Annotated in this window: 54 protein-coding genes and 3 pseudogenes (1 of these 57 running past the window's edge); 28 read left to right on the top strand and 29 right to left on the bottom strand. The window is 60.1% G+C overall.

The genetic code is table 11. The features are described 5' to 3' along the window. Positions 1-890, bottom strand: the 5' portion of a protein-coding gene (locus GZH91_RS14405; RefSeq protein ID WP_147070236.1) for an AI-2E family transporter. It extends 130 nt beyond the left edge of the window; only the first 890 of its 1,020 coding nucleotides appear in the window; it begins with the start codon at positions 888-890; its stop codon lies beyond the left edge, outside the window. 149 nt (positions 891-1,039) lie between these two features. Here GZH91_RS14405 and GZH91_RS14400 point away from each other — a divergent pair, with 149 nt between their 5' ends. Together GZH91_RS14400 and GZH91_RS18300 are read left to right on the top strand one after the other, a co-directional pair. Further along, entirely contained in the window at positions 1,040-1,639 is a 600-nt protein-coding gene (locus GZH91_RS14400) for a peroxiredoxin (protein ID WP_147070238.1), read from the top strand. Positions 1,640-1,781: 142 nt separating this feature from the next. Beyond that, positions 1,782-1,907 (top strand): hypothetical protein, encoded by a 126-nt coding sequence (locus GZH91_RS18300; protein ID WP_262982450.1) that lies wholly within the window; start codon positions 1,782-1,784, stop codon positions 1,905-1,907. A 24-nt stretch (positions 1,908-1,931) separates the two neighbouring features. Here the strand turns inward: GZH91_RS18300 and GZH91_RS14395 are convergent, their stop codons facing one another. Beyond that, the gene (locus GZH91_RS14395; protein ID WP_147070240.1) at positions 1,932-3,617 is read right to left on the bottom strand and encodes a glutamine--tRNA ligase/YqeY domain fusion protein; all 1,686 of its coding nucleotides are present in this window, start codon (positions 3,615-3,617) and stop codon (positions 1,932-1,934) included. A gap of 549 nt (positions 3,618-4,166) precedes the next feature. Next, positions 4,167-5,537: an oxygen-independent coproporphyrinogen III oxidase gene (gene hemN, locus GZH91_RS14390; protein WP_147070242.1), complete on the bottom strand. Its 1,371-nt coding sequence runs from the start codon at positions 5,535-5,537 to the stop codon at positions 4,167-4,169. A gap of 209 nt (positions 5,538-5,746) precedes the next feature. On the opposite strand from hemN, the gene GZH91_RS14385 reads away from it, so the two are divergent. From GZH91_RS14385 to GZH91_RS14365, 5 genes are all read left to right on the top strand, one after another. Continuing rightward, positions 5,747-6,061 carry a hypothetical protein gene (locus GZH91_RS14385; RefSeq protein ID WP_147070244.1) on the top strand — a complete coding sequence of 105 codons (315 nt, stop codon included), beginning with the start codon at positions 5,747-5,749 and terminating at the stop codon, positions 6,059-6,061. A 77-nt stretch (positions 6,062-6,138) separates the two neighbouring features. Then, the gene (locus GZH91_RS14380) at positions 6,139-8,490 is read left to right on the top strand and encodes a TonB-dependent receptor (protein ID WP_147070246.1); all 2,352 of its coding nucleotides are present in this window, start codon (positions 6,139-6,141) and stop codon (positions 8,488-8,490) included. Positions 8,491-8,532: 42 nt separating this feature from the next. After that, the gene (locus GZH91_RS14375) at positions 8,533-9,186 is read left to right on the top strand and encodes a MotA/TolQ/ExbB proton channel family protein (RefSeq protein WP_147070248.1); all 654 of its coding nucleotides are present in this window, start codon (positions 8,533-8,535) and stop codon (positions 9,184-9,186) included. Further along, positions 9,183-9,584 carry an ExbD/TolR family protein gene (locus GZH91_RS14370; RefSeq protein WP_147070250.1) on the top strand — a complete coding sequence of 134 codons (402 nt, stop codon included), beginning with the start codon at positions 9,183-9,185 and terminating at the stop codon, positions 9,582-9,584. The genes GZH91_RS14375 and GZH91_RS14370 overlap by 4 nt, the downstream gene beginning before the upstream one ends. After that, entirely contained in the window at positions 9,577-10,257 is a 681-nt protein-coding gene (locus tag GZH91_RS14365; RefSeq protein ID WP_147070252.1) for an energy transducer TonB, read from the top strand. Before GZH91_RS14370 ends, GZH91_RS14365 begins: the two co-directional genes overlap by 8 nt. A 17-nt stretch (positions 10,258-10,274) precedes the next feature. Here GZH91_RS14365 and vapC read toward each other — a convergent pair whose 3' ends face one another. The 8 genes from vapC to GZH91_RS14325 all read right to left on the bottom strand — a co-directional run bounded on the left by vapC (position 10,275) and on the right by GZH91_RS14325 (position 19,465). Beyond that, positions 10,275-10,676, bottom strand: coding sequence for a type II toxin-antitoxin system tRNA(fMet)-specific endonuclease VapC (gene vapC, locus GZH91_RS14360; protein ID WP_147070254.1), 402 nt, complete (start codon positions 10,674-10,676; stop codon positions 10,275-10,277). 5 nt (positions 10,677-10,681) lie between these two features. Further along, positions 10,682-10,912 carry an antitoxin gene (locus GZH91_RS14355; RefSeq protein WP_147070255.1) on the bottom strand — a complete coding sequence of 77 codons (231 nt, stop codon included), beginning with the start codon at positions 10,910-10,912 and terminating at the stop codon, positions 10,682-10,684. 151 nt (positions 10,913-11,063) lie between these two features. Continuing rightward, complete coding sequence (locus GZH91_RS14350) at positions 11,064-13,031, bottom strand: O-antigen ligase family protein (protein WP_161984289.1); 1,968 nt, start codon at positions 13,029-13,031, stop codon at positions 11,064-11,066. A gap of 93 nt (positions 13,032-13,124) precedes the next feature. Then, positions 13,125-13,598: a pilin gene (locus GZH91_RS14345; RefSeq protein WP_174861813.1), complete on the bottom strand. Its 474-nt coding sequence runs from the start codon at positions 13,596-13,598 to the stop codon at positions 13,125-13,127. Positions 13,599-14,170: 572 nt separating this feature from the next. Continuing rightward, a complete protein-coding gene (locus GZH91_RS14340; protein WP_161984288.1) occupies positions 14,171-16,813 on the bottom strand; it encodes an EAL domain-containing protein in 2,643 nt (880 codons plus the stop codon). 198 nt (positions 16,814-17,011) lie between these two features. Beyond that, the gene (locus tag GZH91_RS14335) at positions 17,012-18,250 is read right to left on the bottom strand and encodes an RNA polymerase factor sigma-54 (RefSeq protein WP_147074920.1); all 1,239 of its coding nucleotides are present in this window, start codon (positions 18,248-18,250) and stop codon (positions 17,012-17,014) included. Continuing rightward, positions 18,163-18,603: a nucleotidyl transferase AbiEii/AbiGii toxin family protein gene (locus GZH91_RS18515; protein WP_443098207.1), complete on the bottom strand. Its 441-nt coding sequence runs from the start codon at positions 18,601-18,603 to the stop codon at positions 18,163-18,165. Before GZH91_RS18515 ends, GZH91_RS14335 begins: the two co-directional genes overlap by 88 nt. Positions 18,604-18,892: 289 nt before the next feature. Further along, positions 18,893-19,465 carry a thioredoxin fold domain-containing protein gene (locus GZH91_RS14325; RefSeq protein WP_147074921.1) on the bottom strand — a complete coding sequence of 191 codons (573 nt, stop codon included), beginning with the start codon at positions 19,463-19,465 and terminating at the stop codon, positions 18,893-18,895. Positions 19,466-20,407: 942 nt separating this feature from the next. On the opposite strand from GZH91_RS14325, the gene GZH91_RS14320 reads away from it, so the two are divergent. The 4 genes from GZH91_RS14320 to GZH91_RS14305 are packed head-to-tail and all read left to right on the top strand — an operon-like array spanning position 20,408 to position 22,801. Further along, on the top strand, positions 20,408-20,776 hold the full coding sequence (locus GZH91_RS14320; protein ID WP_147074922.1) for an NAD(P)/FAD-dependent oxidoreductase: 369 nt from the start codon (positions 20,408-20,410) through the stop codon (positions 20,774-20,776). Positions 20,777-20,802: 26 nt separating this feature from the next. Then, complete coding sequence (locus tag GZH91_RS14315) at positions 20,803-21,771, top strand: HD-GYP domain-containing protein (RefSeq protein WP_147074923.1); 969 nt, start codon at positions 20,803-20,805, stop codon at positions 21,769-21,771. Further along, the gene (locus tag GZH91_RS14310; protein ID WP_179959072.1) at positions 21,768-22,613 is read left to right on the top strand and encodes an RNA polymerase factor sigma-70; all 846 of its coding nucleotides are present in this window, start codon (positions 21,768-21,770) and stop codon (positions 22,611-22,613) included. The genes GZH91_RS14315 and GZH91_RS14310 overlap by 4 nt, the downstream gene beginning before the upstream one ends. Further along, complete coding sequence (locus GZH91_RS14305; RefSeq protein ID WP_147074924.1) at positions 22,607-22,801, top strand: zf-HC2 domain-containing protein; 195 nt, start codon at positions 22,607-22,609, stop codon at positions 22,799-22,801. The genes GZH91_RS14310 and GZH91_RS14305 overlap by 7 nt, the downstream gene beginning before the upstream one ends. Positions 22,802-23,191: 390 nt before the next feature. On the opposite strand, the gene GZH91_RS18440 is transcribed toward GZH91_RS14305, so the two are convergent. Continuing rightward, positions 23,192-23,392: a glutaredoxin domain-containing protein gene (locus GZH91_RS18440; protein ID WP_223264640.1), complete on the bottom strand. Its 201-nt coding sequence runs from the start codon at positions 23,390-23,392 to the stop codon at positions 23,192-23,194. Between GZH91_RS18440 and GZH91_RS14295 the strand changes: the two genes are divergently transcribed. From GZH91_RS14295 to GZH91_RS14270, 6 genes are all read left to right on the top strand, one after another. Then, positions 23,392-23,736: a hypothetical protein gene (locus tag GZH91_RS14295; RefSeq protein WP_147074925.1), complete on the top strand. Its 345-nt coding sequence runs from the start codon at positions 23,392-23,394 to the stop codon at positions 23,734-23,736. The two genes, GZH91_RS18440 and GZH91_RS14295, sit on opposite strands and share 1 nt — an antisense overlap. Continuing rightward, positions 23,736-24,095 carry an inorganic phosphate transporter gene (locus GZH91_RS14290; RefSeq protein ID WP_147074926.1) on the top strand — a complete coding sequence of 120 codons (360 nt, stop codon included), beginning with the start codon at positions 23,736-23,738 and terminating at the stop codon, positions 24,093-24,095. Before GZH91_RS14295 ends, GZH91_RS14290 begins: the two co-directional genes overlap by 1 nt. A gap of 227 nt (positions 24,096-24,322) precedes the next feature. Further along, positions 24,323-25,825, top strand: a complete 1,503-nt coding sequence (gene zwf / locus GZH91_RS14285; protein ID WP_147074927.1) for a glucose-6-phosphate dehydrogenase — start codon at positions 24,323-24,325, stop codon at positions 25,823-25,825. 1 nt (position 25,826) lies between these two features. Further along, positions 25,827-26,963 (top strand): glucokinase, encoded by a 1,137-nt coding sequence (locus tag GZH91_RS18150; protein WP_161984287.1) that lies wholly within the window; start codon positions 25,827-25,829, stop codon positions 26,961-26,963. 90 nt (positions 26,964-27,053) lie between these two features. Next, a complete protein-coding gene (locus GZH91_RS14275; RefSeq protein WP_147074928.1) occupies positions 27,054-29,702 on the top strand; it encodes an MGH1-like glycoside hydrolase domain-containing protein in 2,649 nt (882 codons plus the stop codon). After that, entirely contained in the window at positions 29,699-31,744 is a 2,046-nt protein-coding gene (locus tag GZH91_RS14270) for an amylo-alpha-1,6-glucosidase (RefSeq protein ID WP_147074929.1), read from the top strand. The genes GZH91_RS14275 and GZH91_RS14270 overlap by 4 nt, the downstream gene beginning before the upstream one ends. A 79-nt stretch (positions 31,745-31,823) precedes the next feature. Here the strand turns inward: GZH91_RS14270 and tnpC are convergent. From tnpC to GZH91_RS14220, 10 genes and pseudogenes are all read right to left on the bottom strand, one after another. Next, positions 31,824-32,384 (bottom strand): annotated as a pseudogene (gene tnpC / locus GZH91_RS14265) (IS66 family transposase); the annotation flags it as partial. A gap of 615 nt (positions 32,385-32,999) precedes the next feature. After that, positions 33,000-36,128: an efflux RND transporter permease subunit gene (locus GZH91_RS14260; protein WP_147074930.1), complete on the bottom strand. Its 3,129-nt coding sequence runs from the start codon at positions 36,126-36,128 to the stop codon at positions 33,000-33,002. A 3-nt stretch (positions 36,129-36,131) separates the two neighbouring features. Continuing rightward, positions 36,132-37,283, bottom strand: coding sequence for an efflux RND transporter periplasmic adaptor subunit (locus tag GZH91_RS14255; protein WP_147074931.1), 1,152 nt, complete (start codon positions 37,281-37,283; stop codon positions 36,132-36,134). After that, the gene (locus tag GZH91_RS14250) at positions 37,280-38,584 is read right to left on the bottom strand and encodes a TolC family protein (protein ID WP_147074932.1); all 1,305 of its coding nucleotides are present in this window, start codon (positions 38,582-38,584) and stop codon (positions 37,280-37,282) included. The genes GZH91_RS14255 and GZH91_RS14250 overlap by 4 nt, the downstream gene beginning before the upstream one ends. Beyond that, positions 38,581-38,718 (bottom strand): hypothetical protein, encoded by a 138-nt coding sequence (locus GZH91_RS14245; protein WP_161984286.1) that lies wholly within the window; start codon positions 38,716-38,718, stop codon positions 38,581-38,583. Before GZH91_RS14245 ends, GZH91_RS14250 begins: the two co-directional genes overlap by 4 nt. Further along, complete coding sequence (locus GZH91_RS14240) at positions 38,708-39,292, bottom strand: thioredoxin fold domain-containing protein (RefSeq protein ID WP_147074933.1); 585 nt, start codon at positions 39,290-39,292, stop codon at positions 38,708-38,710. Before GZH91_RS14240 ends, GZH91_RS14245 begins: the two co-directional genes overlap by 11 nt. 172 nt (positions 39,293-39,464) lie before the next feature. Further along, positions 39,465-40,160 (bottom strand): cytochrome c biogenesis CcdA family protein, encoded by a 696-nt coding sequence (locus GZH91_RS14235; RefSeq protein WP_147074934.1) that lies wholly within the window; start codon positions 40,158-40,160, stop codon positions 39,465-39,467. A gap of 1 nt (position 40,161) precedes the next feature. Continuing rightward, positions 40,162-40,776: a hypothetical protein gene (locus GZH91_RS14230; protein ID WP_147074935.1), complete on the bottom strand. Its 615-nt coding sequence runs from the start codon at positions 40,774-40,776 to the stop codon at positions 40,162-40,164. 56 nt (positions 40,777-40,832) lie between these two features. After that, positions 40,833-41,090: a glutaredoxin family protein gene (locus GZH91_RS14225; RefSeq protein ID WP_147074936.1), complete on the bottom strand. Its 258-nt coding sequence runs from the start codon at positions 41,088-41,090 to the stop codon at positions 40,833-40,835. Beyond that, positions 41,083-41,514: a heavy metal-responsive transcriptional regulator gene (locus GZH91_RS14220; RefSeq protein ID WP_147074937.1), complete on the bottom strand. Its 432-nt coding sequence runs from the start codon at positions 41,512-41,514 to the stop codon at positions 41,083-41,085. The genes GZH91_RS14225 and GZH91_RS14220 overlap by 8 nt, the downstream gene beginning before the upstream one ends. Positions 41,515-41,676: 162 nt before the next feature. Between GZH91_RS14220 and GZH91_RS14215 the strand changes: the two genes are divergently transcribed. Then, positions 41,677-41,889: a hypothetical protein gene (locus tag GZH91_RS14215; RefSeq protein ID WP_147074938.1), complete on the top strand. Its 213-nt coding sequence runs from the start codon at positions 41,677-41,679 to the stop codon at positions 41,887-41,889. Between the two features lie 173 nt (positions 41,890-42,062). Next, positions 42,063-42,229 (top strand): annotated as a pseudogene (locus GZH91_RS14210) (IS3 family transposase); the annotation flags it as partial. Between the two features lie 143 nt (positions 42,230-42,372). Here GZH91_RS14210 and bufA1 read toward each other — a convergent pair. The 6 genes and pseudogenes from bufA1 to GZH91_RS14175 all read right to left on the bottom strand — a co-directional run bounded on the left by bufA1 (position 42,373) and on the right by GZH91_RS14175 (position 46,765). Continuing rightward, entirely contained in the window at positions 42,373-43,077 is a 705-nt protein-coding gene (gene bufA1 / locus GZH91_RS17855) for a BufA1 family periplasmic bufferin-type metallophore (protein WP_198415320.1), read from the bottom strand. 46 nt (positions 43,078-43,123) lie between these two features. Further along, positions 43,124-44,752: a mercury(II) reductase gene (gene merA / locus GZH91_RS14195; RefSeq protein ID WP_161984285.1), complete on the bottom strand. Its 1,629-nt coding sequence runs from the start codon at positions 44,750-44,752 to the stop codon at positions 43,124-43,126. Between the two features lie 168 nt (positions 44,753-44,920). Continuing rightward, the gene (locus GZH91_RS18435; protein ID WP_371860401.1) at positions 44,921-45,247 is read right to left on the bottom strand and encodes a sigma-70 family RNA polymerase sigma factor; all 327 of its coding nucleotides are present in this window, start codon (positions 45,245-45,247) and stop codon (positions 44,921-44,923) included. Between the two features lie 40 nt (positions 45,248-45,287). Next, a pseudogene (locus tag GZH91_RS14185) lies at positions 45,288-45,523 on the bottom strand (sulfurtransferase TusA family protein). A gap of 75 nt (positions 45,524-45,598) precedes the next feature. Further along, on the bottom strand, positions 45,599-46,168 hold the full coding sequence (locus GZH91_RS14180) for a carboxymuconolactone decarboxylase family protein (protein WP_147075166.1): 570 nt from the start codon (positions 46,166-46,168) through the stop codon (positions 45,599-45,601). A gap of 63 nt (positions 46,169-46,231) precedes the next feature. Continuing rightward, entirely contained in the window at positions 46,232-46,765 is a 534-nt protein-coding gene (locus tag GZH91_RS14175) for a TetR/AcrR family transcriptional regulator (RefSeq protein ID WP_161984334.1), read from the bottom strand. 622 nt (positions 46,766-47,387) lie between these two features. On the opposite strand from GZH91_RS14175, the gene GZH91_RS14170 reads away from it, so the two are divergent. The 8 genes from GZH91_RS14170 (at position 47,388) to GZH91_RS14135 (ending at position 54,753) form a co-directional block, all read left to right on the top strand. Next, a complete protein-coding gene (locus GZH91_RS14170; protein WP_147075173.1) occupies positions 47,388-48,749 on the top strand; it encodes a TolC family protein in 1,362 nt (453 codons plus the stop codon). A gap of 45 nt (positions 48,750-48,794) precedes the next feature. Beyond that, positions 48,795-49,493 carry an MlaC/ttg2D family ABC transporter substrate-binding protein gene (locus GZH91_RS14165; protein WP_408646863.1) on the top strand — a complete coding sequence of 233 codons (699 nt, stop codon included), beginning with the start codon at positions 48,795-48,797 and terminating at the stop codon, positions 49,491-49,493. Positions 49,494-49,872: 379 nt separating this feature from the next. Then, positions 49,873-50,145, top strand: a complete 273-nt coding sequence (locus GZH91_RS14160) for a BufA1 family periplasmic bufferin-type metallophore (RefSeq protein ID WP_147075159.1) — start codon at positions 49,873-49,875, stop codon at positions 50,143-50,145. A gap of 6 nt (positions 50,146-50,151) precedes the next feature. After that, on the top strand, positions 50,152-51,015 hold the full coding sequence (bufB, locus tag GZH91_RS14155) for an MNIO family bufferin maturase (protein ID WP_147075158.1): 864 nt from the start codon (positions 50,152-50,154) through the stop codon (positions 51,013-51,015). Continuing rightward, complete coding sequence (locus GZH91_RS14150) at positions 50,999-51,775, top strand: HvfC/BufC N-terminal domain-containing protein (RefSeq protein WP_147075157.1); 777 nt, start codon at positions 50,999-51,001, stop codon at positions 51,773-51,775. The genes bufB and GZH91_RS14150 overlap by 17 nt, the downstream gene beginning before the upstream one ends. 25 nt (positions 51,776-51,800) lie before the next feature. Then, a complete protein-coding gene (locus tag GZH91_RS14145; RefSeq protein ID WP_147075156.1) occupies positions 51,801-52,250 on the top strand; it encodes a DoxX family protein in 450 nt (149 codons plus the stop codon). 930 nt (positions 52,251-53,180) lie between these two features. Beyond that, positions 53,181-53,663, top strand: coding sequence for a hypothetical protein (locus GZH91_RS14140; protein WP_147075154.1), 483 nt, complete (start codon positions 53,181-53,183; stop codon positions 53,661-53,663). Between the two features lie 226 nt (positions 53,664-53,889). Beyond that, the gene (locus GZH91_RS14135) at positions 53,890-54,753 is read left to right on the top strand and encodes a GGDEF domain-containing protein (protein WP_161984283.1); all 864 of its coding nucleotides are present in this window, start codon (positions 53,890-53,892) and stop codon (positions 54,751-54,753) included. A 145-nt stretch (positions 54,754-54,898) separates the two neighbouring features. Here the strand turns inward: GZH91_RS14135 and GZH91_RS14130 are convergent, their stop codons facing one another. Continuing rightward, positions 54,899-55,858: an IS5 family transposase gene (locus GZH91_RS14130; protein WP_161984131.1), complete on the bottom strand. Its 960-nt coding sequence runs from the start codon at positions 55,856-55,858 to the stop codon at positions 54,899-54,901. A gap of 24 nt (positions 55,859-55,882) precedes the next feature. Between GZH91_RS14130 and GZH91_RS14125 the strand changes: the two genes are divergently transcribed. After that, complete coding sequence (locus tag GZH91_RS14125; protein ID WP_161984282.1) at positions 55,883-56,878, top strand: GGDEF domain-containing phosphodiesterase; 996 nt, start codon at positions 55,883-55,885, stop codon at positions 56,876-56,878. Positions 56,879-56,930: the final 52 nt, after the last annotated feature.

Genomic DNA, 56,930 nt, shown 5'->3' with positions numbered 1-56,930 from the left:
CGGATCTGGCTGCCGACAATGCGCGCGTTGAGAAAATATTCCAGCTTGTGGATGAAAATCAGGAAGGTCAGAGAGCCAATTGCCACTGCCAGCGACTGACTCAGGCTCACCACGACGATGATGGTATTGGAAATCAGATTGCCGATTACCGGCAGCAGTCCGGCGATGAAGGTGACTGCAATCATGGTTTTGGTCAGCGGCAGGTGGATGCCTGCCAATGGCAAAATCAACACCAGATAAATCGCCGTAAACGTTGCGTTAATCGCGGCAATGCGCACCTGGGCGAACACGATGCGGCGGAACGCCAACCCGAGCCGGCTGATACGCTCTGACAGCGCACGCGCAAACGGTTTGTAATCCTCTATCGCGACCACTTCGCGCAGCGCCACCAGGCCGCCTATAATCATCCCCACCAGGATATGCGCGGTCAGCCGCCCGGCCTCTTTCCCCGCTAGCTGCAATGCGGCGGCATGAGTACGCAGCCACTCTGCGGCTGTTTGCTTGAATGCTTCGGCATCCGCTGGCAACCGTTCAATCACCCAGCCGGGCAGGAGCTTGCGCGAATCCTCAATGATCTGCGCCATTTTGGCAAACAGCATGGGCAGGCTGCCGGAGTCGGAACGGAAAAAGGCGATGAGTCCCACGCATGCCAGAATCAACAGGCTCACCACGGTAAAGGACAGCAACGCCACCGCAATCACCTTGGCACGCTGGCCCGGCAAGTGGCGTGCAATCCATGGCGAGATCAGGTGCACCAACTCGAATACCAGCAGCCCGGCGAGCAGCGCAGGCAGCAAGTGGAACACCAATACAAACAGCAGCGCAGCCGCCGTCGCCAGCCAGGCGGCTATTTCACAGGCAGAGGGACGTGAGGTCAGGGCATCATCCATGGCAAGCCGGTGTGTATGGTTATCATGCCTACAGTTTACCCGGTTTGCCTGGGTTAAATCTTAAGGAAAATTGACAGGCGTCCCGACGCTGGCTAGATTGAAACGGCCTCATTGCAAGGCACCATTTTTTATCACAACAGGAGTTTTTCATGGCAGTTCTCGTCGGCAAAGCCGCACCCGATTTCACCGCAACCGCCGTATTCGGCGACAACGAAATCAAGGACATCACCTTTTCCGAATTCACCAAGGGAAAATATGTCGTGCTGTTTTTCTACCCGCTCGACTTCACCTTCGTGTGCCCGTCCGAACTGATCGCCTTCGATAACCGCCTGGAAGAATTCAACCAGCGCGGCGTGCAAGTCATCGGCGCGTCGATTGATTCCGAATACACCCACCTGGCGTGGAAAAACACCCCGGTCAATAAAGGCGGCATCGGCCAGGTGAAATATCCGCTGCTGGCCGACATCAAACACGAGATTTGCCGCGCTTACGATGTGGAGCTGAACGGCGGTGTGGCGCTGCGCGGGTCGTTTCTGATCGACCGCGCCGGCATCGTGCGTCACCAGGTGGTGAACGACCTGCCGCTGGGGCGCGACGTGGACGAAATGCTGCGCATGATCGACGCGCTGCAATTCACCGAAGAGCACGGCGAAGTGTGCCCGGCAGGCTGGCAAAAGGGCAAGGCCGGCATGGGCGCCTCGCCGGAAGGGGTGGCCAGGTATCTGGCTGAACATGGCGAAAAACTGTAATTCCGGCACGGTGGTCAGACCTTGCACGCTTTTGACCTGCTCGCCCGGAATCCCGCCCGTATGCAGGTTTTCGGTCTGCATCCAGTGCCGCATCCGCTCGGGATTGCCACCGGCCAGCACGTGAAGCGCGCGGTAACAGCGGATGAACAGCAGCACCAGTTCACCCGCCTTGCTGGTCGATGCCGCCCCGGCTGATGGCGGTGCGGTTCTTGCCAGTGACCTCGCCCAGGTCAGCCTGGCTCATCCCCAAGCGCTTGCAGGCAATTGATACCTTATCAATGCGCGCCAAAAGTTACCCTTGCTTCCCCCACGAATCCTTCAGCGTCACCGTGCGGTTGAACACCGGCTTGCCCGGCTGGCTGTCCACCCGGTCTGCGACGAAATAACCGTGGCGCTCGAACTGGAAGCTGTCCTCGGCTAACGCATCCCGGAGCGCCGGTTCCAGACAGGCGCTAATCACTGTTTTGGAATCCGGGTTGAGATCGAGCCTGTAATCCCTGTCCCCCGCGCCGGGGTGGGCGACGGCGAACAGACGGTCATACAGGCGTACTTCGGCCTGATAGGCGTGGGCGGCGGATACCCAGTGAATATTGCCCTTGACCTTGACGCTGTCCGAACCCGGCGTGCCGGATTTGGTATCCGGCAGATAGGTGCAGTGCACTGCAGTGATGTTGCCGTCGGTGTCCTTGTCGCAACCGCTGCATTCCACCACATAGCCGTAGCGCAGCCGCACCCGGTTGCCGGGGAACAGGCGGAAATAGCCCCTGGACGGCGTTTCCATGAAATCCTCGCGCTCGATCCACAATTCGCGCGACAACGGCACGGCGCGCTTGCCGAGTTCCGGTTGCAGCGGGTGGTTGGGGGCGAAGCAGTCTTCTGTCTGCCCTGCCGGGTAGTTATCGATCACCAGCCTGAGCGGATTGAGCACCGCGATGCGGCGTTGCGCGCGCAGATTCAAGTCTTCGCGCATGCAGTCTTCCAGCACGCTCATGTCGATCCACGAATCCGCCTTGGACACGCCGATGCGGTCGGTGAACAGGCGGAAACCCGCTGCGGTGAAGCCGCGCCGGCGCGCGCCCACCAGGGTCGGCATGCGCGGGTCATCCCAGCCATCGACATGAGCACCCTCCACCAGATCGATCAGCTTGCGCTTGGACAGCACCACATAGCTGAGGTTGAGGCGCGAGAACTCGATCTGCTGCGGATGCCAGCCGATCAGCGGTTGCAGCTGATCGAGCACCCAGTCGTAGAGCGGGCGGTGATCCTCGAATTCCAGCGTGCAGATGGAGTGGGTGATATGCTCGAGTGCGTCGGACACGCAGTGGGTGTAGTCGTACAGCGGGTAGATGCACCATTCGTTGCCGGTACGGTGATGTTCGGCGTGGCGGATGCGGTAGAGCACCGGGTCGCGCAGGTTGAAATTGGGCGAGGCCATGTCGATTTTGGCGCGCAGCACATGCGCGCCGTCGGCGAATTCGCCTGCTTTCATGCGCCGGAACAGGTCGAGATTTTCCGCCACGCCACGTTCGCGGTAGGGGCTGTTCTCGCCCGGCTCGATGTGGCTGCCGCGCAGGGCGCGCATTTCCTCCGCGCTCAGGCTGTCCACATAGGCGCGGCCCTGCTCGATCAGATATTCGGCAAAGGTATACAGCCTGGCGAAATAATCCGAGGCGAAATATTGATGCTCGCCCCAGTCGAAACCCAGCCAGCGCACCGCATCGAGGATGGCGTCCACATACTCCTGCTCCTCTTTTTCCGGGTTGGTGTCGTCGAAGCGCAGGTGGCACACCCCGCCGTAATCCCGCGCCAGACCGAAATTCAGGCAGATGGATTTGGCGTGGCCGTAGTGCAGATAGCCGTTCGGCTCGGGCGGAAAACGCGTGGCGACGCGGCCGCCCCATTTGTTGCTGGCGATGTCGTCGGCAATAATGTTGCGGATGAAATTGGACGCGGGAATTTTTTCGGCAGGTTCGGACATGTTCGAAGAGTCAGGGCTTTAATTATTTATAATTTTACCCGCTAATCCCGGTGGATTAACAATGCAACGACGCGATTTTCTGAACGGTGCAGGTGGGATTGGTTTGGCAGGCGGCGCCGCACTCGCCCCCGCAACTGGCGCAAGCGGCGGATTCGCCCGTAATTAAATGGCGTCAAGCTGCACGCCTTCCGCAAGGATGCCATGCGCGCCGCGCCGCATTTGCAGTCTACGACGAGGAATCCGCCAGAAATCCGGCATTCAGGGAAATCCATACTGAGTGGAAGCGATTGCGGGACAGCGAAATCCAGTGGTTCAAAGTCGCAGAAGCACCGTATCGGAATTCTCTCCACTATGTGAAGTAGTCAAGCGAGGAGACGATCCTGGGCAAATTTGCAATCGTTCTGTACGCCGCATTGCTGCACAGGGGCATGGATTTGAACCCGCCGACATCCACGGTTTCGCCACCCTGGTACCGATGGCGGATGCACGAAATCGTGCGCCTGCAACAGGCCGGCCATGCTTACCTGCGTTGATACGCCAGGTTGGCGCCTACACGGTACGTGAATAGCGCGGTGCGGCGCCCTGCGTCTGTTGCAGATAAGCGTCGAACGCCATGGCGATATTGCGCAGAAAAATCCGCCCGGTTTCGGTAACGCGCACCCTATCCGGGGTGATCTCCACCAGCCCGTCGGCGCACAGCGTCTGCAGTTCTGTCAGACTCTGCGCAAAGTAGGTGTCGAAATCCAGCCCCCATGCGTGTGCGAACGCAGCCTTGTCCAGTTCCAGGTCGCACATGATGCGGGTGATGGCATCGCGGCGAATCTTGTCGTCGTGGCTGATGCGCAGTCCGCGCTCGATGGGTAGCCCGCCTTGCGCCATGCTGGCGTGATAGTCCGCCAGGCGCTTGAAATTCTGCGCGTAAACCGCGTCGGTCTGGCTGATGGCCGAGGCGCCGAATGCCAGGATGTCGCAGTCGCGGTGGGTGGTGTAGCCCTGAAAGTTACGCCACAGCGTTTTCTGCTGCTGGGCGCGCACCAGTTCATCGTCGTGCCTGGCAAAATGGTCCATGCCGATATACACATAACCCGCTTCGGACAGACGGCGCTGGATCAGCTCCTGCAGACTGAGACGGGTGGCGAAATCAGGCAGGTCCGGCTCCTGAATGAGCTTCTGGTGTTTTTTGAGCCAGGGCACATGCGCATAGCCAAATACCGCCAGCCGGTCGGGAGACATGGCGAGGATTTCATCCAGCGTGGCGTTGAAGCCGGCCACGGTCTGGTGCGGCAATCCCACCATCAAATCCATGTTGATGCTGTTAAACCCCGCGCTGCGCATCCAGCCATACACCTGCCGGATCAGCGCCAGCGGTTGCAGCCGGTTCACCGCGCGCTGCACGCGCTCGTCGAGGTCTTGCACCCCCAGGCTGATGCGATTGAAGCCCGCCTGTTTGAGGGCCCCTACGTGCCCGCGGGAGAGCTCGCGCGGGTCAACTTCACAGCCGACCTCTGCGCCATCATCCACCCGGAAATGGCTGCGCAGATGGTGTGCCAGACGCAGGATATCGGCGGGCTTGAGGTAGGTGGGCGTGCCGCCCCCCCAGTGGATCTGGCGTACCACGCGTCCGCCACCGGCTACCTGGGCGCTGCGTTCGATTTCGTCGAACAACACCTCAAGATAGGCCGTCGCCTTGGTGTAATCCTGTGTCGCCACCATGTTGCAGCCGCAGTAGTAGCACAGGCTGTCGCAGAACGGGATATGCACATACAGCGAGAGATCGCGTCCGCTGGCCTGGGAGCGCACCAATTCAGCGCGCCAGCCGGTTTCGCTGAAGGCCGCGCTGAAGTAGGGCGCGGTAGGATAGGACGTATAGCGCGGGCCGGGCTTGCTGTATTTTTCCAGAAGTGCAAAGGATGCCTGCATGGTCAACTCCGATATCCGCTGAAAGATTCAATTTCCGGACGCTGTTTCTGACATTGTTGTAGCCGTTTATCCATGCTCATCTGTTTTATGCAACGCTGAAATTTTTGGCGAATGCTGAACTTGTCGAAACGCGCCCGGTCTGTTTGAGTGCAATTCCCTTCAATAAAATTGCATTTGATCCGAACCCGGCACACCTTTATAGTTAGCCCATGCAACTCAATTGCAAGCTAAAACCCACCAAGTTACGCCTGCGCAGCCTGCTGAATTTTTTCCTGGCCGTGTTGCTCTGCCTGCAGCTAGTGGCGCTTACCCAGCATCATCATGACCTGAGTTCCCGGCAGGATAACTGCCCTGCATGTAATCTTGCCAGCCATTTCTCGGGCGGCACGCCCACTATTGTGGCCACGCTGCCGATGGCAGCGCTCATCCTTGCTTACTGGATTGCGGCACATCCGGTTCGTGTCGTTTATCCTGTCCTGCGCCGTCATGTCCGGCCGCCTTCTCAAGCCCCTCCGTTAGCCTGAATCCACTGCTTTTTTCTGTGTAAGGCGCGCGCCTGGCAGCGTGCGCGTGTGGCATTTTGCTTACTGGAGTTTGGCTCATGAATCTTCGTTTATCCCGTATGGGCGCGGCGTTCGCCCTCGCATTTGCGGTCGCCGCACCGGCGCGCGCGGCTGCCATTCTACCCGGACAGATTGAAGGCCGGGTCAACGACACGCTGGGGCACGCCGTCGCCGCGGCCTCGGTCAGGCTGCAATCGCCCGATGGCAAAACCCTGGGCGTCACGCACAGCGATGCGCAAGGCCATTTCAGTTTCACCCGGCTGGCGCCAGGCATTTATGCGGTGGTGGTGGACAAGGCCGATTTTCAGACCGGCACCGACATCGTCACGTTGACCGCCGATGCGGGTAAAGCCAGCACCATTACCCTGGCCAGCACGCAGGCGCTGGAAGTAAGGGTGACGGCACGCAAACTGGATCGCGCGCGCAACGGTATCGCGGTGGATACCGGCAGCAGTAATTACCGCATCAGCGCCAGCGACGTGGCCGCGCTGCCGCAAGGCGCCGGCACGCCGCTCAACCAGGTGCTGTTGCAGGCGCCCGGCGTGGCGCAGGATTCCTACGGCCAGCTGCATATCCGCGGCGACCACGGCAATGTGCAGTACCGCATCAACGACATTATCGTGCCGGAGGCCATCACCGGCTTTGGCCAGTCGCTGGATACGCGCTTTGCCGAGAGCATCAATCTGCTCACCGGCGCGCTGCCGGCACAATATGGCTACCGCACTGCGGGCGTAGTGGATATCCACACCAAAAGCGGCGCGTTCGATAACGGCGGACGCATCGGCGTGACCGTAGGCAGCCGCAACACGCGCGAGCTGTCGGGCGAGGTGAGTGGGCATAATGGCAATCTGAATTACTACCTCAATGCCTCCACCCTCAAGAACGATCTCGGCATTGAAAGTCCCACCGCCGCGCGTAACGCCATCCACGACACCACGCACCAGAACAAGGGCTTTGGCTACTTCTCCTACCTGCTCAGCGACAGCGCACGGTTGAGCCTGATTCTGGGCAGTTCGGACAACAGGTTCCAGATTCCCAGCGTGCCCAACCAGACGCCGAATTACACGCTCAGCGGAGCCGCCAGCTACCCCTCGCAAAACCTGGACGAGCGCCAGCGCGAAACCACGCGCTACGGCATTCTTGCATTGCAAGGCACGCTGGGTGATAAATTCGATTACCAGATCGCGGCGTTCAGCCGTTATTCAAAGGTATTGTTCGAGCCGGATACCACGGGCGATCTCCTCTACACCGGGGTTGCCTCGCGCGTGCTGCGCACCAGCCAGGCCAATGGTCTGCAAGCCGATGGCAGCTATCATCTGAACTCCAGACATACTCTGCGCAGCGGTGTGTTCTTCAGCCAGGAGCACCTCAATAACAACAATGACGTGCTCACCTTCCCGGCCGACAGCGCCGGCAACCAGACCAGCAGCACGCCCTCCGGTTTTACCGACAACAACAGCAAAACCGCCAATCTGTACGGCGTCTACGCGCAGGACGAATGGAAAGCCAGCGCCAAGCTCACCATCAATTACGGCGCGCGCTTTGACCAGGTGAACGCCTACGTCACCGGTCACCAGTTGAGTCCGCGCCTGGGAGCGGTGTATCAGATCGACCCGCAGACCACCTTGCACGCAGGCTATGCGCGCTACTTCACGCCACCGCCCAACGAGCTGATCAGCGGCCAGACCGTGTCAAGTTTCCAGGGCACCACCAATGCGCCGCCGGGCACGCAGAATGATCCGGTCAAATCCGAATCTGCCGACTACTTCGACATCGGCATCAGTCACCAGCTCACGCCGCACCTCACCCTGGGACTGGACAGCTATTACAAAACGGTGAAAAACATGCTGGACGAAGGCCAGTTCGGCTCGGCCCTGCTGTATACGCCGTTCAATTACCGCCAGGGCAGGATTTACGGTGCCGAGCTGACCGCCAATTACCGCAGGGATAATTTCTCGGCGTATCTCAATCTTGCGCACTCCACCGCACTGGGCCGCGACATCGGCTCGGCCCAGTACAATTTCGATGCTGCCGAGCTGGCCTACATCGCCAATAACTGGGTGCATCCGGATCACGACCAGCGCATCACCGCCTCGTTCGGCACCGCGTATCGCTGGCGCGGCACCACTTACAGTGCCGACGCGCTGTATGGCAGCGGCCTGCGCAACGGCTTTGCCAACACCGGGCATCTGCCCGCGTATACCCAGGTCAACATCGCCGCCGCGCATACCTTCAGCGTGGCGCAACTGGGCAAACTCGAAGGCCGCGTGAGCATCCTCAACCTGTTCGACCGGAGCTACCAGATCCGCGACGGCAGCGGCATCGGCGTGGGCGCGCCGCAATACGGCCCGCGCCGCGCGGTCTACTTCAGTCTCGACAAATTTTTCTGATTAACCTGGGGCGGCCATGCTGCCCCGCACAGGAGGTGCCTCATGCAAGACCTACACGAAAGCTGGATCGCCATCAAACTCGGTGGCGTGATGATTTTTCCGCTGTCATTGCTGGCCGTGCTGGCACTTGCCATCATGCTGGAAAAAGCCGTGCTGTACTGGCGCTATGCGCGCCTCTCCGGCGAGCTGCTCGATCTGGTGGAAACCTACGGATTCGCCTGGGAGACGCTGGAACACAAGCTGACTGCGCTCAACCAGCGCAATTATTTCCGTCGCTTTTTCAGCGTGGTGCTGGCCAACCGCAGCCGTCCGGCATGGTGGACGGAATCGCGTGCCGCCGACGAGGCGCAGCTCATCGAAACCGCGCTGTCACGGCGCCTGTGGGTGCTGGAAACCATCGTCACCGCGGCCCCGTTGCTCGGGCTGATGGGCACTATCGGCGGCATGATGCACGCTTTCCAGCTGATCGGCGGGGCTGGCCTGGTCAACCCCACCGGCGTGACCGGCGGCGTGGCGCAGGCGCTGATTGCCACCGCGGTGGGCTTGCTCATCGCGCTGATTGCGCTGTTCGGCTTCAACTATTTCTCGCGCCTGCAGGCGCAAACCATGGATGAAATGGAACGCCTCGGCACGCGCCTGATCGACCACATCCGCCTTGACCAGCAGGAACACGGCTCGGCAGGAGCGCAGCCATGAAGCTGCGTAAAGCCAGGGTGCAGCGCAAGGGACGCATCGAAATCATCCCGATGATCGACGTGATGTTTTTTCTGCTGGCGACGTTCATGCTGGCGTCCCTGTCCATGCAGAGCCTCAACTCGCTCAAGGTCAACCTGCCGCAGGGCAAGGCGGAGCGCCTGAATAGCGAAACGCCGGTGACGCTCTCGGTCACCGCTGACGGCAAACTTTTCATCAACCGCGCGCCGGTCAGCCTGTCCACCCTCGCTGCCACATTGAAGCCGCTGCTGCGCAGCACCGAGGAAAACATCGTGGTATCGGCAGACAGCAAAGCCCCGCAAGGCGTGGTGGTACAGGCCATGCTGCACGCGCGCGCAGCCGGAGCGCAGCATTTCCTGATTGCCGTGGCGCATGAATAGCGCCGCTGTTTCTGACCCGCCTGTCCGGACAATGAATCCGTGGTGGCCGCTGCCCCTGGCGCTATTGCTGTGGGCGCTGATGCTGTGGGGGTTCGGCCTGTTTTTCGCCGCGCCCGCCAAGGTGGCGAGCAAAGCCCCTGCCCCGATCGACGCGCGCATCATCGAGTTGCCGCCGCCATCTCCGCCCAAGCCCAAGCCGGTCGTCACAGCGGAGAAGAGGGCACGCCCAGTGCCGGTGCGGCCCGCCCCGCAACCTGTGCAAACGCCCCCGCCTGCCCCGAAAGCGGCATTACCCACGCCACCCGCACCCCAGCCACCACCGCCTCAGGCCGAACCAGTCCCGGTTCCGCCACCGCCCAAACCGGAACCCAGTCCCAGTCCCAACACCAGCCAGGACGGCACCCAGCAAATGGGCGCGCGCGCCCTGTATCAACCGAAACCGAAACTACCGGAAGACCTGCGCGATGAAACCATCCACAGCGTGGTGATGGCACGCTTCCACATCAAACCCGACGGCAGCACGACGGTCGAGTTGACCCAGCCCGCCCCCAACCCGCGCGTCAACCAGCTGATTATGAATACCCTCAAAACCTGGCGCTTCTTCCCGGCAATCCAGGCCGGCAAACCGGTGGCGTCGGTGCAGGACGTGAAAGTGGCGATTGATGTGGAGTAGTTGGCGCGTGAATCCGTTTATTCCGCCGCCCAGTTTATCCAGTTCAGGTCGGGCACACGGGCAAATTCCAGGCCATTGTTCGTCACCAGCGTCGCCCCCAGTGCCAGAGCATGCGCCGCAATTTGTGTATCCAGCGGGCCAATGGGAGTGCCCGACCGTTCAAGCGTGTAGCGCAGCGTGCCATAGGCCTGCGCTGCGCTTACGTCGAAGTCGGCGATTTCCAGTGGCTCCAGGAATTGCTGCAACGCAGTCAGATTTCTGGCTGAGCCGCTTTTGGCAACGCCAAAATACAGTTCAGCCACGCTGATGCTGGATATGCCTATCCCTGCCGTTTCATGAGCACGCAGATGTGTGAGTACCTGTGCGGGCCGATTCTTGATGGCGTAGATGCAGATGTTGGTGTCGAGCATGTAATGCATACGATTTACCAGGGATCGCGCGTGTCGGCAGTATCGGGTTGTTCCCGCTCGGGAAACGACTCGAACTGATCCAATGCGGCAATCAGCTGTTCAATCGACGGGCGTTTGGGTGGGCGTAGTATCACAGCATCTCCGACGCGCTCAATTAACACTTCCTGCACACCTTCAAAACGAAAGGCCTTGGGCAGGCGCACAGCCTGGCTGCGGCCATTGATGAACAATTTGGCGGTTTGCATAGTCACCTCAATAGAAAATTGATATATACCGAATATATACCATCAGCTTTCGATTGCCAAACCTGTGAGCAATATCGAGTACGCCCGCATGCGCCGGGATCGGCTCAGGTACAAGCCGATCCCGGCAGCAGTTCAATAGCAGACCAGGTGGTCAGGGCTGATGACGCAGTGTTGCGGCAATACTTGCCAGGCGTGCATCAATATTCTCGCTGAAGTGGGCAGGCAGTATCAGCGGCTTGCCGGTTTCCGAATCCGAACGCACATTCCTGAGCTGCTTTTCTATTGCATCCAGTTCGGCAATTTTTTGCGGTGCAGCCAGCTGGCGCAGACTTTCAACCACGACAAGCTGTTGATCGCGGCGGCTGAGTACATGCCCCCATGCAGCGCGCAGCACCTGCTGGGCTTGCTGCTTATGGCCCTCAGCCAGGTCCAGTCGCGACAGCGCTATCATGCTGTCTGCATGGTAGGGGTCCGTGCGCAGGTTCTGCACCAGGATGCTGCGGGCACGCTGTAACGCAATACCCGGTTCCAGCAGATCGCGATACTCAATCAGAATGCGTGCTTCACGCACCCCTTGGGTGGGATTGTTGGCGGTTTGTGCGCGGATCAGTTCGTAACGCTGGAGGGTTTCCTCCAGCACTGCGCGCTGGAAATTGCCCCCAACCATGCTGATGCCGTCGCTGTCTTTCAGGGCATGTTCGCTGGCACGCAACATTATCTCCTGCGCGATGCCCGAACTCGGCCGGATGGCGGTAATGAGTTTGGCAATCGCGTAAGGGTTAGCCGTTGTCCACACGGTGCGCAGCACCGTCAGGCCAGGTTGCGAGCCGGTCAAGGTGGTTTGCGCCAGCAATTGAAGCAACAGCGGGCCAGCCAGCAGCAGCGCGATGAAACTGGCAAGGATGGCTTTGGTGACGCGCCCGATTTGCGCAAATCCGCCAAGCTGAACACTGCCAATGCCAGATGGCGTGATGAGTTGAACGGCACGTGCCACAAACAGGCCAGCCAAAATGTTCATGAAGGCGAAATAAAAAATGAAATTCAAGCTGGCATGAATGAACAGGGCGAGGCTGCCGAGCAGCAGCCCGGTGGCCTCCAGTGCATGGGGATTTTCTTTGCGGGCCAGGCTGCGCTTCAATTGCAGCAGCAAACCCGCGGCGATGCCAAGCATCAGCACCAGCGCCGGAATGCCGCCCTCTGCCGCGAGTTGCACATAATCATTGTGTGCATAAAATCCGGACGTGCTGTTTTCGCGCGGATCGCGGTAGGCGGGATACTGGGCGGCGAAAGTGCCCCAGCCGGTGCCGGTGAGCGGGTGATCCAGCGCGATCCGTGCGGCAGATTTCCACATCATCAGGCGCGCATTAGTGGAAACATCCTCTTTCAAGTCGAGGGTGCGATGGCTCACGTTCAAGCCCAGCACGTTGGCTGCACCCAGGTAACCGACCAGTGCAATGACCAGGACGGCCAGCACAGCCCGCCTGTTACGCGTGGCGCGAAATCCGGCCCATAACACCCATGGCATCAGCACCATCCAGGTCAAAGTCGCGCCGCGTGATTCAGTGGCGAACAAGGCCAGGCTGACCAGCAGCAAGCCCATGGCCGGCACGATCAGGCGTGCATGAATACCTTTGTGGTGCATTTTCCGGATGAAGTGAACGACGGCAGGGAACCAGAACAGGTTCATCAGTGCTGCGAAAGCGTTGGTGTCCACCAGCGGCCCCACCGGATGACCATAGCCATAGCCAGTGACCACCTGTCCCAAACCCCACAGTGCCAGCGCCGGACCGGCCAGCAGGAAGGCAGGGCGTAAAGCGTTCCAGATTTTGTCCGGGTTGGGGGTCATCCCCCAGGCGAGGTAAGCGATAGGCAGTCCGGCCAGCACCCATGCGGTGAGCCAGCTGACATTGGGTGTGGTGCTCCACCACACCACTATGCCCAGCCAGCCCAGATAAGCCAGCATCCATCTGCTGAGGGGATAACGAATCCATATTCGGGTGACCATGGCTTGCCGCAATCCCACGCCCAGCCAGGTAAGCAACAGCAGCCCGGTCAGCGCAGTACCGATAAAAAGGAACCCGGATGCGATGGCGGTAACGATGAGTAAGTAAGCGATCACGTTGGTTGGCGTTTTTGTGTGCATTAAATTAACTGGGTCAGGTAAAGTAAAAAGCCGCCCAAGGGCGGCTTTTTACTCATGCACCTGACAAATTTAGCAGTATGGGCCACCTGAAGCGGTAAGGCATGTGCCGCCTTTAGTCCAAGAAATAGCGTTAGAAGTCCCCGCCGCCCCTGGAGCACCTGTCAATGTGTAGTTCAGTCCATTCAAGACCGTATCATTAGACTTGGCAATCATCGTAATAGTCACGGCTGTATTGCTTGCTGCAGTTACACCGGATCCAACGTCTACGGTTGTTGGATTTGACCCGGCAGTGGCGATTAGCGCGGGAACACCATTTGAACCTGCAGCACAGTTGCCAAGAGCGCCTTGTTCTTGATAACAAGTTTCTACCGCAAGTTTGACAGAGGAAGCGCCTTGAACGATTTCCGTAAATTTAGCTTTGCGCGTGTAGTTCTGATAACTGGGAATCGCGATGGCGGCCAAAATACCGATAATCGCCACGACGATCATCAATTCGATCAGTGTGAAGCCGGCCTGGGATTTGTTGATGCGAACTTCAGACATGTTCATGTTAAGTCTCCTGAGTGGTTGAGCGGACAAAACACCGTAGTGTTTGGCGGGGGTAGCCGCAATAGCTGTGCCAGCTTGATTTTGCGCTGGGCGATTTCTTGCCGGAGTTGCTGGCAGGCTGCAAAATACACAAAAACAGCCTTGTTTATTAAATGCCTAATCTGTTTTAACGGTGTATCAAATTTTTATTTCAGGCGTGCGTATCGTTATGGTTTGTGATCGGCGCAGTGATTATCCAGGGCGGAAAGTGACATTCTGCGGCAGGTTCGTTATTGGTTGGGGCGGTAAACTGGCTGGTGTTCCCCCATGGTCATTCATTCCACGGATTCACTGCCACCAAATCTGTGAACTCAAAATCCTTCCCGCCTCGCCGTCAGTCGCGACACGAACCCAGGGGCAGGTACCGGCATCGCATGCATCAAGAGTTGAATCATCGGCGTTAATCGGCTTTCATCTGCGTCCGATAGCCGTTTTAGGATTGCTCAGTGCACCGCGCTGGCGGATCGACAGCACGGTCGAACCGCGTCGCGTCAGGCAGCGGGATTCCATCAAGGATGGCTCCCAGGTCAGTCGCGACCGGAACCGGAATTCCGAGCATTCTGCAGCAGCGGGAGAATTTCCTCCGCCGGCAGCGGTTTGCTGAAAAAATAGCCTTGCATGGCATCGCAGCCGCGTTCGAGCAGGAAGTCGAACTGCTCCTGTGTTTCCACTCCTTCGGCCACTACCCTGAGGCGCAGGCTGTGGGCCATGGCGATGATGGCGGACACGATCGCCGCGTCATCCGGGTCGGTCGTAATATCCCCCACGAAGGATTTGTCGATCTTGATGGTGTCGATGGGCAGGCGCTTGAGATAGCTTAAGCTCGAATAGCCGGTGCCGAAATCGTCGATGAAGATGCGCATTCCCTTTGCGCTCAACGCCTGCAAAATATGGGCCGCCGTCGACAGGTTTTGCATCAGGATGCTTTCGGTAATCTCCAATTCCAGGCAGGATGGATCCACTCCCGTTTCCGCCAGCACCCGCTCTATGGTTTCAACCAAATCGTGCACTCCGCCAGCTTCATCCGAAGGCGGTCTCCCCTCTGTTTCACCGCTGGCCGAGAACTGCCTGAACTGGCGCGCCGACAGGTTCACCGCCACCGGGAGAAGGGGCATCCCTTCCCCTTGCCAGGCCTTGATCTGCAAACACGCAGTACGCAAGACCCATTCGCCGATCGGGACGATCAGGCCGGTTTCCTCCGCCAGGGGAACAAACTGGTCGGGCGGGATCATGCCTCTGACCGGATGTGCCCAGCGCAGCAGCGCCTCCAGCCCGATCACGGTCCCGCTCGCGAGATCCACCTTGGGCTGGTAGTAAAGCCGCAACTCGTCACGTTCCAGGGCCCTGCGCAAACTGTTCTCCAGGGTGAGCCGCTCCGACGACAGATTTTCCAGCTCGGGCCGGTAGAACTGATATCCCAGGCCTTGTTCCTTGGCCTGGTACATGGCGCTATCGGCGCACCGGATGAGGTTGCCCGCATCGATGGCGTCGGAAGGGTAGAAGGCGATGCCGATGCTGGCGGAGACGAACACCTCGTGATTTTCCAGCTGAAAGACATGAGCGAAGGCATCCATGATCTTTTGGGCGACGGAGGAGGCGTCCTGTCTCCCGGAAAGCCCCTGCAGCATCACCACGAATTCGTCTCCCCCTTGGCGGGCCAGTATGTCGTCGCCCTTGCGGAAACAGCCGGCGAGCCGCTTGGCCACCATCAGCAGTAGCTTGTCGCCCAGCGCATGGCCAAAGGTGTCGTTGATCAGCTTGAAGCGGTCCAGGTCGAGAAACAATACTGCCACACGCTCTCCGTTCAGCGCCGCCTCGTCCAGGCTGATTTCGAGGCGTTCCTGGAAGAATTTCCGGTTGGGAAGATTGGTCAGCGGATCGTGATTGGCCAAGTGCATCAACTGGCGTTCGAACTGCTTGCGCTCGGTCAGGTCGCGCAGCACATAGGTGATGAAACGTCCCGCGGACCCTTCGAAGACGCTGCTGGATCCCTCCACCATGAAAATGGCGCCGTCGCGGCGGCGTCCCTGGGTTTCCCACACCCGGGTATGCTGCAATCCTTCATCCAGTCGGCAGCACAGCGGTTCCGGCAGCACCGTCCCGATCGGCCGCTGCAGCGCCTGGTTGCGGCGATAGCCGAACATGCGTTCCGCCGCCCGGTTGAAATAGGCGATTTTCCCCTGGGGATCGGTCATGATGATTCCGTCGTGGGCGGTTTCCGCCAGGTCCCGGAAACGGCGCTCGGATTCCAGCGCGGCGGCGCGCAACTTTTCCTCTTCGGTGAGATCCTCCACGATCAAAAGGAGCCGGGCTTCTTCTTCTTCTTCTTCTTCTTCCGCAAGCCGGATTCCAGTCAGCGTCACGCGCACCGGTTTGCGCTCATCGCCGTCCGCCGGACCCATGCTGAAAAGCACGTCATGCTGGGCGGCTCCGGTGGCCAGGACTTCGAGCGCCCGCCCCCGCAGCCCGTCGGCCGCGAGCACCTCCATCAGATAACGGCCGCGCACAGCTTCCTCGGTGAACCCGAACCGCTCCAGGAAGGCCCGGTTGGCGGACAAAACGGCGAGATCGGAGGAGAGCACCAGCAGTCCGTCGGGAATGCTGGCGAACACGATGTCGGCATACTCTTTGAGCGTCAGGATGGTTTGCCGGTCGGCCTGGATATAGGTGTCGATGGCCAGCCCCATGTCCAGCAGAACGATCTTGATCAGTGACTGCACGGTAACGACAAAGGCCTCGGGGTCTTTCCCGAGCCGCTGCCACAGTTCAGGGAGCAAGCCCGCCAGGTACTTGCTGTAGGCCCCCAGATACCATTCCGGCGCCAGGCCGACGCGCTGGTGGGCCACGCCCACGCGCAGGCGGTGGAGGATATACTCGGGGCCGTAGTCCCCCGCGGTCAGGCTGTCGAAGTACACCGCCTGGGTGCGCTTCAAGCGCTCCAGCGTTTGCGCGTCGGGCAACAGCGCCCGTGTTTCCTCGAAAGCCAGGAGATGGTCGTAAAAGGCGTTGGCGAAATCCGGCGCCAGGGTCTGCATGGCTTCGTGCAGCGCCCGCAACCGCGCGACGTCGTCATCGGTGAATTCCAGAAAGGCCTTGCGCCGGACGACCGCGGCATCGTCCAGTCCAAGCGCCCGCATCACGGCCTCGACGGTCTCCTCCAGAGGCTTCATATTTCCGGACCTCGCCGTAAGCCAGGAAAGGGAGATGAAACCATCGTCAGGCTTGCTTGCTTGCTTGCTTGCGCAAGATTTCTTCCATATCACGTCACCGAACCTTATGGTTGTTCTTGTTCATTCTTTGCACCCGAAATCGGCCCGGATAGTGCACCGGATGGTGTGCATGATATATCGGCGGGTTGCGCATTTCCTTTAAGGGCTCATGCGGTTACACGGCGGGGACACGCCGAACGTCTCGCAAAATACCTGGTACAACTCCCGCTCCACCACGCGCCAGTCTGCACTGATCAGGCGAAACCGCACCTGCGCGGCGCCGCCGGCCACGTGGCGATACAGCAGCGCATTAGCGCTGCTGCCGCGCAGGTGATCGCCGAGGCGCTTGCGCAAATCACCGGCCGAGCCGATGTAGACCACGCCGTGCGGCACTGGCGGCACACTTTTCCCTGGGCAGGCTTCCTTTTCTCCCCCGACGGAGGAAGCGCAAACCGTCCGGATCTCATACACGCCCGGATGGGCCGGAACCGTTGTGCGCAGCGCCTGAGCGGTGAGCGGCAGCAGGGCGGAGAAGCCCTCCGTAGCGGCCAGATAATCCGTGCCCTGGCTGCGCCTCTTGTAATCGGGAATCGCCAGGTCATGCCGGATGTTTGCCACCGTGCGCCGCGACAAGCGGATGCCATGTTCCCGCTCAAGGATGGCGGCGATGGCCTCGTCCGTCAGCGGTTCCCGCAATAACCCTTTGGCCATCCATGTTTTTTCTTCTTTTATCATATGATCCACGAAATGGCAATGCACCTGCCGTGGCTTCGGGAACAGGGTGTTTAACGGCACCACCTTGCCGTTTGGCAGCATGATCGTCAGTCCGCGCACCAGCCGGGAAATCCGGCCCGCATCCGCCACCACGGAAAGATTCGACTCCGACCGCAGCCGGGCGGAAATGGTCGCCTGGGTCAAGGGAAGGAGCGCCAAGCCCTGTCCGGAGCGCAGATACGCCGCCTGCGCTGCCAGCACCGCCTGCATCAGCGCGTGGGTGAGGCGGTTCCGGGTATTGATGAGGCGCAACCTGCGCAACGTTCTTGCCAGCGCTGCGGGAGCGCCCGCGCGCACCATCAGGCAGTTCACCCCCTCCTCATCGAACCGGTATTCCCGCGCGAAGCTGTCGCGGCGGTAGAGGAACATCAGGCCCCGGTCCGCCTCGAGAACTTCTCCCAGGATCGGGGATGCCCGGGTTTGGGGGGTGTCGGCCGCATCATGCGCCACCCGCGCGCCTTCCAATCGACCCACGCTCACCCAGGGGCGCAGGGCGGTAAAGCCGGCGGAGGACTCCACCTGGGCCGCGAGACGGTCTACCGCCCGCAGCGGCAACTCCAGAAAGCGGGCGAGCACGATTTTACCGAGCAGGGCGGCATCAATCTTATTGTTATGGTGTTGCAAATGATATTACGCCGACAAAACGTTTTTTTGTTCTTAAAGGTTGCCCTATTATAGGGGATGGAAGCCCCTTCCTGCTCATCCCGCAACGCTGGCGGACTGTTGTGGCCGGCAAGGCAGGTGACGCGGCACTCGACCAATGCCTCATCGCGCGGCGTTGTCCAGGGAAGGTAAGCGACATCGATGTCGACGGACAGTCGCGGCATGTCCTGAACGAAAAGATTGATCGCCGTGCCGCCCTTCATCGCAAAAATGTCGTTGGCGAAAACGTCGGGTGCTAGGAGCCTGTCGGACTTGAAGAATCGTAGCGAAAATTTGGCTGGGCGAGGACAGATTTTGTCGATTTTGCAGGCCAATAGTCGTTCTATTGACCAAAAAAGCGGCGAAATATGTACCGTCCAGACGGATTTGCAGCCGATTTCCTTTAAGTCCGACAGGCTCCTAGGACAGGAGGCGCACCTTTTGTGCGTAAACCTTATCCCTTGACTAAGGTGAGGGGGACTATGAAGTCGTCATGTTCCCGGAAAGCGACAAGCGCTGCCGTGACGATCCAGATAACAATAATGACGGCTGCAGCGGCGCGACCGACGGGCTTGCCGTTCAATCAAAACGTTAATTGTTGAAATAATCCGCTGCAGCGCCGACTCATTTGACGAGACGCAGCATTTCACCGAGTTTGTCGGGCGGTAGCGATCCCACCATCAACTGTGCCTGGCCATCCCGAGCGCGAAACGCCATCACTGGAATGCCCCACAGCCGCGCCTGGTGCATGAGCGAGAGATTGGTGTTCAGTGCCCGCAGCACCGGGCCGCCCGGATGGCTGAGGGGGGGAATCCCGCCTCCCGGACCGGCACCAAAACCGTAGTCATCCTCGTTGGTGTGGAAAGCCTTGCGGCGGTCTTTCGCAGCCAGTATGGCGGCAGCCTTGCCCAGGCTGCTTTGGCTGAGGAAACCCACCGGAATCCAGCGGAATTCCAGCCCCTCCTTGCCCACGAACTTGCGCGTGGCCTGATAAAGCTTGTGGCAATAGGGACAATTGGGGTCGAAAAAAATATAGACGATGCGCGGGCCTGCGCCTTCCTGGATCCACTTGGCCGCGTGTAGGGACGTCAGCAGGGTTTCCGCCCTGGCAGCGTCGGCATTGGCCGCCCAGGACGGGCTGAGCCCCAGGAAAAAGGCGATGAAAATCGCCAGGCTATGCCGAATGAGTGTGTTCATGGAAGGAATATCTCCGGATCATCATGGCCGTTTATGGACGCAACCCAGGCGATGGCGCAGGGTTTGCGATTCTTGACGACTTCTAGTCCGCGGGGAGGACCGCGACACCGATGGCGGCTTCGGTGCAGGACCGCACCCTGTTTGGGTATCCATGCTAGGGAATCTCAGAACCAATGAAACATCCAGTGGCCTATTGCTGCTATTGCAACAATGACAACAAGCCACATCATCGGCTTTTCATGGACGCACACTCCAGACTTGGTTCCGCAGGTACCGTTCATTTGCATATCATCGACATTTTAATTTCCTTATGTAAATGGATATAAAACAACTAGGGTAACCATCAGTCGAATCTCCAGATAAATCCTTACAAAAAAATTGCCACTTCAGGCGTGGGTGCATGGATAGCGGGTTGTGCATTGTTGATTAACATACAGACCCACTCTGCACCATTCACTTACTCGCCCGATGCCCCATAACCCAAATGCCGCTCACCGGCGCCGCATCCACCTGCGCCACCTCAGTCCGATTCTCGTGATACTCCCTCAGCCATCATTTCGGGTCGAGTAACGAGGCTAGTCTTCAGCGCGGTATGAGCGATGGAAGGAAGGCGGCATCGTCTCGGATAGCAGCCGTATTGTTTTGGCAATTACCTGCTGCGCATTCGACACTCGGAATGAGACGATGTCTGCGACCATGCCGCGCCAGAAAAGCGACTGGAACCCCATGCAAGGTTCCGGTCACCACTGTGTCAGATTGGGATGGCCAGCGCATCCAGTGTAATAAACAAAGGGGAAGTTCCGACGTAAGACAATATCAGGTACGACTTCGGAGAAAGACGTGGCAAAGAAAGTACTGCTTGGCTTGCACGTCAGCACCCATTTATCGTGCCGGAGATGAAACCGTTTCCAGTACAGCGCGGTTTCACACCGAATAGCACGGATGGATGACTCCTGCTGGTTGCGTGTGTCCAGACTGGCACTGGATCGGGATGGTTATATCGCAGTGAGTGCTGCCCACCGCAGCACATCCCATCCCGAGGTGTTTGCCGCGGGTGACGTGTGCGGGCGAGTCGATCTGGCGCTGTCTCGTTCCGGTGTTCACGCCGTGCGCGCGGGACCGGTGTTGGCACACAACCTGCTGGCGGCGCTGGAGGGGCGCGATTTACACACCCATAAGCCACGGCCGCGCTCGCTTTGCCTGTTGGCGACGGGGCCGGCATGCCATCGCATCCTGGGGGGACTGGAGCGCCCAAGGTGCGTGGGTTTGGCACTGGAAAAACCTTATCGACAGACGCTTTGTGCGCCGTAATATGGTTTTGGCAGGAGGGCAATACCATGAAGCCGACTGAATACATCGCCCAATGGTTGCATCTGGCGGATTGCCCCGACGGTGAGCGACAGGCGCAGCAGCATTTTGGGCAGTTGCTGGCCAGCCTGTTCGTCATGGCCTGGTTTGTCGAAGCACGCGATCCCTACACCGGCGGGCACTTGTGGCGGGTATCTCGTTACGCCCGCTTGCTGGCCGAAGCCGTCGGCCTCGATCACGCCGAGGCGGCGCGCATCAGTCTCGGCGGGTTTCTGCATGATCTGGGAAAAATTGGCGTACCCGATGCCATCTTGCGCAAGACCGCCCGTTTGAGTGATGAGGAATACGCGGTGATCAAAACGCATCCTGACTTGGGAAAACGCATGCTCGCCGGGCACCCCCTGGCGGAACTGGTTCGACATGCGCTACACAGTCACCATGAGCGTCTGGACGGAACGGGCTATCCGCGTGGCTTGCGGGATGACATGATCCCGCTGGAGGCGCGTATCGTCAGCATATGTGATGCCTTCGATGCCATGACCAGCAGCCGGCCTTACCGGACTGGCATGCCGCGAGAGAAAGCGTTAGCGATCATTGGCGACAATCTCGGGCTGCAGTTCGACCGCCGGTATGGGGCGCAGTTTATTGCCTTGGGGCACGCAGGCCACCTCGATCACATTCAGGGGCATAGTGATGACGGCATCCCGCTGCAAACCTGTCCAATGTGCGGTCCTACCCTGGTGTTGCGACGTGAACAGCAGGCGGGCGAGCATATTTTCTGCCGCAATTGCGGCGGGGAGTTCAGCCTGGAGGAAAGCGCCAGCGGTTTGGTGGTTGCGCCAACCGGACGTGTTGGCAGCGCTGAGGATTTGGAGCCAGTTGCCGATGAGGCATTGATTGCTCGAGTGGTTGAGGCCTCAATACAGGCGATGGACATCCCGGCCTTGTTGCAGCCGCCGCCGTTGCAGTCACTGCCTACGTCAGGAGGCGGCCTGTGAGTTCGTTATTCAGAACAGCCACCCGCCCGCACATCGTCAAGAGCGCACTCAAGGTGGCCGTGGTCGTCGGGACGGTACTGAACCTGATTAATCAGGGTGAGCGTAAACTGAGCGTCGAATCGATCGCATGGATGCATGCGATCTTGAATTACTTCGTGCCGTTCTGTGTATCCAGTTATAGCGCGGCCAAAAACGAAATGGCGAGGGGAAACAATGTAATGAGCACTGAGACGGGGCGCGACGCGTTGTTGCCGGAAACCCTGTTTAATGACGGTGTTTTCATCGATGATTTGCGCCGCCAGATGGTCAAATTTGCCAGCCTGCAGCTGAATGATGCCTGTCTGGCGGAAGATGCCGTGCAGGAGGCGCTTGTCGGCGCACTGATCAACGCGAATGGCTTTGCGGGGCGGTCGGCGCTGAAAACCTGGGTGTTCGCCATTCTGAAAAACAAGATTGCCGACGTATTGCGACAAAAGAAGCGTCTGGTCAATGCCAGCAGTTTGCTGCGGGAAGATGATGAGAGCGAAGATTTCACAGATCTTCTGTTTGATCAGAACGGGTTTTGGCAACCGGATGAGCGGCCTGTTCCTTGGGGTAATCCTGAGGCCTCCTTCCAGCAACAACAATTCTGGACGGTGTTCGAAGCCTGCCTTGACGGCTTACCGGCCAAACAGGCACGGGTCTTCATGATGCGTGAATTTGTCGAACTGGAGACTGATGAAATCTGCGCGGCGGCCGGCATCACGGTCAGCAATCTGTTTGTGATGCTGCACCGTGCCCGCTTGCGATTGCAGGAGTGTCTGGAGAACAAATGGTATTCAAACGGAGAGCGATCATGTTGAACTGTCAGGAAGTCACCCGCCTGGTTTCCGAGTCGCAGGAGCGCTCGCTCACGCTGCGCGAGAAGATGTCCCTGCGAACGCATGTAATGATGTGCTCGGGCTGCCGCAATTATGAGAAAAACATGATGTCATTGCGGTTGACGGCGAGAGCGTTTGCGAAAGGGGCGGACGAGCGCGTAAAAAAATGAACCCATGCCTCGGGTCGTGCGGTGAGAGTGGATGGCGTCTCCTGTTTTTGGCGTTGAATCGACCACCATAAGGATGGTATCAGGATTGCCGTCGCGGACATCGGGCTCACCCAGGTTGCGCGTCGCCCAAGTGTAAGAAGCTTATAGACGAAACCATCTTCGGGGGGCGGGCTTGGCGACTTGAAAATTGGGGTGTGCGTCGAAATCCCATGAGACGAAAAGTCTGTGATGGCGCGTGCAATATCTCAGCGACCGCAGCCCGGGCAGGTCGGGCCGTTGGGTGCCTGGTTCCTTAATCTCGGGCAGAATCGGGGAGCGGATCGACTGGAATGCTTTTGCGGTCAGCAGCGGGCGCGCGTGGGGTCACCGCAGCCGAGCTTGCCAGTTCGGTCAGGTCGCCAATTCTGCCCAGGTACGGTCGCCGACGAAAATCCGCGGAACCGTGCGGCGGCTCGTGCGGGCGATCATCGTGTCGCGCCGAATGGATTGAGATCGACGCGAATTTTCGCGGTATCCAATGCCCTTGCATTGAAATAACTGCTCTGCACGCATGCAGAATAGGCACCACGCCGTTCTGTACCTCAGTACCAATGATGGAATACCTGTTGATTCTCAGCGCCCTGTCTCTGGCCTTCAGCAACGGTGCGAACGATAATTTCAAAGGGCTGGCCACGATCTGGGGATCGAAAACGCTGAGTTATCGCCAGGCACTCGTCCTCGCCATGTTGGCCACTGTTGCCGGCAGTCTGGCGTCACTGTTCCTGGCGGGAGAGCTGGTTCAGCAGTTCTCCGGCATGTTTCTGCGGCCACTACTGCTCAGCCCATTGCTTGCGGCGGCACTGGGGTTTGTCGCAAACCGCTTGCTTCGTTTACGGCCGGTTGATCTGGACTGTGCCTGTGTCGTCGCGCCGACATTAACGGCACCCCGAAATTGATGGCATTGCTGGTCGCCGCTCGACTGCTCGACACGCGCCTTTCCTTGGTGCTTATTGCCACGGTGATGGCCCTGGGAGGACTCTTGTTTGCCAGCCGGGTTGCCGAAACCATGAGCCAGCGCATGGCTCGCATGGACACCATGCAGGGTTTGGCAGCCAATCTGATCACGGCTACGCTGGTGCTGTTCGCAAGCACGATGGGGCTGCCGGTTTCGACGACCCATGTGGCGGTCGGGTCGATTGCAGGCGTTGGCGCAGATGCCAGGACCATTGACTGGCATACCGTGCGCAACATCCTGCTGTCCTGGGTGGCGCCGCTTGCCGCCGGAGTTGCATGGTTCCTGACGTCAGCCGGATGATGCGGTGGCCCAGACCAAAGCTAGAGAAGCCAGCCCGGTTTGTTCCGGCCCATGCAGCATGACCGGATCGATCGAGAGGAAAAACCTGACCCAGGAAGAAGTCACTATAGCGGTACCGGAACCCTGGTTAAATTTCCCGGCTTGTTGTTCATACCGCTTGATTCCGTACTTGACTACGGAAATAACATTGCACCCACACACTCTCATTCCCTTCTGAGGTTCATTCCATGGATAAAGCGAACATCGCCCCTCCCTGCCTGCTGGTCATCCTGGGCGCGGCGGGGGATCTCACCCGGCGCAAGCTGATGCCGGCGCTCTATGCCATGCATCGGGCGGGTCATCTGCCCGCATCCTTCGCCATCCTGGGCACGGCCCGGGCGGAGATGGACGACGCGGCGTTTCGCGCGGCCATGCGCGCGGCCTGCGACACCTTCGGCGAGGCGGTGACCGACACAGAGTGGACGTCATTTGCCGCGCGGCTGCATTACCAGACTGGTAACTTCAACGATGTCAGCGCCTACCAGTCCCTGGCGGCGCGCATCTCCGGACTGGACGCGCGCCATGCCACTGACGGCAACCGGATGTTCTTCCTCGCCACCCTGCCCAGTCTCTACGCCGGTATTGCCGCACAACTGGGCGCGGCGGGCCTGGTGCACAGCGACCCAGACGGGCCTTTTAGCCGGGTGCTGATCGAGAAGCCCTTCGGCCATGACCTCGCCAGCGCCCAGGCCCTGAACCGTGCCTTGCACGATGTGTTCCGCGAGGAGCAGATCTTTCGCATCGACCACTATCTGGCCAAGGAAACAGTGCAGAACATCCTCGTGCTGCGCTTCGCCAACGCCCTGTTCGAGCCGCTATGGAACCGCCAGCATATCGACCATGTGCAGATCAGTGCCACCGAGCACATCGGCGTGGGCAGTCGTGGTGGCTATTACGAAGAATCCGGCGTACTGCGCGACATGGTGCAGAACCATCTGCTGCAACTGCTGGCGCTGGTCGCCATGGAAGCTCCCCTGAGCTTCGCCGCCGACCGTGTGCGCGACCGCAAGGTGGACGTGTTCCGCGCCCTGCGTCCCCTGATTGGCGAGGATGCCTATCGTGACGTGGTGCTGGGCCAGTATGCCGCCTCCGCCGACGGCGCAATGCCGGGCTATCACCAGGAAGCAGGGGTCGCGTCCGATTCCATCACGCCGTCCTACGCAGCCCTCAAGGTACAGGTGGACAATTGGCGCTGGCAGGGCGTGCCCTTCTACCTGCGCACCGGCAAGCGCCTGGCGCAGGGCTGCGCCGAGGTGGTGGTGCAGTTCCGCACTATTCCCTTCTGCGCGTTCGGCGAGGAACAGGCCTGCACCCGTATTGCCCCAAACCGGCTGGTGCTGTGCATCCAGCCCGACGAATCGGTGCGTCTGGAATTCGCCGCCAAGGTGCCCGGGCCCGGCATGGCAGTGGAAACGGCGCGCATGCACTTCGGCTTCCATGGTCGCCATCCTGACGCGCCGCCCGCCTACCAGCGCCTGCTGCTGGATGCCCTGCACGGCGAGCAGCTGCTGTTCGCCCGCGCCGACGGGGTCGAAATGAGCTGGCGTTTCATTACCCCCATCCTGGAGGCCTATGCCGACCATCCCGGCGCGGAACCCTACGCCTATCCGGCGGGCAGCCGGGGCCCGGTGGCGGCGGATACCCTCATCGCCCGCGACGGCCACGCCTGGCAACCGTTGGGAGGTGTCTGAGATGCCTACCCAGGATGTACCGGTCAGCGTGCTGGCGGGCGATATCGGCGGCACCCATACGCGGCTCGCCCGCGCCGCCGTAGCAGGGCGGAAGGTCGAGATACTGGCGCAGGAAACCTATCCCAGCCAGGACTACGCCGGACTGGATGAAATCGTCGCCGCCTTCGCCTGCACCCATGCCCTGCATGTCGATCATGCCTGCTTCGGCATAGCCGGCCCAGTCGTGAACAATGTTGCCGAGATCACCAACCTGCCCTGGCGCGTGGATGCGCGCGCGCTGGCGGACACTTTCAAGCTGCAGACAGCCACGCTGCTCAACGACCTGGAAGCCAATGCCTGGGGTATCGCGGCACTGAACGACGCGGACTTTTGCAGCCTGCACCGCGGTGCGTCTCAAGCTGCGGTTATCGCCGCCGGCACCGGCCTGGGCGAAGCCGGGCTGTTTTGGGATGGTCATCGGCATCACCCCTTCGCCAGCGAAGGCGGTCATGCCAGTTTCAGCCCGGTTAACGCGCTGGAAGCCGCGCTGCTTACCCACCTGAGCGCGCGTTTCGGCCACGTAAGCTGGGAGCGGGTGCTGTCCGGCCCCGGCCTGGTCAATCTTCATGCGTTCCTGCTCGTTCATCGGCGCACTGCCACACCGCCGTGGCTGGACGATGAAATGCGCACGGGCGATCCGGCTGCGGCCATTGCCCAGGCGGCCTTGCTGGTTCGTCTGTACGGTGCCGAAGCCGGCAACCTCGCCTTGAAACTCATGGCGACCGGCGGCGTGGGCCGCATGGGACGGACGGTGGACGCGGAGACCGCGCCTCTGACCAATCCCGAGGCCTTCCAGTATGACATCGACCTCGCCGCCATGGCCGAGCTATGGCGGCGCGGCAGCGTGGTGGGCTCGTGGCTGCTGGATCTCTCCGCGCAGGCACTGCACGGCCATGCCGACCTGGCTGATTACAGCACGCGTGTCGCCGATTCCGGTGAAGGCCGCTGGACGGCGCTCGCGGCAGTGGAATCCGGCACCCCGATTCCGGTGCTGTCGGCAGCGCTGTTTGCGCGCTTCAATTCGCGCAATGAAGACGACTACGCCAGCCGCCTGCTCACCGCGATGCGGCATGGTTTCGGTGGGCACGGCATGAAATAGCGCGTACCGCCCCCCACAAATACCTGTCAGGAAATGTTCATCAGCTCGACGAACTTCAAACCACAACAAATAATAACGAGGGTAAGACAGATGAAAACCAGCACCGCTGAACATCGACGCTACCGGGAACTGCAGTCGGGTCTCACCCCCTGGCAACTGTGGGGGCCCTACCTGAGTGAACGCCAGTGGGGCACGGTGCGCGAAGACTACAGCGCCGACGGCGCCGCCTGGGACTATTTTCCCCACGACCACGCCCGCAGCCGCGCCTATCGCTGGGGCGAGGACGGCCTGGCGGGGATCAGCGATCACCAGCAGCGGCTGTGCCTGTCGCTGGCGCTGTGGAACGGCAAGGATCCCATCCTCAAGGAACGGCTGTTCGGTCTGACCAACGGCGAGGGCAACCACGGCGAAGACGTGAAGGAGTTGTATTACTACCTCGACGCCACGCCTACCCACAGTTACCTGAAATTTCTCTACAAGTATCCCCAGGCCGCATACCCCTACACCCGCCTGCTGGAACAAAACCGCCAGCGCGGCGCGGGGCAGCCGGAGTTCGAACTGCTGGACAGCGGCGTGTTCGACAACGACCGCTATTTCGATGTCCTGGTCGAATACGCCAAAGCCGACCCGCGCGATCTGCTGATGCGCATCACGCTGCATAACCGCGGCCCTGAAGCGGCCTCGCTGCATGTATTGCCGCAGCTCTGGTTTCGCAACACCTGGAGCTGGACCGGCAACACGGAACGTCCTTACATCGAGTCAGCCGGCGAGGGGAAGGCGCTAGCACGCCACCGGCAACTGGGCGGCTACCACTGGTACGCCGAGGGTGCACCGACCCTGCTGTTTACTGAAAACGACACCAATACGCGGCGGCTTTATGGTGCAGAGGCCGCCGGGCACTTCAAGGATGCCTTTCACGAGTTCGTGATCAATGGCCGGCAGGATGCGGTCTCCCCGCTGGGGCGGGGGAGCAAGGCGGCAGCGCATTATACGCTCGACATACCCGCCGGAGAAAGCCGGGTGCTGCGGGTGCGGCTGAGCAGAGAAATCCTGCCCGCGCCCTTTGCCGATTTCGACAAGATTTTTACCAGGCGCAGCAAGGAGGCAGACCAGTACTTTGATGCGATCCAGGAAGGCATAAGCGATGCGGACGCGCGCCTGGTCCAGCGCCAGGCGCTGGCCGGCATGATCTGGAGCAAGCAGTACTACCATTTCGACATCCCGCAATGGATCAAGGGTGACCCGGCCATGCCCGCGCCGCCGAAGCAACGGCGCCACGGCCGCAACCACGAGTGGCAGCATCTCAACAACGCCGACATCATCTCCATGCCCGACAAGTGGGAGTATCCCTGGTACGCGGCCTGGGACCTGGCTTTCCAGTGCCTGCCCCTGGCGCTGGTGGACCCGGTGTTCGCCAAGCAGCAACTGGTGCTGCTCACCCGCGAGTGGTACATGCACCCCAACGGCCAGCTCCCGGCCTACGAATGGGCCTTCGGCGACGTCAACCCGCCGGTGCATGCCTGGGCGACCTGGGAGGTCTACCGCATGGATCGCGAACAGAACGGCGGCAAGGGCGATCTCGCTTTCCTGGAACGGGTATTCCACAAGTTGATGCTTAATTTCACCTGGTGGGTCAACCGCAAGGACGCGGAAGGCCGCAACGTTTTCCAGGGCGGATTTCTCGGGCTGGACAACATCGGCGTATTCGACCGCAGCGCCCCGCTGCCCACCGGCGGCCACATCGACCAGGCCGACGGCACCAGCTGGATGGCCATGTACGCCCTCAACCTGATGCGCATTGCCCTGGAGCTGGCGCAGCACAATCCGGTGTACGAGGATATCGCCACCAAGTATTTCGAGCACTTTCTCTACATCGCCGCCGCCATGAACAATATCGGCGACCAGGGCATCGGTCTGTGGGACGAAGACGACAAGTTCTTCTATGACGTACTGCGATCGCCCAGCGGCGAGATGATGCCGCTCAAGGTGCGCTCCATCGTCGGCCTCATTCCCCTGTGTGCGGTCGAGGTGCTGGAACCGGAACTGCTCGACCGCCTGCCGGGGTTCAAGCTGCGGCTGTCCTGGTTTCTCAAGTACAACCCGGACATCGCCGCCCTGGTGTCGCGCTGGGAGGAGCCCGGCCGGGGCGAGCGGCGTCTGTTGTCATTGCTGCGCGGCTACCGCATGAAGCATCTGCTCAGGCGCATGCTGGACGGGGCGGAATTCCTCTCCGCGCATGGCGTGCGTGCCCTGTCACGCGCGCATCTTGATGAGCCCTATGTTTTTTGCTGTGAAGATATCCCCATGAGCGTGAAGTACCAGCCGGGCGAATCGGAAACGGGCGTGTTCGGCGGCAATTCCAACTGGCGTGGCCCGGTGTGGATGCCCATCAACTATCTGCTGATCGACGCGCTGAACCGCTTCCACAGCTATTACGGTGACGACTTCCGCGTCGAGTATCCCACCGGCTCGGGGCGGCAATGTTCGCTCAAGGAAATCGCCGACGACCTCTCGCGGCGGCTGACAGGCCTGTTTCTGCGCAACACCGAGGGTATCCGGCCGGCACTGGGCGCCAACGAAAAGTGCCAGAACGACCCCCACTTTCGCGACCATCTGCTGTTCCACGAATACTTCCATGGCGATGACGGGCACGGCCTGGGCGCATCGCACCAGACCGGCTGGAGCGGCCTGGTGGCCAACCTCATCCGCGCCGCCGGGCGCAATGGAGAGATGCCATGAGTTGTGCCAGCCGCTTGCCCGAATGGATACGCTTTGGACGCGAAGTGTGCGGTGATCCGGCGCAAGCCGAACGCCGCGAATGGTGGCTCACCAACGGCCGCGGTGCGTATGCCGCCGGCACCATCGCCGGGACGCTGACACGGCGCTATCACGGCCTGCTGATCGCGCCCATCGACCCGCCGCTGGGGCGCAGCCTGTTGTTCGCCAAGGCCGACGCCACCCTGCTCGATGGTGAAAATTCCTGGCCGTTGCATAGTAATCGCTGGGGCGGTGGGGTAGTTGATCCCGCCGGTTATCTGCATATCGAATCCTTCCATCTGGAAGGCCGCATGCCGGTCTGGCGCTTTTCCATCGGAGACGTGGTGATCGAGCAGCGCATCTGGATGGAACATGGCAAGGATACGACCTGCATCGCCTGGCGGCGGCTGGCGGGCGGATGCGACCGGCCACTCAGCCTGCGTGTGGCCTTGCTGGTCAGTGCCCGGGATTTTCATGCCATTTCAGCGCCCGGTGGATTCGCGCCGGCGGTGACGCTAGACGCTGACGTGCTGCATGTGGAACAGCCCGGTCGTTTCCGCTTGGGTTTGGGCGTGCGTGGCGGACGTATCGAACAGGACGCCACCTGGATCGAGCGTTTTGATCTGCCTGTCGAACGCGAACGCGGCCTGGAGGATAGCGACAACCACTTGCGTGTAGGCATCGCACACCTCGATTTGCTGTCCGGTGGCTGGTGCGGCGTGGTGGGCTCCCTGTCCAATGGCGGGCTACCCTATCTGGGAGAATCCCTGCGCTGCCATCAAAACCGTGATGCGTCCCTGCTCACTCATGCCTGCGTCACGTCGCCGGCGCTGACCGGCCCCCCGGCCTGGATCGACCAGCTGGTGCTGGCCGCCGACAGCTTTCTCATCGCGCGACCGCTACCCGACTTGCCTGAAGCAGAATCGGTGATCGCGGGTTATCCCTGGTTCGGCGAGTGGGGGCGTGACACCATGATCGCCCTGCCTGGGCTCACTCTCGCCACGGGCCGCTACGATACTGCCAAGCATGTGCTTGAAACCTTCACTCACCATGTGGATCAGGGCATGCTGCCCAATTGGTTCCCCGGCCCCGGGCAGACGCCGCAATACAATACCGCCGACGCCAGCCTGTGGTTCATCGAGGCCTGGCGCGCTTACATCGAGGCCACCGGTGACCTGCAAGCCCTGGCTCGTGCCATGCCCGTCCTGGCCGCCATCATCGCCGCCCATCGGGTCGGTACCCGCCACGGCATTGGCGAAGATCCGGCAGATGGGCTGCTCCGTGCCGGCGCGCCGGGTCTGGCGCTTACCTGGATGGACGCCCGGTTTGATGGCCAGGCCTTCACCCCGCGCATCGGCAAGCCGGTGGAGATTAACGCCCTCTGGTACAACGCCTTGCGCAGCATGGCGGACTTCAGCGACCAGCTTAAGATCCCGCAAACCTACGCCGACCCGGCAGATCGGGTGACTGCCTCATTCGCGCGCTTTGTGCGGGCGGACGGGGAGGGGTTGTTCGATGTGATCGACGCTCCCGAAGGCAACGACGCCAGCCTGCGTCCCAATCAAATTCTCGCCGTGAGCCTGCACCATTCTGCGCTTGATGCAGATAGCCGGCGCCGCGTGGTGGCCGTATGTGGCCGGCACCTGCTCACCTCATATGGCCTGCGCACGCTGGCGCCGGACGACCCGCGCCACCGGGCGCACTACCTGGGCGACGTGGTCAGCCGCGACAGCGCCTACCACCAGGGTACGGTCTGGGCCTGGCTGCTGGGTCACTATGCCTTGGCCGAGCATCGTGTCACCGGCGACGCGACACTGGCTCAGTCCCGCCTGACCCCGATTGCAGATCATTTACGCGACGCGGGCCTGGGCAGCGTCAGCGAGATTTTCGACAGCGCCTCACCACACACGCCACGCGGCGCACCCGCCCAGGCCTGGTCGGTGGCCTGTGTGCTGGATGCCTGGTGTCGCCTGGAACGTGCCAGGCGGGCAGACGATCACCATGCGCATGGCAGCCGTCAGTGACCGGCTATTCCGCGCCAGTTTGATCGGATGGGTACCCGTATGCTCGCGGGCGCTATGGGCGGCAGCGCGGCGCTGGGCTGGGTGGCCCCGACTTCAGGTCATGACTGCGGTACGCCCAAAGGTACGCCTTCCTGGTTTTTTCCGTGCCCGGGTCAAGCTGTGGAACCGGGGTTTCATCCGCATGCAGCACACTGCGCTCCCGCAGCAATTCAGCCAATCGGTCCGCCAGCGGTTGCAACGCCACCCCGACGCGCCCCACCCATTCGGCCAGCGTGGAGCGCGCCAGCGGCACTTGGCTACGGGCGGCAATCTGCCCCCACCGGTAGAGCGGCAAGTGATCCATGAACTTGCTGACCATCACCCAGGTGAGCAATCCGGGTGCCGCCATGCCGCCGTCGATCACGGCGGCGGGAATTGGTGCGGCAGTGATGGTCTCGCAAGACCTGCAGGCATACTGCGGGCGAATGTGGCGATGCACGAAGAAGCGGGCGGGCTCGACATCCAGTTGTTCGCTGATGTCTGCGCCAATCTTGACCAGATCCTGGCCACACTGGCCGCAGGTGCAGGGTGCCGGTTCATGCCGGTGTTCAATGCGCGGCAGGTGCTCGGGCAGTGGCTGGCGACCTGCTCGTCCCCGCGGCGCGGGCTTGGGCGTTGAACTGAGCTGTTCATCCTCAGGTGCCAAGCCGGGAATCGTAAACCCCGGTGATCTGCAAGAACTCGGCAAAGAAGCCCGGTTGGGCGTTGCGGGGCGCGCTTGGCGGACTGATCCCAGCGCATTTGAATTCGCCCGCCAGGCGTATCTACTGTCATCACTTCCTGCGCCTGTGATTGAGCAGGAAATTGCCGCCTCTTCGCTTCACCCATTTGGTGAGTCCCCTGATCTCGTTGAAACAGGTCAACTGCCGGAAATAGGATTAATGCCGCACTTCCGCTACCGCCATTTTTCTACGCGGTTGTTGGCGAAATCCACAGCGAATACAGTTCCGCCGTCGGTTCCCGTCTATGGGCGCGCTGCCTGAATGGCCAACGCACCGCGTGCCCTTTATGGATACAAACTGTGAAGCCGCCATCGGTGTCGCAGTCTCAACCGCATGCTGGAAGCCGGACGCCAGAAATCCGTCCGCAGTACGCAAAAATTTTCATAACACCCAGATCACAGCCACAGCCATCATGCCGTCCTGTTTTTATCCATGCGCCAACGCCCAGGGTCAGGGCGGCCGGGACTTATCGGCGGGCGGCGTGCCGCGGGCGTTCATTTGGTGCTTCCCAGCGGTTTGGAATCGGTGACGTTTGCAGCCGCCCCGGCCGCTTTCTTCCTGCCGCTCACCCAGACGTAGAACATCGGCAGATAGAACAGGCTGAGGAAGGTGCCGATCAACAGGCCACCGATGGCGGCGTCGGCCAGCGGCGACAGGCGCTCGAGGCCGACCGCGCGCTGCATGGCGATCGGCACCATGCCGGCAATGGTGGCCATTGCGGTCATCAGGATCGGACGGTAGCGCAGGCGGATCGAACCCGCGGCGGCGCTATAGGCATCCTGTCCTTCGCGCGTGCGCTCCTGAATGAAGTCCACCATCAGGATCGAGTTCTTGATAATGATCGAGAACAGCAACACGATACCGAGAATGGCGGGCAGCGCCATGGCCTTGCCAAAGGCGAGCAGCCCCCAGATCGCACCGATCGCCGACAGCGGCAGGATCAGGATCGACAGCACGGCCAGCCCGACGCTGCGATAGGCCGGCACCAGCACGCCGAACAGCACCATCATGCCCAGCCCCAGACCCAACACCATCAGTTTGCTCGACTCCTGTGCGCTGGCGAAGTCGCCGTGATCCTCGGCACTCACACCGGGCGGCAGCACCTTTTCCACCGCCGCCATCGCACCGGTGCTCAGGAAGCTGACCGGGACCGTGTCACGGAATCCATAGAGATCCAGGCTGTAGCGGATGCCACCGGTGGTCAGCACGGCTGTGCTCGGCTGGAACACCAGATGCGCCACCTCGGCGAGCGTCGTGTCGCGCCCATCGGGCAGGCGCAGCGGCAGATTCATCAGCGCCTGCGGATTGCTGCGATAGGGCATGTCGAAATATAGCCGCACCGGGATGCTGCCCATGCTGGGCAATCGGCTGAATGCGGCGACCGGCAAGCCTTTCAGCGGCAGCTGCGCGGTGACCTGATCGGGTGTCAGGCCGAGCGTGCGCAGCCTGGCGTCGTCGAGCGCGAGCACCGCTTCCTCGCTGTCGCGGTCCCAGGTGGCAGACACGGAGGTCAGCCCGGGAACGCCAAGCATCGCCGCCCGTGCCTTGTCCGCCGCCGCAGGCAGCAGGCGCCAGTCATCTGCCATCAAACGAATGTCCACAGGCGCCTTGATGCTGGACAGTGCCGTGGCGCCAAAGTCGTAGGCATCGTTGGTCACCACGCCGGGAATGGTCGCAATCCGTTTGCGCAGGCCGGCCTCGATCTGCCAGCTGGTCGTTTTGCGGTACAGGCGGTCGACGTAGGTCAGGGTGTAGCTCGCCTCGCCCGGCAACTGACCCGAGCCGAGCGAGAGCACGCCCGGCTCCGAGCCGTACGCCGCGTCCCAGCGGATCAGTTGCGGGTCTTGATCAAGCCCATGCTCAAATGCCGCCAGGCGCGCCTCGGCCTCGTGCACGGTGACATTGCCGCCGAACTTGACATGTACCCGCACGATGCCGGTATCCATCGGCGGCAGCGCCTCGCGGCCGATCAGCGGCAATACGGCGCGCGCGCTGAACACCAGCAAGGCGAGCGCCAGCAGCAGGAAGAGCACGCGCCGCGCGCTACGCCCGTCGAAGGCAAAGCGCAGCAGCCCGAGATACAGCCCTGCTCCCGGTCCGATAAAACGCTGATAGCCGCGCTCGATGGCCTGTTCCCAGCGCGCCTTGGGCGGCAAACCCTGGCGATACCAGAACAGCGAAATGCGCGGGATCAGCGTGACCGCCAGGAAGTAAGACACGAACACCGCGATCAGCACCGGATACACCAGATGGCTGAACACCTGCTGCGGAAAGCCGCCGACGAACATCAGCGGCGCGATCACCACCGCTGTGGCAAGGGTGCCGATGAACACCGGAAACAGCACTTCCTGCGTGCCGGCGCGGACAGCCGTCTTTACATCCTCGTGCAGTTCGTCCAAGTGGCGTTCAATGTTCTCCAGCACCACCACGGCGTCATCCACCAGCATGCCCAGCGCCAGGATGATGCCGGTCATCGCCAGCACGTTGAGTTCCTTGCCGGTAAGCCAGAGCACGGCCAGAGTGAGCAGAAAAACCAGCGGTATGCTGATCAGCGCGGTGGCCACCGCGCGCCAGCTGGCCAGGAACAGCAGCATCACCAGCGCGACGAACACCACCGCGTCGCGCAGGGTATCGAGCATGTTGCTGTTGGAGGTCTGGATCAGCGGCCCCTGGGTATCGGCGACGCTGAACTGGATATTGGGAAAGCGCGCTTCGAGAGACGGCAGAATGCGCTGGGCGGCATCGATGGTGGACTGCACGCTGCCACCGGGCGCGCGCTGGATGGCTATCGCGATCGCCGTGCCCGCCTTGCTGTGGAAAGCGGAAAAGCGCTCGGCCGAGCTCATACTGACGGTGGCAACGTCGCCCAGGATCAGTCCGCCGGTCAGCGGCAGCGTGCGCAGCGCGTCCACGCTCACCCGTTCGCCATACACCGTGAGCGTGCGAAAGGCGCCGTCGCCCTGCTCGACGCCCACCGGGTAATCGCGGTCAATGCGGGCAATCAGTCCCTGCAGCGTCGCCGGATCGATGTGGTAACGGGCCAGCTTCAGTGGATCGAGATCCACCCGCACGGCAGGCTGATGGCCGCCGAAGATCTCCACGTTGGCAATATTGGGCTGGGTGAGAAAGGCGGTACGGATGTCGTTTCCGGCCAGCATCCGCACCTGCTCCGGGGTCAGCCCGCTACCCGGCCTGGGCGTCAGCGCGAGCGTCAGCACCGGATTGATGAATACCCCCACGGCGTATTCGCTCGACGGGCTCGCCTCGGGCGGCATCGCTGCGCGTGCCTGGGTCAGCGCATTGCTCACATCCAGCAGCGCGCGATCCAGACCTTTGGTGTACTCGAAATCTGCGGTGACGATCGACACCTCGTTCTTGTTGATGCTCTGTACATCACGCACACCCGACAGGGTGTAGAGCTGCTGCTCGATCGGGCGCGAGACGCGCTGCGCCACGGTCAGCGCCGAGGCGCCCGGCAGCTGGGTGATCACCGTAACCGACGGCGGGTCCAGGTCCGGGTACAGGTTGCGCGGCATGTTCAGATAGCCGATCACCCCGAGCAGCGAGCCAATCACCAGGATGACGCCCAGCAACAGCGGGCGCTTATAGAAGAAATCGAACATGGCTCAATTCTTCCCGGCGATGCGGTAGGGCGTGCCACCCGCCAGCCGATTGAGCACGTCTTGACTGGCGCAGGCGATGTGCGCGCCGACCAGTCCTGTTGGCCGTGCCGCCGCGCCCTCGACACCGCTGGCCAGCAGATTTACGCTCTGCGCCTGCGCCGGGCCGCGGCCATCGGCCGGCAGCCGGATCACCGCGGCGCGGCGTCCGTCATTGTTGAGCATGCACTGACCCGGCAGGAACACACCGCTGCCAGAAAAGGTGACCAGATCGACCGCGACCTTGGCACCGGGCATCAGCCCATCCACGCGCGCCTCCCAACGGCGCTGGCCCTGCGCGGTGGCCTCGGGCCAGGGGCGCACAGGATAGTCGCGACCGCCCAGGCGCAGCGCGACTAGCGGGACGTTATCCGCCGTGTCCACAAGAACACGCTGCTGGCCGAGCGCCACGATGCGCAGCAATGGCCGGCCGGGGGTGGCGAGATCGCCCGGCTGCACCAGACGCGCGGCGACCACACCGTCGAATGGCGCACGCATCACGGCATAGGCCAGATTGGCTTGCGCTGAAGCCGCTGCGGACTTGGCCGCTATTCGTACCTTGTGATAGCCATCCAGCGCGGCCCGGGCGCCGCGTAGCCGAGCCTCGGCCGCCGCTGTGGCCGCCTGTTCGGCCTGCAAGGATTGCAGCGAAATTCCCTGGATTTTGTAGAGTGCCTGCGCACGCTCCAAGCGCTGCCGCGCGGCGCTGGTGTCGGCCTGGGCAGCGGCGAGCGCGCTGTGCAGCGTACCGGAGTCCAGCTCGATACGCGCCAGATCCGACTGGCTGCGCAGCAGACCGGCCTGCGCGTCCGCCCGGTCGATCTCGACCAACACCTCGCCACGCTTGAAGGCGCCTGCCTCAAACAGCGGCATACGCTTGACGTAGCCGGAGAGGCGACTGGCGAACACGGCCTGTTGCAAGGCCTGCACATCCGCCACCGCGGGACGGGTCAGCCGCACATCGCTGATGTCCAGCGTGCGCGCATTGATCACCGTCGCCCAGTTTTGCGGGCGCGGCGCGCTGGCGAGCACCTTGTGCTGGTGCCGCACCAACGCCACGGCGCCCAACAGGAGCACTGTCACCACAGCCCCGGCGATCAAAACCTTCTTCTTATTCATCGCTTCAAATCCCATGTCTGGATATACGTCGCGGGGGCGGCCCCCTGCAGGACCTGGATTGACGACCAGGCCAGCGCCGCCTGCGCCTCGGCATCGGCCAGTTGAAATTGCGCATCCAGGCGGTCGCGTTCCTGGCGCAGCAGGTTTTCCATCGTGCTGGCTCCCAGCCGCCATTTCTCGCGCTCGACCGCAACCACCCGAGTGCGATGTTCGACTTCGGTTTGGAGCGCCTGGGCGTTTGCCAGCGCGGCCTGATAACTTGCATTAAGCGCGGCGATTTGCGAGACCGTATCGCTTTGCGCCGCGCGCACCTGATCGGCCGCGGCCCGGGCACGCACGGCCGCCGCCGATGCGCTGCGGTAGGCCGCCGCATCAAGCGGGATGACCATATTGACCCCTATGGACCAGGCATCACGATGCACATCAGCGCCGCTGTATTGCGCATACTGTGCATTGCCGCTAAAGGCGGGCAGCAGGCTGCGTCTAGCTTTCGAGGCTGCTGCGTCGGCTGCGTGCAATTGGGCGCGAGCGAGCGCCACCGGCAGGCTCGCCCGCGTATCGGCCGGCGCCAGACGAGGAATGGAAATCGCCCCCGACAATGCGGCTGTAGTGGCGCCCGAAGCGGCTTGCAACGCAGCCAGCGCCGCTCCGCGATTGCCCTCGAGCACGGTTTGCCGCGCATTCAGCCGCGCCAGATCGCTTTGCACCAGACTCACATCGAGGCCAGCCGCGCTGCCGAGTTTGACCTCTGCGCGAACGCGCCTGGCGTAGGCGGCCAGTTCTTCTTGCTGTGTGCTCAGTGCCGCCGCCTGCTGTGCCAGCGCCTGTAGCCGCACATAGGCGCTCAGGGTCTGGTGCAGACGCAGCAGGGTTTCCTGCCGCGCCAGCAGTTCAGCGGATTGCTGGCCTGCACGGGCCTGGGCACGTTCGGCGGCAATCACGCCGAACACGTCAACCGGCAAGGTATAGGCAATCCCATACTGGCTGATGTCCTGCGCTAGCGGAATGGGCGACAGTGGCAAAATCGGAGTGAAAATGCCGACCACGCGCGGGCCTTCGAAATGCGTTCTGCCTGCAAACGCGCTCCCGGAACCGAAGTAGCGCAAATCGGCAGCGCCCAGATCACGACGCGCCGCCTCGGCCTGACCGGTACGCGCCGCAATGGCCGGGTTATCGAGGGTGTGCCGCAGAAGATCGGTCAGCTCGCTCGCGCCAGCCGCGCCGGCGAGACCCCAACCCAGCAACCCTGCCGCCAGCGCCGCAGCCAGGTGAGAAAATCTGCACACCAGGCCACCTTTCATGCCATCTTTAGGCCGCCGGCGCGCACCCCGATTACCACGTCGGCAGTGGACATCACGCCATGGCCCAGGATGGATTGGATATCCGCCAGCCTGTCGAGCTGGACCGCCTCGCTGGCCGCGGTTCTATCGGACACGATCCAGCACCTTGCGCAGCGCGATCGGCGACAGCACGCCCTGCATTACCATGGCTTCACCGGATTTCGACCGAAACAGCATGGTGGGCACAACCGGGATACCAAGCTGATTCAGGAGCGCTTCGTTCGCGCGCAGACGCGCCAGGGTGGCGGCGGACGGAATCTGTTCGGAAATGCTGCCGGTGTACGCCTCCGTGTTGTAATGCGCTTCGTTGTAATCGAGCGCAGCCCTGGGGTCCTGTGCTTGCATGATCGCCGCCGCCTTGCCGGGACTCGTGGCATCCAGGATGGCTACGGGAATCCACCGCAGTTGCAGATCGTAGGGCGCAATCAATGGCTGCAAGTTCTTATACAGCAGCGGGCAGTACGCACAGTTGGGATCGAAGACCACATACAGCACGCGGCGCCCCTGGCCCTGCGCGATCCAGGTCGCCTTCGGCGCTGCGGCGAGTGCGGTTTCGATGCGGGATGTCTGCTTGTCGCTGGCAGCCAAAGCCGCTGCGCCGCCGGTGAGGCCGCACCACAGGCCGAGCATCAACAGGCCTGTGGTCATCTGTTTTGCATTGAATCGCATGGACAATCTCCTCAATAATATCGTCAGCGCAGCGTGCACCCGGCCCAGATTCCTGCGACATCAAATCGCCGCCACTTTCCGGCTGAATTTGCAACAATGCCCGGCCAGAAACGCAACAAAGCCAGCCCGGCTTACTACCCATCAGGAATCCTCATGCGTCCGCGGCCGTGCGCTATGCCGCCAGCGCCGGAATGACATAAAAATAGGCATTGAGCATGTACAGGCCCGACAAAATAAGCAGCAGCGCCCCGATGATTTCAAATATCCGTTGTGAATGCCTGAGGGATTTCAGGCTTTCCAGCCAGCCGATCGCCCAGGCGCCGAGGATGATGGGCACGGCGCGCCCCAGCGCAAAAGCCAGCAGCAAGGTGGCGCCAAACAGCGGGGAACCGATGCCGGTCGCCACGCCCAGCAGGATGACGAGCGCGGGCGTGCAAAACGGACAGATCGCCACCGAAAACGGAATCCCCAGCGCGAACGCTCCCCAGCCGCTGGTGGCGCGTTTGGCGCGGAAGGTGATGGCGGGAAGGGGGAGCTTGATCCAGCCTGGCCACATCAGCCCCAACAGGATCAGCAAAGGGCCCAGCACCAGGCCCCACTCGCGCCCCATGAGCTTTTGCACCCACAGCCCGCCCAGGCCGGCGATGAATCCCATCAGCACGTGCGTCACGATCAGGCCGAGAATGAACATGCCGCCGAACAGCACGGCTTTTTTTGTCTCGTGCGCCTTGGTGACATAGGCGAGCGATACCGGGATCGCCGCCAGCGCGACCGGATTGAAGCTGAAAATGAACCCCGCCGCGAATCCCACGCCGAGCGAAGCCAGGCTGGCCTGTTCCAGCGTGCTGCGCAATGTTTCCATATCCATCTCAAACTCCCGCTTGCCAAATCAACAAGGCGCCGCCCCATAACAACAAGGTGGTGAGGTAGGGGCTCAGGCTGGCGGCTTTGCTGAGAAAGGCCCGATGTGCCGCATCGAGTTCGTGGGTGCTATCCCAGAGCGTGGGCAGCGTGAACATGACTGCGAACACCAGTCCCGCCAGCACTGCGACACCGGGCCGTTGCGTTAGCGCGGACAGGATGCCGACGATGAGCACCAGCGGCAGCGTGCAGGCCGGTAACGTCAGGCCAAGCCTGAGCCCCTGCGACAGGCCGTCATGCCGGGGAAGCAGGCGGTAAACCTCGAGATGCGGGACCGGCAGATAAATCTTGCGGGTGATCAGATAGACCAGGCCAATCCCGCCGAGCATCAGCATCGCCGTATTTGCGGAAAGCTCCGCCAATCCGATCGCGGCAGCGGCGCTGAATACCGCCACCAGCAACAGTACCCGGGACAGCGTAAGCTGAACCAGCGCCAGCCAGCGCTGCTTTACCGAAGCATGACTGGCGCGTACCGCAAACAGGGTGTGCGTGGCAATCGTGCAAGGCTCGAAAAAAGACAAAAATCCCAGCACCGCGGCGGTCATTAACAATATCGTATTCATCACACCCTCCTGTCATTCGTTCGGCTGTCAAGCGCTACCCGATGTAGCAAGATTGTTCATACCAGCCGCTTGCCGAGTTCCGTCCGCAATTTATCCGGGCTGGGCAGCGACGAAAATGCCAGCTTGCCGTCAATCGCGATCGCGGGCGACGACATCACGCCCAGTTCCACGGCATAATCCATTTCCTCCAGAATGTTCACGTCGCGCCAGGTGATCCTGCCCTGTCCCATTTCTTCCACAATGGTTTTAAGCATATTTTTGGCCTGGGCGCACTTGCCGCAGCCGGGTGACGAAAACACTTCCACTTTAACCATTTCGATCTCCTTTCAATTGTTTCTCCATGCTGCTCTCCAGCGCCGCGAGAATCGGGCATTCCTGCAGCGGCCGGGTTTCGTCATCGCAAACCGTGATGAGCTCGCTGAGCGCCTGCGACATGACCCGTAGCGCTTTGATCTTGTGCTCCAGATGCAGTTTTTTCTCGATGGCGACGCTCTTCACGTCCTTGCAGCAGGCGGCATCGCTGCTCTTCAAAGCCAACAGCTCGCCGATTTCCGCCAAGCTGAAACCACAATGCTGCGCCTGTTTGATGAAACGCAGGCGCCGAATGGCGACGTCATCGTACAAGCGGTATCCGGCGTCGGTTTTCCTGGCCGGCGCAAGCAATCCTTCCTTCTCGTAGTAGCGGACGGTATCGGTCGTCACGTCAACGCGGAGCGCAAGCTTTCCTATCGTAAGCACGGGTTCTCTCCTTCATCGTTTTTACATTCTAGACCTTGGAGTTAAGACCAAGGTCAAGGGAAAAATTGCTGCACATCAAAAAAATATACCAGCGCGAGATCCGCGATCTCGCCCGCAAAGTAAGGCTATCGGATTCAGAAATTCGCCGCCGATGGCACGTTCTTGACCCTCTTCGACACGAAGGGAAGCGGCCAATACCAGTTGAATCACGCTGCCATGGCGGTGGCCGGCGACAGGACGGTCTTCACTGTCGATTTCGGCAGCAACCACGTAGGAAAAGGTGGCTGGAGAAGTCTCATGCTCAATCCCCAATGGCGAAGCCGGGATAGAGCGCAGTACCCGCCGTCGATGAATAAGCTGATGCCGTTGAAGTAATCCACATTGTCAGACGCGAGCCACACCACGACCTGCACGATCCTCCGGCTCGCCGATATGCTTGCAAGGAATCAGTTATATGAGTTTGTCGCAAGTTTCGTGTGTCCCCATGCCGGGCGGTTGATGAGCGTGCGAATGGTGCCGGGGCAGACGTTGTTGACACGGAAGCGATCGGCCTCACGGAAATCTTCAACACCGACCAAGGCGCTCAATTTACGTCGGACACCTTCACTGGCAAACTGAGCAGTCACGGCATCCAGGTCAGCATGGACGGCAAAGAGCGGTGGCGAGACAAGGTGTTGTCGAACGGCTTTGGTGCAGCGTGAAATACAAGGAGGTTATACCAGGGCAATCAACTCGATTATCGAGGCTGCCCCAACTCATCGCTGCCGGCGATGACGTACCAGCAGCAGTAGTACGGGCACAGGGGAAGCCGTGTGCATGATCTACCACCCTTGTGCTATCCGCTGTGTCCATTCCGCTTCATTTGCCACTACTGGCTAGCTTGCCACCGATCTTCTCACACGTGCCTTTTGGGACATACTTGAAATCGTCCGGTGCATTATCAACGGTCGCCTGGCCGTTGCAGCCATGCAACGCGGTAGAGCAGTCGTTCTGGCCGGCCTTCGCTATACCGAAACACTTTTCAGTGGGACCATCTGCGCTCGTCTGCGCGCCCGGTGAGAATACTTCCACGGACTTGTACATACCGTACAACCCGCCCGCCGCCAGCAGGCCCATTACGGCTTGGGTGGCGAGACGCCTTGCATCGTTGGTGGTCGCCTTGGCCGCCGGCGCCTCGCAGGCAGTTGCACACGCCGCGGCCCGGCGACCATTCACGGCATCCCACACACTCCCTGCGACAAGGACTGTGAGCCCCACATAAATGGGCCATGACTTCGGATAGAACCCGGTCACCAGCAGCCATAGCCCGGCGGCACCCGCCAATCCGCCGGCCAGGCCGAGCCAGAATGGGGCGACGTCGCCGTGGCGGCGTGCTGAACGGAACAGGGTCCACAGGCTATACCCGGTGAAGGCCACGAACAACGGGAACAGATAGGCATCGTGGACCAGAAATCCCAGTCCCGCCGCACCTATCGCCGTGAGAATCACCGGAATACCCAGGCAACAGGCGGTGGCCACGCCGGCGCCAATCAGACCGGAGAATTGTTTGATGAGATCTTTCATTGCGACATCTCCTTCAAAAATTGCCTCATGGTCCAAGCGGCGCGGTTCAACCCGCGCAGCAAGACAACTGCTTCACGTCCTTGAAAAAAGTCTGTGCGCAGAGCTTCAAGCCTTCGACCATGGTGAGATAAGGGAACAGCAGTCCGGCCAGCTCCTCGACCGTCATGCGATTGCGGATGGCGAGCACCGCCGTCTGGATGATTTCCCCGCCTTCCGCCGCCAGCACCTGCGCGCCCAGCAGACGGCCGGACGCTTTTTCCGCCACCAGCTTGATGAAGCCGCGCGTGTCGAAATTGGCCAGCGCCCGCGGCACGTTGTCCAGGCTCAGGGTGCGGCTGTCGGTTTCGAGGCCAAGCCTGGCCGCCTGCGCTTCGCTCAAGCCCACCGTCGCCACCTGCGGGTCGGTGAACACCACGGCAGGCATGGCGGACAAATCCAGCGCGGCATCGCCGCCGGTCATGTTGATCGCGGCGCGGGTGCCGGCGGCCGCCGCCACATACACGAACTGCGGCTGGTTGGTGCAGTCGCCCACGGCATAGATATGCGGCACCGAGGTGCGCATGTGGTCGTCGATGATGACCGCACCGCCGGCGTCGGTGTTCACCCCGGCGCTATCCAGATTCATGCCGGCGGTGTTGGGCTTGCGCCCGGTGGCGACCAGCAAGCGGTCGCCGCTGAGCGTCTCGGTCCCGATATCCACCTGGAACAGCTTGCCGTCGAAACGCACATTGTTCACGCCGGTATCGGTCAGAATGCGCATGCCTTCACCTTCCAGCACGGCCTTCAGTGTATCGCCGATGGCGGGATCTTCCCTGGAGAGCAGCGCGGAGCGCGCCACCAGCGTCACCCGCGCGCCCAAACGCAGAAACGCTTGCGCCAGTTCCAGCGCCACCACCGAGCCGCCATGGACGATGAGATGTTGCGGCAGTTCTTCCGCCACCAGCGCATCGGTGGAGGTCCAGTAAGGCGTGCCCTTCAGGCCCGGCGTGTCGGGGATCGCAGGCGCGCGGCCGGTGGCGATCAGGATGCGGTCGGCGGCGATTTCCTTCTCGCTGCCGTCGGCCTGTTTCACCACCAGGGTATGGGCGTCCTTGAAACGCGCAAAGCCTTTTTCCAGCGTGATGCCGGGGTTGGATTCCAGGATGCTTTCATACTTGGCGTGACGCAATTCATCCACCCGCGCTTGCTGCTGCGCCACCAGGGCTGCGCGGTCAACCACGGCCGGCTGTTTTTTCAGCCCGTCGAACGGGTTGTCGCTTTGCAGGTGGGCGATGTGCGCGGCGCGAATCATGATTTTGGACGGCACGCAGCCGACGTTGACGCAGGTGCCGCCGATTTGCCCCGCCTCGATGACCGTCACAACCGCACCGCCTTCGACAGCGCGGATGGCGGCCGCGAACGCTCCCGAGCCGGTGCCGATGATCGCGACTTTGAGGCCGGTCGTCTCCCCCGCTGCCGCAGCATCACCCAGCGCTTCGGCACCGTAGCCTGCGGCCTTGATCGCGCTGACAAGGGTCGAGACGGTCAGATCGGCGGCGGTTTCAACCTGCGCGCTGCCCGCCGCGTAGGACACCTCGGCCCGGCTTACGCCAGCCACGGCCGACAAGGCCTTTTCGATGGATCTGGCGCAGTGGTCGCAGGTCATGCCGGTGACACGTAAATTATGCATGCTCATTTTGCTTTCTCCTGGGTTATGGGTAGTGCTATCCTAACTACCGTACCAAGATACAGAGTCAAGCGAGTTTCACTTCAGCGCGATGTGATTGTGTATGACGTGGTAATAACCCAAAATCCGCTAAGGTTTTTTATAGGGGTCAGCGCACGAAACGGAAAAAATCGTTCGCTAAGGTCTGGCCGAATGCCACTGCTTGCCCAGATTCGCTCTAAGCCGCAACCTGGCGCGATGGAGCATGACATGAAGATTGCTGACCGAGATCCCCAAAGAGTTACAGATATCTTCTGTCTCCAGTTCAAAGAACTCACGCAGCAAAAATACCTTGGCTTGCCGTGGGGGCAGATCGCTCAAGCAGTTCTCAAATACCTGCCAGAACTGTTTTTCCCGCAGCGTGGCTTCCGGGTTCCCCCACTTCGCAGGACATTCATCCAGCCGCCAATATCCCTCGCCATCAAAGAATGCCGAGAAGTCTTCCTCCGGCGCTGCTTCCCGAATTTGGCGAGTGACGCCAACCTGCCGGTACTTCTGCCGCAGACTATCTGCAATCTTGTTTGCGGATCATGAATATGTATTCGCCGCCAGACTCCGCAGTTGACACCAGTTCGTTGCCTGTCTGCTTGGTGAAGGCTTGCATGTCCTTTATCGCACCGGGGGCGGTTGCGCTGACCTTAAGCACTTGCCCAGCCAGCAGTTCGTTCAGGGATTTCCTGGTGCGCAGGATGGGCAGCGGCAGTTCATTCCACGCGCATCCAGTTCTTTGTCGTATTCCATGACGCTCTCCTTACATACCGACTTGGGGAAAGCCGCCATCCGCCGTCGGCGAGCGGACGCGACAGGTGGTTATGCTCAGCCCGCCCATGCCCGTGCGGCAAACAGGTCGTCCACCGGCGTGTGGAACAGATGGTTGGCGTAGTTGCTCAAGGTCTTCACGGCGATGGCCAGTATGATTTCCAGGATGTGCCGCTCGCTGTAACCGGCGCCGAGGAAGGCGGCTACATCGTCGCGACTGGGCAAGCCCCTGCTGTCGACCATCGTCTGGCTAAACGCGGAGAGTACCGCCAGTTTTGCGTCGGCAACGGGACGGCCGTCACGGATGGCATCGGTCACATCCACGGGCACTTTCGACATATGGTCAGCCAGAAAACAATGCGCCGCGACGCAGTAGCTGCAACCGTTCTCGCGGCTGACTGCCAATAGCACGACCTCCTGCTCCGCCGGGGTAAAGCCGGAGTCCTCGCGAAAACGGGTGTAGCCGTGGATATAGGTATCCAGCAGGCCGGGGCTGTTGGCCATTACGCGGTACATGTTGGGCACGAAACCCAATTTGGCTTCGGCTTCTTCCAGCAGCGAGCGCGACAAAGGCTGCGCTTGTTCCGCAGTGAGGGCAGGCAGGGTGAGACGGTATTCGGCTTGCATGGTGTACTCCTTCAATTTCAGGTTGATAATTGGACTGACCGTTCCATAATTGGCCAAAATAGATCAGTCCAGGGCTTTCAGGGCAACATTGATGATGCCCTTAAGTACGTCGGCCTCGGCACCTGCCTTGGCCAGTGTCTTGAGTCCGCTCATGCTGCTGACCAAATAACCGGCCAGGATCGTCGGGTCGCGTTTCGCATCGATCTCCCCCTCTCGCTGGGCGCGCTCCACAGCGGCTCGCAGCACTGCCCGGAAGCGTTCGATACCCTGGGCAACCTCACCGGCAATGGCGGGGTCGCGCTGGGCGAACTCATTGGCGGTGTTAAAGAGCAGACAGCCACGCGATCCGCCCGGCGCGCGCACTTCGTCCGGCACCGCATGCAGAAAGTCAGCGATGAAGCGGCGTCCGGATTCGGCCGCCTCCAGACGCTGGCGCAACTGGCTTGTCAGCATGTCCTGATAATGGCGCATGCACAGTCCGAACAACCGCTGTTTGCTGCCGAAAGCCTGGTAGAGACTGCTTCTGGAGATGTCCATGACCGCCAGCAAATCCTGCATGGAAGTGTTTTCATAACCTTTACGCCAGAACAATTCCATGGCCGCCTCCAAGGCGGTTTCCGGATCGAATTCAAGAGGGCGTCCAATACTTGTAATCATCGATGCATTATGGAACAATCGGTTCACAATGCAAATGTTTATTCAAACAAGCTACTCATCTCGCATCAAATCTGCCGCTCTCGCGCGCCATGGATGGTTGTTCGGATTAGCCGGGCAGAGGATGCGGTATCCGCGTCCAGGAGCACAAAGCCCACCGCGTGGCCGGGCATGGCAGGCCAGACAAAAGCCCAGGGGTCGAACGGGCATGGTGCGCGCCTTAAATATTGTGATGAATATAGGGATTAGTCGCCGAGCAGGTTAAAACCTGACAGCCACGCTCACGAAACTGTGTCTCCCACTCGCTTGGCCGAGCTTCAGCGCGCCTGAAACGCGACGATCAACAGGCAGGAGACGGTTCTTTTGCTCGCACGGTGGTTGTTTGGTTTTTGTAAGAAACGCCCAGCTCGGTAGACTATAGTGGCAAGCGAAATGATATCGCCCAAACTTCTCGAAGTATGCGGAATATCGCTATTCCGCTATAAAACAAGGCGGTTGACGGTCCGGAAAAGTTGTCGGAAACGGCACCCGGCCGCCCCATGAAGCAAGGAATTCAGCAGTGAAAATGAAAAAATCGAGCACATTATCCCGGTTCATGCTGGCGCTGGCAGTTGCGTGGCCGGCAGGCAGCTTGGCGCAAACCGTGAACCTGGCGCAGGCGGAGCAAATGAGTCTGAGCGCCGACCCGCGGGTCAAGGAACGCGAGCAACTGGTGGAATCGGCGCGCGCCCTGCTCGAACAGGCGCAGGCCAAGGATGGCTGGCGCGTTAACGCCAACCTGTTTGTGGGGCTGGCGCCCCAGGTGAACGGCGGTTTTTATCAGGGCGGCGCCCCCTCCGGCACCACGCCGCGTCGCGACGGCCCGTTTCCGGGAGGCCTGTCCGACTGGACCTCGCTGCAGGTTGCGCTGATCAAACCGCTGTTTACGTTTGGCAAAATCCAGCATTACAGCGAGGCTGCGCAGGGCAATATCGATGTCAGGCGCGGCGATGTGCGCATCAGCAGGGCGGACACGGTGCTGGACGTCAAGCGCGCTTACTACGGTTACCTGACGGCGCGGGATTTGCGCCGTTTCCTGGAAGACGTGCAGAGCCGGCTGGACAGCGCGGTGACCCGCGTTAGCCACAACCTCAAGGAGGATAATGGCCAATCCAGACAATCGGATTTGTACGCGCTGCAAGCGGCGCGCGGCATGCTGGGCAAATATCTGAGCCAGGCCAAAGCCATCGAAAAAATCAGCCTGGATGGCCTGAAGGTGCTCACCGGTGTGGGCATGGATGCCGATCTGCAAGTGGCCGACGCCAGCCTGGCGCCGGTGGCGCTGCCCCGGGATAGCCTGGCGGAACTGCAGTCGCGCGCGCTGCTGGACCGCCCGGAAATGGCGCAACTGGAAGCCGGCATGCGTGCGCGTCGCGCCCTGGTGGCCGCGAAAAAATCGGAGCAATACCCGGACGTTTATGCGGGTATTGTAGGGACGGCCAATTACGCATCGCGGCGCGATCGGCTCAACAATCCCTATATTTATGACCCGTTCAACAACGCCGGTCTGACCCCGGTGGTCGGGGTGAAATGGGACATGGAATTCGGCGTGGTGCCTGCCAAAGTGGCGCAGGAGCAGGCCGAACTGGAAGCGCTCAACTATAAAAACCAGTATGCGCAGGCCGGGATTCCGTTCCAGGTATCTGCGGCGTATCAGCAGGTTCAGGCCAACTACGACGCGCAGCGCGATCTGGCCGCAGGCGCTGCGGCGGCGCGGCGCTGGATGATATCCGCGCTGGCGGATTTTAGCGCCGGACTCGGGCATGCCGATAAAGTCGCCGAGGCCCTGAAAAGCTACGCGCTTACCCAGGCGGAGTACCTGAAAACGGTGAACGATTACAACATGGATGTTGCCCAGATGTACCGCGCTGTCGGTGAACTCAAGTAAAACCACCTCTAAAGGCCAATACAAATCATGACGCATGAGCCCCCGTTGAAATTTTTCGCAGGTGCAGGAAAATGGCTGGTCGCCGGTCTGGCTGCGCTGAGCCTGCTGGTTGTCGCGCACGGACAGGCTGCGGGCGCCGATGTGGCGCCCGATGTGCTGGTCAAGACCACCACCCAGGAAGTGGTTGCCATCCTTAAAAAGGACAAGGACATTCAGGCGGGCGACACCCGCAAGATATACGAACTGGTGGACGCCAAGATTCTGCCCAATTTCGACTTTAACCATATGACCATGCTTGCGGTGGGCAAATACTGGCCGCGTGCCACGCCCGCCCAGCGCCAGTTGCTGATCCAGGAATTTCGTACCCTGCTGGTGCGCACCTACGCCAGTTCGCTGACCGCATTCAATAACCAGGCAATCGAATTCAAGCCGTTCAGCATGGCGCCGGAGGCGACCGACGTGACGGTGCAGACCCAGGTCAAGCAGCCCGGCGCCCAGCCCATTCCAATCGACTACAGCATGGAAAAAACACCTTTCGGCTGGAAAGTCTACGATGTGGCGATTGATGGCGTGAGCCTGGTGACCAACTACCGCAGCTCGTTCGGCAGCGAAATCCGCCAGTCGGGCATTGATGGACTGATTCGTACCCTCGCCAGCCGCAATCAGCAGAATGCGGTCAGCCAGCAGGAAGCACCGGCGGTCAAGACCGCTCCAGCCAAGAAAACTCGCGCCACGCCAAAATGATGCAACCGGGAAACGGGACTTACGTTCTCGTAGGAGCCGCGACGGCTGCCACATCCGGGTTATGGGTTGTACTGCTTGCAACAACCAGGCTATCCGAAGCGGGCTGCGCATCGCAGTGATTGACAGCGGCAGCGCAACCATGCCGGCAGCCTTCAACGCGGCTTTACGGACACGCTGATTGGGCGCGGTGTGATGGAGGGCATCTGCGTCAACATCGGCTACATTCCGTCGAAAATCAATTTTTTGTAAGGAATGCCAAGTTCGGTAGACTAAACGGGTAAGCGAATCAAGCTATTCGCCCGAAGAGTGCGGAATATCGCTTAATAAACGCAAGTTTCCGTCTCGTCTTTTTCCACGAAATCAGTAAGGAGAGATACAAATGAATAAGCAAGATCTTTTGGTTAAATCCGCTATCGCAAGCCTCCTGGCCTTTGGTTCTATGACTCTCACGGTACCGGCAGTTGCCGCAGACATGTCGAAAATGGAGCAATGTTTTGGCATCGCCAAGGCCGGCAAAAATGATTGCGCGGGTAAGAGCAGCGCGCATTCATGTGCGGGCAATGCAAAGAAAGATGGTGAGAAAGATTCCTTTGTTTTAGTGCCAAAAGGAACCTGCGCCAAGATCGTGGGCGGAATACCGGGTCACATGTAATCCAAGATGATCGCCAAAAAATTGTGCGATCGGGTAGCAAGCCCAATTCCGGCGAATGCCGGGATTGGGCTGCGCGCCAAGCACTACCGGGACATTCTGTCAGCGCCGCCCGCCATCGGGTGGCTCGAGGCGCATAGCGAAAACTATTTCGCCGAGGGAGGACAACCCCTTTACTACCTGGAACGGATTCGTTCCAATTATCCTTTGAGCCTGCACGGCGTCGGCTTGTCGCTCGGTTCCACAGACCCATTGAACAGGGAACATCTGCGCAAACTGAAATCCTTGGTTGCGCGCTTCGAACCCGGCCTGGTATCGGAACATTTATCGTGGGGCTCCGTGTCTGAGCGCTACCTCAACGATCTGCTTCCGCTGCCTTATACCGAAGAGGCGCTCGCACATGTCGCCAGCCGCATCATGCAGGTACAGGATTTCCTGGGTCGGCAGATACTGGTTGAAAACGTATCGAGTTACCTTCAGTTCAAGCAATCCACGATTCCCGAGTGGGCGTTTCTGGCCGAGATTGCGGTGCGGTCGGGTTGCGGCATCCTGCTGGATGTCAACAATATTTATGTCAGCGCCGTGAATCACCAATTCGACCCGCTGGCTTATCTGCACGCCATACCCGCAGAAGCCGTGCAGGAAATCCACCTCGCGGGATTTGACAGCAATGGCGAATGCCTGATCGACACTCATGGAAAAGCGGTCTGTGACGATGTCTGGGCACTTTATCGCCACGCATTGGCGCACGTCGGAAACGTTCCGACGCTCATCGAGTGGGACACGGACATACCCGCGCTATCCGTCTTGCTGGAAGAAGCAAGGAAAGCCGAAACCCTGCTGCAGGAGGCCCGCCATGAGCACATTGCGTGACTTGCAGCGGGGCTTCATGGCAGCCGTATTCAGCCGGGAGAAAGCCTCGCTGGCGCAATACCTGGCCGGCACGGCATCAGACAGTGTGTGGCGCACCGAGATTTACCGTAACAACGCTTTCAGCAATCTGCGCGGCGCGCTCGAGTCGGCCTATCCCGTCATCGTCAAATTGGTGGGCGCGGAATTTTTCCGCTATGCCGCGCGGGAATATATTTATCAGTATCCTTCGGTGAGCGGGGATCTGCATCGTTTTGGCGCAGCCTTTGGCGCGTTTCTGGCAGCCTTTCCGCCCGCGGCGCAGCTGCATTATCTGCCCGACGTCGCCAGGCTGGAATGGCTGTGCCACAGGGCTTACTTTGCAGCTGACCACGCACCGCTTCGGCTGGATAGATTGCTGCAGGTGGCGCCGGAGCGCTACGGCGATTTGAAGTTCAAGCTAAACCCTGCCTGCGCCCTGTTTGAGTCGGAGTTTCCCGTCGACCGGATATGGCAAGCCAATCAGGACGGCTATGCAGGCGAGCAGTGCATTGATTTGTCCAGCGGGCGCGCCACTGTTCTTGTGCGGCGCGAAATTTATCGCGTTGCCGTTGTCACGCTGCCGAGTAGCGAATGGCGCGGGCTGCATGCGCTGTCGACCGGACAGACTTTTTCGGCTGCTTGCGATATCGCACTCCAAGTCGATCCGAATCTGGACTTGGGCGCGACCTTGAGACGATGGGTAGACGAGGCAATATTGGTGGACTTCGCCATTTCAACATAAGGCACATCATAATAAGGAGATATTCATGACAATGACGAACAAACCGATACGGATTGCAAAATTCGCCATACAGCGGCTGGATGATATTAGCCCGGTCATCGATCTCGCCGCCCGCCTTTTTGTGGCGAATGTTTTCTGGAAATCGGGATTAACGAAAATCGCCAACTGGGACAGCACAGTCTATCTGTTCACCTATCTCTATCACGTACCTGTTCTGTCCCCGGAGGTGGCGGCTACCTCGGCAACCATGGTTGAACTCGGCGGTGCGGTGCTGTTGGCGCTTGGCTTGGCCTCCCGATTCGGGACGGCTGCTTTATTCATTCTCAATATTGTGGCGGCCACTTCTTACCCGGATCTCTCCGACGCAGGCCGCCAGCTTCACGTTTATTGGGGAATATTCCTGCTGATATTCCTGCTGCATGGGCCGGGGAAACTGTCTATCGACCATTTCATTCGCAAAAAAATGATGGGGTAGGATTTGACCCGAAGCGCTGGCTCTCTGCCTCAATTCGCGCCCAGGCCAGCTGAAAAATTAAAAATCCACCTCCCTGCGAGGAGGGCATAATCATGATGCATGAACCACATCCAATTTCAGCTGGGGATGAGTGTGCGGGCGCTGCATGCGGCATACGGAACGGAAGTCCAATGCGTTGTTGCAGCGGGTGATGAAAATGGACGGCTTTAATCAAAGCTGGATGAAAGACATCCTCCTGAATCTGATACGGGCTCTGCCGGACGCATTGCCGGATTACCAACCCCAGCGCCGAAATCGGCGGCGTGCGCTGTGACTTCAGGCTGGGCATGCCGGTCGAGTTTGGCTCACGCAGCGATGCAATGGGCGTGAAACGGGGTGATGACCGATGGGACAAAATTCAGGATAGGCTCCGTTGTCGACATGCTCATCCAGTCTGAGCGCTGTTTGATGCCGCCCTTCGCTAAAGCTTTTTATCATCGATGCCGATCCGGCCAGCGCTGACGTATGCTGCCCGGGCAGTTTTGTAAACGAAACCATCGGCAAAACCCACCAGACTATCCCAATTCAGCATCCTATCGGTTTTGTAGATGATCGGTATTCAATCATCAGCAAGCTGCGGCGCAGTGATGACCTGACTGCCGCACAGCAGGCTGAGCTGGATGCGATACGGTTGATTGGGGACATCGACCTGAATGCCCCGTTCTGGATTCAGTTTCTGCCCATGTATTTTTTAGGCAGCCGCGCCGATGAGGAAATAATCAACACCGCCGCACTGCTTGAGGCGTTTCAGGCCAGTGGCGGTGGCTGCCAACCACTGCCGCCATTGACCTGGACGTGTTGGCTTGAGGGTGTGTAGCCGTCCGGCTTGCGGATCAGTTACCGAATCCAGATCCTGTGGTTCTTGCCGGGGCGGCTGCGCCAGCGATCCAGATGGTGGTTGAGAAAGCCACAGCTAACGCCAGTCAGCGGCCCAAGATCGATCTCGCGCCGTTGCAGTCAGTGATCAAGGAAACGCTGCAGCAGGCGCAGGCTGGCATGCGGGAAGCCAGCCGCGATGTCCTGCTCAACCGCAACGTCGTCATTGTCATGCTGGCTGGCGTACTGATGTGCGGCATAGGGGTTTGGTGGGGCGGCCAACAGTCTGACGCGCGATGGACCCCGTGGTGCAACAACTCCATGATCGGTCAAGCATCTGGGTGCGGGTGGCCATCACCTGCACCCGCCGTGCGGGTTAAGCGGCGCGGGGAGAAAACTGGCTGCCGCCTGCGCGGCAGCGTTTTGAACGGGATTGGTTTTTATTGGGTATTGTTTGCCGTCCAGAAATGTTCCTGTATCGTCGGCTGGAATCCATATAAAACGTATCAGCCACACATAAAATCATCTTGCCTGATGGCGGTAAGCGGTGGAGTATAGTGGTCCCCAATTTTCGGCCAGTGAATTGGGATGGTAGCCCGCTGTAAAAAGGAACAGGTTATGAGCGGGACGAAGCGCAAGAATTTTACTGGTGAAAAAACTCGCTCAATAATAGAAGCAATAAAGGAGCAGCGCCAGCCGGCTGCATTTGAAAGACTACCCTCTTAAACTCGATGTATTATTGTCTTGACTGAGGGGTTCACTATAAAAAATAGGCGTAGCTAAAATGGAATTCTCTCAAGAGCAGTTCTCCATATATAAGGCCCTGTTAACGGCTACCAAAATCCTGGCTCAGGGAAATACGCCCGATGGAGTATTGAGGGCGGCCTGTGATGCACTTGTGGCGTCATCTGAGCGTATTTGCCTGGCATGGATGTACTTGGGTAATCCAGGTTCTGAACCGATCAGGCCCTCATATTCAGCAGGGAGAGCTTCCGAATATACCCGGGATTTGGTGCTTGATCTTTCTCCGGGAGCGATGAAAGGCCCTGGCAGGCGTTCCCTGGCAGAAAATGAACCTGTTTTGGTAAAAGTCCATTCTGATTCAAGCTTCGCTATTTGGCGTGAAAGTGCGGTTCGATACGGTTTGCAGGAAGGACTGACTTTACCGATAGGTGATCCGGATCATCCCTTTAGGGGGTTGATAGTGATCTTTGTTGATACGCGGGATTATTTTGAACAGATCGGGGTTGAGCCTTTTATTGCTTTTGCCCAGTTGGCTACAGTGGCCTTGGATCAAGCCCGGCTGAAGGTCTCGCTGGAGGTAATGGCTTCGATTGATCCTTTGACCAACCTTCTTAATCGGAGGGCAATGCAAGAAATAATCAACCGTGGGTATGCATACGCAAAAAGATCAGCAAAACCGTTTAGCATCATTCTGTTCGATCTGGATCGATTCAAGATGCTCAATGACAATTATGGCCATAATATCGGCGATAGGATTCTGCTCGGAATCAGTGAGGTTGCAAAGCAAACACTACGCACAAGTGATTGGTTGTGCAGGTGGGGCGGCGAGGAATTTTTGGCTATCCTGCCCGACACCGATGAAAATGGCGCGCTCAAGATTGCTGAACGGCTAAGGATGCTCTGAACAACCCCGCCCGAAGTACAGCGGCAGGCCATCCTGTTTCAAATCGTAGAATGGGTGCCGTGAAACGCACAAACAATACTGTTTCCGACGCTGTTTTGGACGTTTTTCGCCCCGTTTAGGGCTTTTGCCCGGTTTTCAGGCGCACTCATCCCTGAGTCTCGATCAACTTGCTTCGTACCATCCACAAGTTGGACAGCGCAAACAGCGTGACAAGCTGCGCTGTGTTCTTCTTGAGGCCGCGGTAGCGCACCTTCACGTAGCCAAACTGGCGCTTGATCACCCGGAACGGGTGCTCTACCTTGGCTCGAATGCCGGCCTTGAGTTTCTCGACCTGGTCAATCAGCGCGTCTGTGGGTTTGTCCTTGTCCAGCGCACGGCGCTTGCCCGGGCGCATGGCCACGTGCCAGGTGACGCGGGCTTGGGCATTCGGGCGTTTGTCTGCGCCCTGGTAGCCTGCGTCGGCAAAGACATCCGTCTCCAGGCCCTGCAACAGGTCGTTGCCTTCGGTCACGTCGTTCACATGCGCGGCAGTGCCGCGCACGGTGTGCACCAGCCCGGACTCGGCATCGGCGCCAATGTGGGCTTTCATGCCGAAGTACCACTGCCGGCCCTTCTGGGTGGAGTGCATTTCGGGGTCGCGTGCCTTGTCGGCGTTCTTGGTGGAGGTGGGCGCTGCAATCAGGGTGGCGTCTACCACAGTGCCCGCTTTGAGCAGCAGGCCACGCTGGATCAGCAGTTCGTTGATGGTGGATAGAATGCGGTCTGCGAGCTGGTGCTTTTCCAGCCGATGGCGGAAACGCAGGATGGTGCTCTCGTCGGGCAGGCGGGCGTAGTCTTCAAGCCGGGCAAATTCGCGGTATAGAGGGATGTCGAAGAAGGCTTCTTCCATGCCCGGGTCGGACAAGGTGAACCATTGCTGCATGAAGTGGATGCGCAACATGGTTTCCAGAGAAAACGGTGGGCGGCCATTGGTGCCTTTGGGATAGTACGGGGCAATCAGCCCGACCAGCGCTGCCCAGGGCACGACTTGTTCCATCTGCTCCAGAAACTCGCGCTTGCGGGTCTTCTTGAGGCTCAGGTTGATATCCAGTGTGGTTTGTTTCATAGGCTCAATATTGCCATACTTGCCTTGAACAATGCGCTCTGGGTGGGGGAGTTTTGCAGAGTTTCCCTAAGGGAAGCAATCGAAAAATTCTCAATTCGGCTCAATACGCAAAAAATTAAAACTTCTGCAAGCATCGGGATTGCCAGTTATCCCCGTGACGGTGATACGCCAGATTTTCTGATGAAGGCAGCAGATGCGGCACTTTATGAAGCAAAAAAATCCGGACGAAATCGTGTGGTGGCAGCCAGGGATAAACGAGAGGTTTATTCTATTGCGGCTAAACTGAACACTGCCATTGAAACCAGCAGGCTGGTGCCAGCCTATCAGGTGATAGTAGACCTGAAAACCAGAAAGCCGGTTGCCGAAGAAGCGTTAGCCAGACTAATTGATGAATCCGGAAATATTATTGCGGCTAACGACTTCATTTCTGCAGCGATGGAATTGCAGCTGACACACTTGGTCGATTACCAGATCATTAAACAAACCATGAGCCACTGTGCATCTAATATTGCGGGCGGCGGCCAACGTATGGCGCATTTCGTTAATATTTCAGCGGACCTTTTGCTTCACCAGGATTTGATTCAGAGTCTGTTTATTGAAGCTCAGTCAGCCTGCATCTTGTGCGGCGTGGATATGGAACCCACCAAGCCTCTGGTGCTGGAAATTACTGAAAGACAATTGCTCGGTGATGCAAACGCAGTCAAAGCCAAGCTTTCCCCTTTCATTGATTTTGGAATGCGGTTGGCCATTGATGATTTCGGTAGCGGCTATTCTTCATTCCAGTATCTGGCTGACCTGCCTGTGTCGTTTCTAAAAATTGAAGGGAGCCTCATTAAACAGGTAAAAGACAAACGCGTCAGGCAGATACTCAAACGGATTAGTGATATCGCAAAAGATCTGCAGTTGACCACGATAGCCGAGTTTGTCGAAGATGCTGATACCGCTGATATTCTCTGTGAGCTGGAAATAGACTGGGCTCAAGGCTATTTCTTTGGGCGTCCTGTGCTGGCAAAACAATAATCGCATTGCTGTAACAAGGTTCGCTGTATCGAGATGTTTTACACTGCTTGGT

Origin of the sequence: Sulfuriferula plumbiphila, from assembly GCF_009938015.1 — a bacterium.
GTDB lineage: Bacteria > Pseudomonadota > Gammaproteobacteria > Burkholderiales > Sulfuriferulaceae > Sulfuriferula > Sulfuriferula plumbiphila.
The sequence above is the reverse complement of the archived record's forward strand: the minus strand, read 5'-3'. Positions and strand labels throughout refer to the sequence as shown.

Bases quoted from the DNA above. Each gene is read 5' to 3' on its own strand.
- GZH91_RS14400 (WP_147070238.1), top strand. From the start codon at position 1,040: ATGGCAGTTCTCGTCGGCAAAGCCGCACCCGATTTCACCGCAACCGCC.
- GZH91_RS18300 (WP_262982450.1), top strand. From the start codon at position 1,782: ATGAACAGCAGCACCAGTTCACCCGCCTTGCTGGTCGATGCCGCCCCG.
- GZH91_RS14395 (WP_147070240.1), bottom strand. From the start codon at position 3,617: ATGTCCGAACCTGCCGAAAAAATTCCCGCGTCCAATTTCATCCGCAAC.
- hemN (WP_147070242.1), bottom strand. From the start codon at position 5,537: ATGCAGGCATCCTTTGCACTTCTGGAAAAATACAGCAAGCCCGGCCCG.
- GZH91_RS14385 (WP_147070244.1), top strand. From the start codon at position 5,747: ATGCAACTCAATTGCAAGCTAAAACCCACCAAGTTACGCCTGCGCAGC.
- GZH91_RS14380 (WP_147070246.1), top strand. From the start codon at position 6,139: ATGAATCTTCGTTTATCCCGTATGGGCGCGGCGTTCGCCCTCGCATTT.
- GZH91_RS14375 (WP_147070248.1), top strand. From the start codon at position 8,533: ATGCAAGACCTACACGAAAGCTGGATCGCCATCAAACTCGGTGGCGTG.
- GZH91_RS14370 (WP_147070250.1), top strand. From the start codon at position 9,183: ATGAAGCTGCGTAAAGCCAGGGTGCAGCGCAAGGGACGCATCGAAATC.
- GZH91_RS14365 (WP_147070252.1), top strand. From the start codon at position 9,577: ATGAATAGCGCCGCTGTTTCTGACCCGCCTGTCCGGACAATGAATCCG.
- vapC (WP_147070254.1), bottom strand. From the start codon at position 10,676: ATGCATTACATGCTCGACACCAACATCTGCATCTACGCCATCAAGAAT.
- GZH91_RS14355 (WP_147070255.1), bottom strand. From the start codon at position 10,912: ATGCAAACCGCCAAATTGTTCATCAATGGCCGCAGCCAGGCTGTGCGC.
- GZH91_RS14345 (WP_174861813.1), bottom strand. From the start codon at position 13,598: ATGTCTGAAGTTCGCATCAACAAATCCCAGGCCGGCTTCACACTGATC.
- GZH91_RS14340 (WP_161984288.1), bottom strand. From the start codon at position 16,813: ATGAAGCCTCTGGAGGAGACCGTCGAGGCCGTGATGCGGGCGCTTGGA.
- GZH91_RS14325 (WP_147074921.1), bottom strand. From the start codon at position 19,465: ATGAACACACTCATTCGGCATAGCCTGGCGATTTTCATCGCCTTTTTC.
- GZH91_RS14320 (WP_147074922.1), top strand. From the start codon at position 20,408: ATGGATGACTCCTGCTGGTTGCGTGTGTCCAGACTGGCACTGGATCGG.
- GZH91_RS14315 (WP_147074923.1), top strand. From the start codon at position 20,803: ATGAAGCCGACTGAATACATCGCCCAATGGTTGCATCTGGCGGATTGC.
- GZH91_RS14305 (WP_147074924.1), top strand. From the start codon at position 22,607: ATGTTGAACTGTCAGGAAGTCACCCGCCTGGTTTCCGAGTCGCAGGAG.
- GZH91_RS14295 (WP_147074925.1), top strand. From the start codon at position 23,392: ATGATGGAATACCTGTTGATTCTCAGCGCCCTGTCTCTGGCCTTCAGC.
- GZH91_RS14290 (WP_147074926.1), top strand. From the start codon at position 23,736: ATGGCATTGCTGGTCGCCGCTCGACTGCTCGACACGCGCCTTTCCTTG.
- zwf (WP_147074927.1), top strand. From the start codon at position 24,323: ATGGATAAAGCGAACATCGCCCCTCCCTGCCTGCTGGTCATCCTGGGC.
- GZH91_RS18150 (WP_161984287.1), top strand. From the start codon at position 25,827: ATGCCTACCCAGGATGTACCGGTCAGCGTGCTGGCGGGCGATATCGGC.
- GZH91_RS14275 (WP_147074928.1), top strand. From the start codon at position 27,054: ATGAAAACCAGCACCGCTGAACATCGACGCTACCGGGAACTGCAGTCG.
- GZH91_RS14270 (WP_147074929.1), top strand. From the start codon at position 29,699: ATGAGTTGTGCCAGCCGCTTGCCCGAATGGATACGCTTTGGACGCGAA.
- GZH91_RS14260 (WP_147074930.1), bottom strand. From the start codon at position 36,128: ATGTTCGATTTCTTCTATAAGCGCCCGCTGTTGCTGGGCGTCATCCTG.
- GZH91_RS14255 (WP_147074931.1), bottom strand. From the start codon at position 37,283: ATGAATAAGAAGAAGGTTTTGATCGCCGGGGCTGTGGTGACAGTGCTC.
- GZH91_RS14250 (WP_147074932.1), bottom strand. From the start codon at position 38,584: ATGAAAGGTGGCCTGGTGTGCAGATTTTCTCACCTGGCTGCGGCGCTG.
- GZH91_RS14240 (WP_147074933.1), bottom strand. From the start codon at position 39,292: ATGCGATTCAATGCAAAACAGATGACCACAGGCCTGTTGATGCTCGGC.
- GZH91_RS14235 (WP_147074934.1), bottom strand. From the start codon at position 40,160: ATGGATATGGAAACATTGCGCAGCACGCTGGAACAGGCCAGCCTGGCT.
- GZH91_RS14230 (WP_147074935.1), bottom strand. From the start codon at position 40,776: ATGAATACGATATTGTTAATGACCGCCGCGGTGCTGGGATTTTTGTCT.
- GZH91_RS14225 (WP_147074936.1), bottom strand. From the start codon at position 41,090: ATGGTTAAAGTGGAAGTGTTTTCGTCACCCGGCTGCGGCAAGTGCGCC.
- bufA1 (WP_198415320.1), bottom strand. From the start codon at position 43,077: ATGAAAGATCTCATCAAACAATTCTCCGGTCTGATTGGCGCCGGCGTG.
- merA (WP_161984285.1), bottom strand. From the start codon at position 44,752: ATGAGCATGCATAATTTACGTGTCACCGGCATGACCTGCGACCACTGC.
- GZH91_RS14180 (WP_147075166.1), bottom strand. From the start codon at position 46,168: ATGCAAGCCGAATACCGTCTCACCCTGCCTGCCCTCACTGCGGAACAA.
- GZH91_RS14175 (WP_161984334.1), bottom strand. From the start codon at position 46,765: ATGGAATTGTTCTGGCGTAAAGGTTATGAAAACACTTCCATGCAGGAT.
- GZH91_RS14170 (WP_147075173.1), top strand. From the start codon at position 47,388: ATGAAAAAATCGAGCACATTATCCCGGTTCATGCTGGCGCTGGCAGTT.
- GZH91_RS14160 (WP_147075159.1), top strand. From the start codon at position 49,873: ATGAATAAGCAAGATCTTTTGGTTAAATCCGCTATCGCAAGCCTCCTG.
- bufB (WP_147075158.1), top strand. From the start codon at position 50,152: ATGATCGCCAAAAAATTGTGCGATCGGGTAGCAAGCCCAATTCCGGCG.
- GZH91_RS14150 (WP_147075157.1), top strand. From the start codon at position 50,999: ATGAGCACATTGCGTGACTTGCAGCGGGGCTTCATGGCAGCCGTATTC.
- GZH91_RS14145 (WP_147075156.1), top strand. From the start codon at position 51,801: ATGACAATGACGAACAAACCGATACGGATTGCAAAATTCGCCATACAG.
- GZH91_RS14140 (WP_147075154.1), top strand. From the start codon at position 53,181: ATGGTGGTTGAGAAAGCCACAGCTAACGCCAGTCAGCGGCCCAAGATC.
- GZH91_RS14135 (WP_161984283.1), top strand. From the start codon at position 53,890: ATGGAATTCTCTCAAGAGCAGTTCTCCATATATAAGGCCCTGTTAACG.
- GZH91_RS14130 (WP_161984131.1), bottom strand. From the start codon at position 55,858: ATGAAACAAACCACACTGGATATCAACCTGAGCCTCAAGAAGACCCGC.